Here is a 56710-nt window from a genome sequence, read left to right on the forward strand (position 1 = left end):
ATCGGCCCGAACCGGTTCGATCTGCTCTGTCACGCCCCGGTGCGCACGCAACCGCAGAAGTACGTGCTCACCGGCGGGGGCCACCCCGTCGATTCGCTCGGTCTCCGCCAGCAGGTTCTCCACCTCGGCGGTCTCGGCGTCGTCCAGTCCGTTTCGCCACGTCAGCTGCACCACACCGACCGAGATTACCCATACTCGACCGCTGTCGGCCGCTCGCGGCCCTCCGAGTGGCGAGTCTCGCCACCCCGCGCCGGCCCCCCACGCGGGATTTCCCCGAGCGTCCTCGAACACCGGTTTCCCGGGATCGCTCTCCCGGGGAAATCACTCGGCCGGGTCGTACTCGGCCCCGGCCCGCCACGCCGGGTCCCGCTCGGCGGAGTCCGCCTCGTCCACGGCCCCCTCGTTCATCCGGGAAGCGAGCTCGGCCTGCTCCGCGTCGTGCGCGGCCGAGTCGGCTCGGCGCGACCCACCGCTCTCCCTGCTCGTGCGGGACGGACGCACGAACTTGTACCCGACGCTGCGAACGGTGCCGATCATGGCCTCGTGCTCGGGGCCCAGCTTGGACCGCAGTCGACGGATGTGCACGTCGACCGTGCGCGTCCCCCCGAAGAAGTCGTACCCCCAGACCTCCTGGAGCAGCTGCACCCTGGTGAACACCCTGCCCGCGTGGGTGGCCAGGTGCTTGAGCAGCTCGAACTCCTTGTAAGTGAGCTCAAGGGCACGTCCCTTCAACCTGGCGGTGTAGGTTTCCTCCTCGATGACGAGGTCACCCACGGTGACCGGGCCGCCCGCCGTGGAGCTGCTGCCGCGCTGAGAGGTACGCAACCGGATCCGCGCGTCCACTTCCGCGGGGCCGGTGGTGGGCAGCAGCACGTCGTCCACGCCCCACTCGGCGTTGACCACGACGAGCCCGCCCTCGTTGACCACGGCCAGAACGGGAACGCCCTCCCCGCCGGAGGACAGCACTCGGCACAGGTTGCGCGCCCCGGCCAGATCGTCCCGCGCGTCGACCAGTACCAACTCGTAACCGGTCGTGGTCACCACGGACGAGGAGTTCGGCGGAACGACCCGGACCCGGTGGGGCAGCAACGACAGCGCAGGCAGCACGGACTCGCAGTCGGATTCGTTGCTCAGCAGCAGCAGCTCGGAGCTCATCTATGCCTCCGTAAACCGGATCTCACCGGCGTGGACGGTACGGCTGGGGAACCGCGGCGGACGGCGAGGCTCCGTTGCCTCCGATGACGGGGAGAATACACACGCCACCGCGGACGAGCACTGGTAACGCAGCGCACATCACACGAACGCGAGAGCGATGACGGCGAAGCTTTCGACGACGAACTCGCGAACGGAATTTTTCCGGCCACGAAGGCCTTCTCCCAGAATTCTCCCGTCGCCCTCGCCCCGGCCCTCCGCGAACGCACCGACTGGCGCCCCGGTACGAGACCCCACGTGTGCGATCCTGGCCGACGGAAGCGGTCCCTCGAGCACGGCTCGACCGGACAGGTCGTTCCCCTGCCCGCGAACGAGTCCGGCCCACCGGCTCCGCGATCCGACCCGGACGCGGGGCCCGGCCGGTAGACCCCACAGAGAAGGAAGCGCGCGGTGAAACGTGCCTTACCCGGAAAAAAGCTGGTCATAACACTGGTCGTGCTGATCGGCCTGCTGCTGGCCGCCGACTTCGGCACGGCGGCCGTGGCCGAGAACCAGGTTTCGAAGAAGATGGGCGACAAGCTCGGGCTCGCCCGCGACCCGGCGGTGCGGATCAACGGCTTTCCGTTCCTGACCCAGGCGATCCGCGGCGACTTCCGGGATGTGCGGCTGCGCGCCCCCGGAGTGGACATGGGCCCGGTCGAGGACGTGGACCTGCAGGCCGATCTGCACCACGCGCGGGTCTCCACTTTCGCGATGCTGAACGGCGACTCGAGCAGAATCGACGTCGACGAGGTGGTCGGCCGCCTCCGGCTCGACGACGCCTCGCTCGGAGGGGTTCTGCCCGTCGACGACCTGCGCATCGCTCCCGCCGGTGACTCCGCGGGGGGAACGGCGAACTCCTCGGACTCCTCCGGCCGCGCCTCCACGGGAGTCCGGCTGGAGGGCACCGTGGACATCGCGGGAAGCACCAACAAGGTCGCCGTCACCGGTCAGCTCGTGCTGAACGACGAGGGCGGCATCCGGATCGAGCCGCGCGAACTCGACCTGGACAACAGCCGGGTCGGCTCCGTGGACCTGGCGAGCCGTTTCGAGCAGGCGATACTGCGCCGGTTCACGACTACACTCGATCCGGGAATGCTGCCCTTCACCGTGCGACCGACGGCGCTCCACGTCGAGCCGGGCGCGCTCGTGCTCGAGGGAACCGCCCGGAACGTGACCGTCAACGGCGACGGAACCGTGAACTGATGTCGCCGGGCTGGTGGGCGCTGGCCGTCGCGGTGGCGGCGGCGCTCGCGCTCGGCGCGCTGCTGCGAACGCGGGAGGGCAGGATCACCAAGGGCAGGATCACCACCAGCGGCACCGGTCGCGGAGACGAGATTGGACGGGAGCGAACAGTGTTCGACCAGCTTCCCCCCGAGATAGCCGATGCGTTGCACGGCGCTCTCCGTGGTTCCGGGAAGGGTGAGAAGCCCGGGACCTCCTCGGAGGTTGCGGGCCCCGAAGGGGATGTGACCCTGCTGCAGCTGTCCACCGCGTTCTGCGCCCCCTGCAGGCACACTCGCGTCCTGCTCTCCACGCTGGCCGAGCGGACGGCGGGCCTGCGGCACGTCGAGTTCGACCTCACCCACCGCCCGGAGTGGTCGAAGCCGTTGCGGGTGCACACCACTCCGACCACGCTCGCGCTCGACCCGGCAGGACGCGAGCTCTTCCGGGTGTCCGGGGTTCCGCGGCGGGACGGACTGGACACCGCGCTGCGCCCCCACCTCGCCCGCTGACTGCAGGCAGAGCGGGGCGGGCCGTGCCCGTACCGGAACGACCCACTGCGGTGCCGCCGCCCCGGGAGCACCGCGGTGATCACCGAACGTGCTCGTCCGTACCGACGGATCCGTCCCACAGGGTGAACAATCTTTCCGACTGACGGTCGTGGCAGGTAATCTCCGGGGCGTGCACGTACTGCTGACCTCCAGGCGCGCGGTGGACCTGTGTCGCGTTGGGAGCAGCCTGTGTTGCAGGCGATGACCGGGCGGTAACGACACCGGACGCGAGCGGACCACACGTCCGCAGCCGGCGCGTTTCGCTGCCACGCCCGACGGACCCGACAGCACCGTCCACCGGCCAGGAGGTCCCATGCCCACCGATGCCCGTGTCGATCCACGCGGTGTTCGATTCACGGCATGGGTCACCAGCGGCGTTCTCGCCGTCGGGCTGGCGACGGGGAGCTGGCGCGTACTCGCGGCGCAGACAGCGTTGTTCGCGCTCTGCGCGTTCGTCGGACTGCGCACGAATCCCTGGGGTCACCTGTACCGGCGAACGCTTCGACCTCGCTTGCGCGAAGCCCCCGAGCCGGAGAACGAGGATCCCGAACCGGTCCGCTTCTCCCAGGGGATCGGGTTCGCCTTCGCTCTGCTGGCCACTGTGGGGTACGCGGCGGGGTGGACCTCTCTCGGCATCGTCGCGAACGCGCTGGCCCTGGTGGCCGCACTGCTCAACGCCGCCTTCGGCTACTGCCTCGGTTGCCGGCTGTACCCGGTGGTCAGGCGGCTGGTAACCGCCGGATCACCCACCGAGACCCACTGAGATTCCACTTCGCAGATACGAGCAAAAGGAGCCACTCCATGAGTCGTGAACAGGTCCTGGTCACAACCGACTGGGCCGAACAGAACCTGGACACCGACGGGGTCGTGTTCGCCGAGGTCGACGAGGACACCACGGCCTACGACAACGGACACATCAGGGGAGCCGTCAAACTCGACTGGCGCAACGAGCTGCAGGACCACGTCCGGCGCGATTTCGTCGGACGCGAGGACTTCGGCAAGCTGCTCTCCGCCAAGGGGATCTCGAACGACGACACCGTGGTCCTCTACGGCGGCAACAACAACTGGTTCGCCGCGTACGCCTACTGGTACTTCAAGCTGTACGGCCACAACGACGTCCGGCTGCTCGACGGCGGCCGCAAGAAGTGGGAGCTGGACGGCCGCGAGCTGACCAAGGACGTACCGGAGCGCCCGCGCACCAACTACGTCGCCGCCGACCCCGACAACTCCATCCGCGCGTTCCGCGACGAGGTCGTGGACGCGATCGGCAACCGCAACCTCGTCGACGTCCGTTCGCCCGACGAGTTCTCGGGCAAGCTGCTCGCCCCCGCGCACCTTCCGCAGGAGTCGGCCCAGCGCGGCGGGCACATCCCCTCCGCCATCAACGTCCCGTGGAGCCGCGCGGCCAACGAGGACGGCACCTTCAAGTCGGACGACGAGCTGCGCAAGGTCTACAACGAGGCAGGGCTGGACGAGTCCAGGAACACCATCGCCTACTGCCGGATCGGTGAGCGCTCCTCGCACACCTGGTTCGTGCTCCACGAGCTGCTCGGACACCAGGACGTGAAGAACTACGACGGATCGTGGACCGAGTACGGCTCGCTGGTGGGCGTGCCGATCGAGAACCCGAGCGAGCAGGAGGCGTGAGCGTGACCAGTGGATGCGGAGCACCGGACCAGTCCGGCGCCGTGAGCACGGACACCGGTGACCAGACAGTCCTCGCGGGCAAGGTCCGCTCGGCCGGGCAGCCGGTCGGCGGGGCCTTCGTCCGCTTGCTGAATCCCTCCGGCGACTTCACCGCCGAGGTCGTCACCTCCGACGAGGGGGACTTCCGGTTCTACGCCGCCGAGGGGACCTGGACCGTCCGGGCCCTGCACCGGGACGGCAGCGGCGAGTCCGCGGTCTCCCCCGAGGGGCCCGGTCTGCACCAAGTGGACATCTCGGTGGCTTGATCGGAGAGTTCGGCGGCTCGGTCTGCGTAGGTGGTCGCTCGTGTGGTGTGCTTCGGTACCGCCCGCGCCGAAGCTTCCGAGCTCAGGCAGCGAGCGAACGCACCCGCCGAAGCTCTGCCGACGTCTCGTCCCGCTCGGGCGTCCGAGCGGGACGAGTTGCTCCGCCCCCCCCGGGAACGTCAGCGGTCCTGGGCCCACCTGGAGCGCAGCAGGGCGAACGCCCGTTCGTCGCGGTCCTGCGCCGCGGGATCGGAATCGGTGCGGCAGCCGACCGTGGTGAAGTCGAGCACCTCCCAGCCGGTGCGTTCGAAAAGCCTGCGCAGCCCCGCTTCCGAGAAGATCCAGTAGTTCGTGGAGTCGTTGTTGGCCTCGGTCGGGTGCAGCAGATAGGCGACGGGCTGCTCGGCCAGCCGGGTCCCGTGGTCCGGGCTGAGTTGTGCTATCCGCGTGGACACGAAGCAGAGATCGCTGCGCCGGGCGAGCGTCTCCAGCACGTAGAACGGGTTCCTGAGGTGGTACAGCAGCCCGAGGAACAGCACGGCCCCGTAGTGCTCCGCGGGCAGCGCGAACTGGCTGTCCAGGTCCACATCGTGGATCTCCGCGGAGGAGCCGAGGTCCTCGGCCAGCAACCGCGCACCACGTAGCCGGTTGTAATTGGGAGCCGCCGTGTCCACCACGTCGATGTGGCAGCCCAGCTCCGATTCCAGGAAGAACCCCAGATCCCCGTCGGCCGCCCCGATGTCGGCGATCCGGCTTCCGGCCAGCCCTCCGAACACGTTCCTGTTCTCCCCGGAAAGCAGACCGTCCAGGTGCAGCACGTTGGCCAGCGTGTCGAAGGGGTACCAGTCGAAACCGGCGTCGATCTCCTGCTTGCGCGCGAGCAGCCATTCCCGGTAGGAAAGCGCCTTGTCGCGCAGCGTGGCGAACTCCATGTGAATCCTGTCTCTCCCGCGTGAGCACCGGTGCCGCTGAGCACCGAAACGCGATCCCCTGAGTCGTTGTCCGCCCAGATCATGCCTCAGGCCACACCCCACGACGCGCGGGTGGTGGTTATGCTTTCGGGCATGACCCTCATCGACTTCCTGCACTACGGTCTGGTCAGCCTGGTGGCAATCGCCGCCATCGCCACTGTGTGGTTCGCCTTCTACGTGGTGTATCGGCTGCACAGCGACTGACTCCCGTTCGAGGGACCCGGGGGTCAGGCTGCGACTTCCGCGAGGAGACGCGGTAGTCTCGGCAGCGATGTCTGCCACCCCCAACCAGCCGTCCGAACAGCCCGGTCCGTCCAACGGTCAGCCGCAGCCCGGCAGCGGCGACGAGGCGGTGCGCGCCCAGGCCGAGCGCGCCGAGAAGACCCGTGGGCGCAACATTCCCGAGTTCGACGATCTCCCCGGCGTCGGGGACACCGCGAACCTGCGCATGGGTCCCGACCTCGACGACGCCTGCCTCGGGCTGCTTCCGCTGATCGGTGTCTGGCGCGGTGAGGGCGAGGCGAACCACCCCTCGTTGGACGAGAAGTACCGCTTCCTCCAGCAGGTCACGTTCGCCCACGACGGCAGGCCCTTCCTCTACTACGAAAGCCGGGCTTGGAAGCTGGACGGCGAAGGCGGCAACGTCGTGGAGCCCGCCTTCCGCGAGCTCGGCTGGTGGCGGCCCCAGCCGGACGACAGCATCGAGCTGCTGATCGTGCACTCCTCCGGGATCGCGGAGATGTTCTTCGGCAAGCCCCGCAACCAGACCAGCTGGGAGCTCGCCACCGACGCGGTGCTGCGCACCCCGACGGCCGAGGACGTGACCGCGGCGAGCCGCCTGTACGGGGTCGTCGAGGGATCGCTGGCCTACGTCGAGGAGCGCGCCACCTCCGAGCACGAGCTCCAGCCCCGGCTGTCGGCCAAGCTGGAACGGGTAGTGGGCTGAGCCAACCGCTCAGTCGCTTCCTACCAGGAGCTTCCAGCGGTAGGGCTGTATCCGACGTGAGCGCTTCAGCCTGTGCAGGACGAGGAGATCCGGTGCGTGAGTCGGATGCGTCGCACGGCCGGGCCGCTCGCCGCGTAGGTGGCTACTCAAGAGCGGCCCAACACAGCAAGGCGCCGACTCACGTGACGGCTGAGCAACCACCCACGACAGCCGAGCCGCCGAACCCCTGTCAGTACTGGGATTCGTAGAGTTTGCTGATCCTGTCGTGCAGCTCGGGGTCCGCTTCGAGCGCCGCCCCGTCCACCGTGTGCACCTGGACGATCCTGCGGATGCTGGAGGCCAGCCACACCCCGTCGGCCCGGTGGAGCCGTTCGACGGAGACGGGCTCCACAGCGGTCCGCCACCCGGCCTCGGAAGCGGCTCCGAACAGGGCCCCCTGGGTGGTGCCGCGCAGGATCCCCGCGCTCGGGGGTGTCGTGACGAGGGTGTCGCCCTCGGCCAGCACCACGTTCGAGGTGGGGCCTTCCAGCACCGAGCCGTCGGTGGCCGTGAACACGACCTCGTCGGCCCCACGCCGTTCCGCTTCCCGCAGGGCGGCCATGTTCACCGCGTAGGACAGCGTCTTGGCCGAGAGGAGCAGCCAGGGCGCGCGTTCCATCATCCCCGGGTCGATTCCGCGTTCCAGCGTCACGACCGAGATCCCCTCGGCCCTCTTGCGCAGCAGTTCCGCGGAAAGCGACTGTCCGGAGGCGAAGGCCGTGGGGGTCCCGTCACCACCGTCGACCCCCCGGGTGCAGACCAGCTTCAGCGCCAGCTCGGACTCCGCGTCCCACGGCCACCGGTCCGTCACCGCACGCACGGCGCGCTCCCAGTCCGCGCGTTCCGGGAGCGTCATGTCCAGCAGCCGGGCGGAACGTTCGAGCCGGTCCAGATGGGCTTCCAGTTCCCGCGGACGACCGTCGACCACCAGGATCGTCTCGAAAACGCCGTCACCGCGCTGGACACCGAGATCGTCGGCCCGCAGCAGCGGGCTCTCCGGGTCGACGAGGCTGCCGTCGAGCAAAGCCAGAACACGCATAACAGCAGCCTAGTAGGAGTTCGTCGACCCGGCCGCCGTAGGTTCGCGGAGGGATCCCGTCCTCCGGGGTGAGCGGTGCCCTTGGGCCCGCGGCGGCGAGCCGCGCACGCCCGAACAGGTCGTACCGGTCAACGCGGTCGTACGATCGTGGAGAGCAGCACAGGGACACGACCACAACGGGAGCATGCCGTGACCGACCGGGGAGCTCGCACGGCTCGGGACGACGAGCTGGCCGCGAACGACACACCAGCCGACGGCGGCACCGGACACGACGGAGCGCTCGAGGGCGAACCGGCGCTCCGCAACACACTGCACCGGCGCGGTATGCGCATGACCCCCCAGCGGCAGCTGGTGCTCGACTCCGTGCGCGAACTGGAGCACGCCACCCCGGAGCAGGTGTGCAAGCACATCCAGCGGACGGCCCCCACGGTCAACATAACCACCGTCTACCGTGCGCTCGACCTGCTGGAGGAGCTCGGACTGGTCCGGCACACTCACCTGGGGCACGGTGCGCCCACCTACTCGGTCGAGGAGCACGAGCACGTGCACCTGGTCTGCCATCGTTGCGGTGACATCGACGAGGTGCCGTGCGAGCTGCTCGACGGCCTGGGCGAGTCGCTCGACCGGGAACGCGGATTCGCCCTGGACGCGACCCATCTCGCCCTGTCCGGCACCTGCGGCCGGTGCCGCACCGCCGGGGAGGAGGGCCGGGACTCCTCCGAGAGCCGGTCCTCCCGGGACACGTGAACCGTCGTCTGCGTCCCCGTTCGGTCCGGACGCCGAACGGAGCCTTCGCAACAACCGCCGAGGAGCGGAATTGAACTCACCTTTGCTCGAACTGCCGGGCGCGGTCCCCGCGCCGGACGACTCGCCGGACTCGGGAGTGCCGTGGCACTTCGGCGACCCGTTCGGCGAACAGCGCGCGGCCGTCCGCAACGCCGTCGTGGTGGACCGCTCGCACCGCCAGGTCATCGCCGTGCCCGGCGAGGAACGTCTGAGCTGGCTGCACCTGGTGCTCTCCCAGCACCTCACGGAGCTGGCCGAGGACCGGGGAACCGAGGCGCTCGTGCTGGACAACCAGGGCCGGGTGGACAGTCACATGCTGGTGGCGCACCACGACGAGGTCGTCTACCTGGACTGCGAGGCGGGATCCACCGCCACCAGCGCGCTGCCCAGCATGGGCACGGACGGCACGCAGTCGCTCGTGGAGTACCTGGAGGCGATGCGGTTCTGGTCCGCGGTCGAACCGCGCGACGCCACCGACGAGTTCGCCGTGTTCACGGTCATCGGCCCCGAGGCGACCGGCGTGCTCGAAGAGGCCGGGGTGACCGAACCGCCCACCGAGCCCTACGGGATCGCCGCGCTGCCCGGGGGCGGGCTGGTCCGGCAGGTCCCGTTCCGGCAGGTCTACACCGCCGATCTGCTGGTCCCCCGGGAGTCGATGGTCGACTGGTGGATGCGGCTGACCGGCGGCGGAGCCCGCAGGGCGGGAACCATGGCCTACGAGGCGCTGCGGGTCGAGGCCCTGCGCCCCCGGGTGGGGATGGACACCGACGAGCGGTCCATCCCGCACGAGCTGGGGTGGATCCACACTGCCGCCCACGTGGCCAAGGGGTGCTACCGCGGCCAGGAAACGGTGGCCAAGGTGCACAACGTGGGCAAGCCTCCGCGTCGGATGCTGCTGCTGCACCTCGACGGTTCGCTGGAGATACGCCCCGAAACGGGTGATCCGGTGCATCGCGGGGAGCGTTCCGTGGGCCGGGTGGGCAGTGTCGTGCTGCACCACGAACTCGGTCCGGTGGCCCTTGCGCTGTTGAAGCGTTCGGCCCCGGTCGACGAGCAGTTCACGGCCGGTGACGCCGAGCAGGAACGGGCCGTCGCCGCCACGGTCGATCCCGACTCGGTCCCCCCGGACACCGGGGAACCGCCGGGGCGGGTGGCCGTGCAGGGGCTGCGCGGGCAGTGAGCGCCAGGAAGTCCCGCTCCCGCGATCCCCGGCGGCCGGATGGGCTGCGGGGGATCGGCGGAGCCGCCCGCTGTGCCAAGATCGGAGTATGACAGCGTCGTCAGCCGAGACCGGCGGATCTCCGGCCCAAGCGGGAACGATCATCACGGTGGCCGTGACAGGGGCCCACGCGAAGGCCGACGTTCCCACCCTGCCGGTCGGCAGCGAGGAGGTGGCCGCCGCTGCCGCCGCCTGCGAGCGGGTGGGGACTTCGGTCGTGGACCTGGAGCCCCGGCACGACACCGCCGTTCCCGACGTGGTCAGCGCTGTCCGCAACCGGACCGACCTGCTGGTGCGGGTCGCGGCCTACGCGCGTTCGGAAACCCTGACCACCCTGCTGGGTTCGGGGGCCCAGGTGCTCACGTGTCCGGTGGACGCCCCGGCCGATTTCGTCTCCGACCTGCGTACCGGGGCGAGCGAGCGGGGGCTGGCCGTGCACTACGAGGTGCGGAAGCTGGACGACCTGCCGAAGCTGCGGCAGCTGTGCGCCGCGGACTCGCTGCCGGTCCACGTCGTTCTCGTCTTCGGCGCGGGGATGCCCGGCGACATCGGCACGCTGACCGCGGCCGTCGAGGGGGTCCCGGCGGGAGCGGACTTCACCGCGACGGGGCTGGGCGATGCCTCGTTGCCCGTGATGCTGGGGGCGCTGGCTGCCGGTGGGCACATACGCGTGGGGATGGCCGACACACTGGAGTACTCCAGCGGCGTTCCGGTACGGGACAACGCGCAGTTGGCCGCTCGGGCATCCGGTTTGGCGAAGATCGCACAGCGACTGCCGCTTTCGGTATCCCACGTTCGAGGGTTGTTCGGGCTGGCCGAGTGACTCGCTCGGCGGCACACCCTCGACTCCCCCCAGCACTCCACAACGCTGCCCTAGGATGTGGGAAGCAGCGCCGAAGTGCCGGCTCCGGCGAACTCAGCGCCAGGATGCAGAGGTTGTAGCCGTGATCGAAGTGCGCCCCGGAGGCCGCCGACGCATCGACCGGGTTCTTTCCCCGGACTACGTCGGCGATGTCGAACAACGCGGTCTGGACGAAGTGCGCGAACTGCGCGACGAAGCCGCGCAGGAGGAGACCGACCTGTCCTACCTGCGGAGAATGCTGCACGCGCGGATCGACATCGTCCGTGCCGAACAACGCAGACGCGACGAGAACGGCTCCGCGACCGTGGTCGAGGAGCTGGTCGGGATCCTCTCGGACAACGCCGTGGGGCCGGCTTCCGGCTCCGGGCGGTACCAGACGATGGAGCCCTCCAGGGCGGAGTCGCACCGCAGGCACGTGGAGGCGCTGGTCTCGGACGTGGATCTCTCCGATGTGATGTCGCTCTCGGGTGAGAAGCTGGACGCCACCCTGCGCGCCTTCGAGTCCGAGGAGGAGTCGGTCTCCGGCAGGCGCAAGCAGGTCCAGACCGTGGTGGACCGGCTGAACGAGGAGATCGCGCGCCGATACCGTGAGGGGGTCGCCTCGGTGGACGAATTACTGGCGGCGGAAAGGGACGGACAGTGAGTGAGCACGGTAGCCCGGTTCCGCTGGTTGAACTGGTTCGCGGGGACATCGGGGAAGGCCTGCACCACGGTTCGGTGGTCGTCCTCGCCCCGGATGGCCGGGTGAAGCACTCGCTCGGCGGGGCCGATCAGCCCATGTACCCCCGCTCGGCGAACAAACCGGCCCAGGCCGTCGGCATGATGCGTTCCGGGTTGGAGCTGAGCGAGGACGCCGACATCGCGCTGGCCGCCGCCTCGCACAGCGGCGAGCCGGAGCATCTGCTGCGTACGCGTGAGCTGCTCAACCGGCACGACCTGACCGAGGACGCCCTGCGGTGTCCGACGGACTGGCCCCTGCGGGAGGGCGAACGGGATCAGCGCGCCGCCGAGGGATTCGGCAAGCAGCGCATCACGATGAACTGCTCGGGCAAGCACGCCGCGATGCTCGCGACCTGCGTGCAGCGGGGCTGGGCGCTGGAGGACTACCTCGACACCAAGCACCCGCTGCAGGTGGATCTGCACGAGACCGTTTCCCGGCTGGCGGGCGAACCTGTCGCCGCCACCTCGGTGGACGGGTGCGGCGCTCCCCTGTTCGCCGTCTCGCTGACCGGTCTGGCACGCACGTTCCGGACGATGGTCACTTCGGAACGGGGAACTCCGCAGCGGAGGGTGGCCGACGCCATGCGCGCGCACCCCTGGCTGGTCGCGGGGACCGGGCGGGAGGACACGCTGCTCATGCGCGCGGTCGACGGTCTGCTCAGCAAATCGGGCGTCGAGGGAGTGCTGGCCCTGGCACTGCCGGACGGTCACGCGGTGGCGGTGAAGATCGCGGACGGTTCGGCGCGGGCGAGACTGCCCGTGGCGGTCGCCGCGCTGCGTTCGGCCGGAGTCGCCAACGAGGAGCTGGACGCGCTGGCCGAGGAGCCCGTGCTCGGTGGCGGGCGTCCCGTGGGCAAGGTTCGCCCAGTAGCCGACCTCTTCGACTAGTACCCCCGTAGCAGGACTTCGCGTAGCTGGTCGGTTAGCCGGCACGTGAGTCGGCGCCTTGCGGTGTTGGGCCGCTCTTGAGTAGCCACCTACGCGGCGAGCGGCCCGGCCTGGCAATGCATCCGACTCACGCACCGGATGTTCTCGTCCTGGTTAGGCTGAAGCACTCGCGTCGAACGGAACCTTCTACCGGGAGTGCGCAGAGTTCCCCTTCGGCGCCGCAGCGCCGAACCCCGGACAGGAACTCCCAACCGAGAGGCTCACGCCAACGCAAGCGCTTACGAGCCTGAGCAGTCGGCGCCGCCGGGGGTTCTCAGTCTCGGGTCTCGCGAGGACGGCCTCGACGTTGTGTAGGTGGCTACCCGATGTCGAGGATCCCGCAGCGAGACCCCGACTGAGGTTCCCCCACGGAACCACCCGAGCAAACCGAGCCGCGCACTCTCTTCAGTTGTAGCGCTCGTGCGCCGCCAGTTCCGCCCAGAACTCGCGCAGCGCCTCGTAGCGCTCCGCCACCTCGTTGGTGTGTCCGAGTTCCATGGCGTCCACGATCGCGTGCACGTCCTCGGCCGAGGTGTCGGCGCGCAGGTCCTCGTCGCGCATCATGCGCACCAGACCGCCGTAGTCGAGCTCGACCGCCGAGTGCGGGTGGAACCGCTCCAGCCAGCGACCGGTCTCCCGCAGGATCTTCGGAGGTCCCTCGTCGCCCAGCGTGTTCCTGGTGACGGTGTGCGCCCTCGAGACCCTGCGCCTGGCCTCCGCCATCGGCGTGCGCCAGTAGAGCCGTTCGATCCTGTCGTACGAGTCGTGGACGAGCACGCGCTGTTCCGGGTCGACCACGGCGAACCACGGCAGCGGGATCGTCCAGGTGGACGAGATCACGTGCACCGCGCTGTCGGACAGTTCGCTGACCACGGCCGATGCCTTCGACTTGGCGGTGTCCTCGGGCATCGTCAACGCCGCCGTGCGCAACGGCGGGTCGGCGGCACCGATGAAGCCGACCAGCGCGGCGGCGGCGCGCCCCCGGATGTCGAGCGGGCAGACCAGCGGTCCCGGGCCGACGGTCTCGGCGGACTCGGCGGGAACGTCCTCGGGATCGAGGGCCAGCACCTCCTCCCGCCCCTGCGGTGTTCCGTCGATCCCCTCACCGGGAAGAAGACGCGGTCGGATGGACAGTTGGCTACGCAGCCACCTGTTCTGCTCGCGAGCACCGACCCCGACCGGATCCACGGCACCCTGATCCAGCGCTTCGGCGAGTTGTTCCTGTCGGGGCGACTCGAACGATGACAGGGGCTCGTACACCCTCATGTAGGCGACGAACGGCTCCGGCACAGCGTGTATGTTGCCATGTCCGCGAGCCGCTTCCGGCGGCGGCCGTCCCACGCTCCGCACCGGTCGGTTCCACGCCCGTGTCCAGTGCGGTTCACATCACTGTGGCGGAGTCGGCTCGCTGGGCGTACCACGTCGCGGAGAACCGCATCGGCACGGTACGGTAGTTACAGGAAAAGGTTGTTGAGATTCATGCGGGGCCGCCGTTCCCCTGGCCGCCCCGCAAACCCTGCGCGAGGGGGTCGAGCCATGGGGCGCGGCCGTGCCAAGGCCAAGCAGACAAAAGTGGCCCGCGAGCTGAAGTACAACTCCCCCAGTGTTGACCTCGAGGCGTTGGAGCGTGAGCTTTCCTCTGACTACACCCCAGAGTGGTACGAAGAGGACGACTACTACTACGACGGGGAAGACGAACACCGCAGGTGAACGTTCGCCCCGCACGAGCCGCGGGAACCGCTCTTGCGGGTGATCGTACTGCCGAGGTCCGGTCAGCGGGCGAGTTGACGGCCGGCATCGCTGCCCGGCCGCTTCGACGCGCCGGGTGGACGACCGAATGTTCGGACACCACCACGGGTGGGTGGCGGCTCCTGCCGAGCGCACCCACCCGTCGGTCTCCGAGTCGTGCCCCCTCGGCAGTGCGCGAGCCGCGGATGAACCGCACGGAAGCGGGTCACGGGGCTCAGCGCCCGTTCCGGGGTGCGGCGAGGTGCCGGCCGACGTGTCGGCACCCGTCCGCCCACGCGCGGTTCCGCTCCGAGCGGTGCCTTCCCGCCGTGCTGTTCTCGGCGCTCCCGGCGCCGAGAAACCTCGGTATCAGAACCTCGGGTGGTTGCCGCGCAGCACCACCCGCTGCTCCCCCTCCAGGTCCGGGACGGCCGATTCCTTGGCCACCTCGCCCAGCACCCAGGCGGGCGAGTGCCGCGCGGTGAGCACGGCCAGCGCCCGGTCCACGTCCTCCGCGGCGACCACTGCGACCATGCCGACGCCCATGTTGAAGGTGCGTTCCATCTCGGCGGTGTCGATCCGCCCGCGCTGGGCGATCAGCCCGAAAACGGGGTCGGGGGTCCAGCTGCCCCTGTCGACCACCGCGCCGAGGCCCTGCGGCAGCACCCGCTCCAGGTTGGCCGCGAGCCCACCGCCGGTGACGTGCGCGAACGCGCGCACCTCGGCTTCGGCGGCCAGCGACAGGCACTCCTTCGCGTAAATGCGGGTCGGTTCGAGCAGTTCCTCGCCCAGGGTCCGCCCGAACTCCTCGACGTGCCCGGAGAGCGGCATCCTGGCCTGTTCGAGCAACACCCTCCGCGCCAGCGAGTAACCATTGGAGTGCAGCCCGGAGGAGCCCATTCCGATCAGCACGTCACCGGGACGCACCCGATCCGGCCCGAGCATGTCGTCGGCCTCGACGACGCCCACACCGGTGGCCGATATGTCGTACTCGCCCGGCGACATCATTCCCGGGTGCTCGGCCGTCTCCCCGCCGAGAAGCGCGCAGCCTGCCTGCACGCAGCCCTCGGAGACGCCTTTGACCAGGCTGCCGATCCGGTCCGGGTCCACCGCCCCCGTGGCTATGTAGTCCTGGAGGAACATCGGTTCCGCACCGCAGACCACGAGGTCGTCCACCACCATCGCGACCAGGTCGATGCCGACGGTGTCGTGGACGTCCATGGCCTGGGCCACGGCCAGCTTCGTCCCGACCCCGTCGGTGGACGAGGCGAGCACCGGCTCGTTCCACCGGTCCAGCTTGAGCTGGAACAGCCCCGCGAAACCACCGAGCGAACCGAGCACTTCCGGGCGCGTGGCGCGCTGTGCCCACGGGCGCATCCGGTCCACGGCCTCATCGCCCGCTTCGATGCTGACTCCGGCGTCGGCATAGGTGGCTGCGGGCCCGTCCGGATCGGCGGTACCGGAATTCGACCCTGTCAGCAGGTCTTCGGACACGTCTTGCTCCAGATCTGGTGCGCGATTTGACGATCGAGTGTGCGCGTACGTGCGGCTGGCCCCACGCTACGCGTGAACATGGACGACTCGGGTAACGAGCACGGCACCGCCGAGTTGCGGGCCGTTTCCCCGCGGAACACGGCAACGGGAGGGATCGTCCCGGCACGTGCCGGTCTCACGGCCGGCCCACCGCGTCCTCGGCCCCGTAACCACTGGGGAAAACGGGGTCGGCCGAGCCGGAGGAATCCTCGCCCCGCGCACCATCGGAGTCCTCCAACAGGTGCTTGCCGATCCGGTCCTCCTCCGGAATGGGGATCGGGTACTGCCCGTCGAAGCAGGCCGCGCACAACCGGTTGCGCGGTTGTTCGGAGGCCGCCACCAACCCGTCCAGGGAGATGTAGCCGAGCGAGTCGGAGCCGATGGAACGACGCACCCCGTCCAGGTCGAGCCCGTTCGCGACGAGCTCGGCGCGGGAGGCGAAGTCGATGCCGTAGTAGCAGGGCCAGCGCACCGGCGGCGAGGCGATCCGCACGTGCACTTCGAGAGCTCCGGCCTCACGCAGCATCCGGACCAGGGCGCGCTGGGTGTTGCCCCGCACGATGGAGTCGTCGACGACCACCAGCCGCTTGCCCCGGATCACCTCGCGCAGCGGGTTGAGCTTGAGCCGGATGCCGAGCTGGCGAATGGTCTGCGACGGTTCGATGAAGGTGCGGCCGACGTAGGCGTTCTTGACCAGACCGTTGCCGTACGGGATGCCGGACTCCTCGGCGTAGCCCACGGCAGCGGGGGTTCCGGATTCGGGGACCGGCATCACCAGGTCCGCGTCCACCGGGTTCTCCCGAGCCAGCTTGCGACCGATGTCCACCCTCGTGCTGTGCACCGAGCGTCCCGCGATCGTGGTGTCGGGGCGGGCCAGGTAGACGTACTCGAACACGCACCCCTTCGGCTCGGGAGCGGCGAAGCGCTGGGAACGCAGCCCCTCGGAGTCGATCGCGAGCAGTTCTCCCGGCTCGACCTCCCGCACGAAGGAAGCCCCGACGATGTCCAGGCCCGCCGTCTCGCTGGCCACCACCCAGCCGCGTTCCAGCCTGCCGAGCACCAGCGGTCGCACGCCGTGCCCGTCCCTGGCCGCGTAGAGCGTCGACTCGTCGGAGAAGACCATGCTGAACGCACCGCGCACGGTCGGCAGCAGTTCCATCGCCGCCTGCTCGACTCCCTTGTCGGCCGCGTTCGAGGCCAGCAACCCGCACACCAGGTCGGAGTCGGTCGTGGCCCGTTGACAGGCCGTGGCGGAAGAAGCGTTGGGAGTGGAGGCGTCGGCCCCCTCCGCCACCGCGCGCTCGAACAGCTCCGCGGTGTTCACGAGATTTCCGTTGTGCCCGAGCGCGAGCCCGCTGCCGGCCACGGTCGTCCGGAAACTCGGTTGCGCGTTCTCCCAGGTTCCGCCGCCCGTGGTGGAGTAGCGGGCGTGGCCGACGGCCACGTGTCCGCGCAGCGAGGCGAGCACCTGCTCGTCGAACACCTGGCTCACCAGGCCGAGATCCTTGTAGACCAGCATCTGGGAGCCGTCTCCGACGGAGATCCCCGCAGCTTCCTGACCTCGGTGCTGCAGCGCGAAAAGTCCGTAGAAGGCCAGTTTGGAGACTTCCTCGCCGGGGGCCCACACGCCGAAGACGCCACATTCCTCACGTGGGACGTCCTGCTCGGTCGACTCGGCTCTTCCCGGATATGGCAGGTCGGTGACCACCGAAAACTCCCTGCTGAACGGAGTCGGAGTTACACCTCAGTATAAACTGCGTGTCATCCTCCGGTGTTCACCTCCCGAGCGTGTGCCCGGTCACTTCTCGTCAAGCTCCGTCACCGGCGGAGTCGAAGCGCAGCAGCGGAAGCCAGTGCGACAGGTCGGCTCGGGCGCCCGAAGCGGAAACGAGCCCGTCGGCCACCGCGTCCTGCCAGGAAGACCTTCCCGTGACCAGCGACAACCACGTGTGCGGGTCGGTCTCGACGACGTTCGGAGGGGTTCCTCTGGTGTGCTTGGGCCCCGGCACGCACTGCACCGCACCGAACGGCGGCACCCGGACCTCGACGCTCCGCCCGGGAGCGGTTCCCTCGAGGGCGCGCAGAGTCAGCCGAACGGCCCCGGCCAACTCGTTCCGCTCCGGCCGGGCCGCGCGCCCGCTCAGCCAGCCCAGCGTTCCGGCCACCGACTCGCGGAGCTCCACCGGATCCACCGATTCTCGGGCAACCACACCCGAAGTCTAGTAGGGGTTCGGCGATTCGGTCCGCGCGGCGGTGCCGACCGCCCGGGTGGTGTGTTCCGGCGCCGGCGCGCTGCCGGTGCTCACAGCCAGCCGAGCTTCACCGCACGCACCCCGGCCTGGAAACGGGTCTGGACTCCCAGCCGCCAGATCAACTCGCGGACCCTGCGGTGCGCGGTTCGCGAGCTGAACCCCATGTGCCGCCCGATCGCCTCGTCGGTGGCCCCCGCCGCCAGCAGGGACAGAATCCAGCGTTCCTCCTCCGAGGGGACGTCCGTGGCGTCGTCCTCGCGATTCGCGCACAACGGCGCGGCCAGCCGCCAGAGATCATCGAAAACGCTGCTCATGGCGGAGAGCATGGTGGAACCGCGCAGCAGCACGGCGCTCTCGAGAGTCTGCGAGGTGCTCGTGAGCGGCAGCAGGCCGATCTCGTCGTCGACGAGCAGCAGCTTCACCGGGGCGAGGTGGACGACCCGGGCCTGCTCGCCCAGGTCCAGCATCCGCGAAGTCCTGTCCAGCTGTGAACGGTGGGACAGCGCGGAGCGGTCGTAGAGAACCTGGTAGTCGACGCCCTCGGAAAGCTTGTGGCACTCCAGCGCGTCCAGGGAGTCGGTCGCCACGTAAGGGGGTTTCACCACCCCACGCACGACACGCGTGGCGTCGCGCTGCAAGCGGTGGGCCACGCTTCCGATGCACTCGGCACCGTGAACGATCCGCAGCACGCCCTCCCGCGAGGTCTGTGCGCTTCGTGCGACGGAATCGACGGTGCGTCTCGCGTTCGTGTGGATCTCACGCTCGCTCGGGGACTGCTTCGCGGTTCTCGGCTGTGCGGGTCGCAGCATTTCGGCTTGAGTGCTCGGCACGACGGCCCCTCTCGGTGGATGCACGGCCCCGGTTTCGGGTTTCGGGTGGTCACCCGGCCCCGACCGGCAACTTATCCGAACCGGACACCTTCAGGAACCCACTTTCGGAGGAGGCGATCCAACCGTACGACTTAGGGATCCCCCGCCGAGCGATCCGCTCCGGCCCGCGCTCGGCCGACGCGGAAGTGGGTGCCCCCGGCGTGCGAAGTGCCGCCGGGGAGGCTCGGCCCGCCTCCACGGCGAGACCGGCCACACCGACGGCAGTGCCGAGGGCTCGGATGGTGTTCCGGCGCCGGCGGCACCGAAAAGACCCGGGCCGATCGACAACTCGACCGGAAAACATCAATCAGGGGGACACGACCAAGCGGCGCAACCGCGAGCGGACAGCTCGCACGTAGCTCACCACGGTCTCGGCGGAGCCCGCGGTGTCGCCGACCGCGGGTTCCGGAGCGCGCGGCCGCGCGCCGCGCTCCATGCCGTAGTGCAGGTAGAGCTCCCTCTCCTGCTCCGCTTCGAGATCACCCTCCGAAAGCGGGACGCACGGCGCGTTCCGCACGGACTCCCTGGCAACGGCGACGGTCAACGTGTCACCGTCGAACGCCGCCCCTTCCAGGGGGACGAGACTCTCGTTGGTGCCGAACAGACCCGTCTGCACCGTCGCCCACACGGGCTGTTCGGTGTCGGCGTCCACGAGGATCCGACCGATGACACCGAGCCGATGGCCTCTCGGGTCGAACGTGTCACACCCGGCCAGTCGCAACGCCTCCCGTTGTCCGATCATGAGCAACCACCTCCCACCCACCTGCTCGCCCCGACACGAGCATCGGTGGTTAAGTCTGCACGTCTGGGCCGTAGGAGGCATCCCACTCACCCACACGGCCTGTGTCCGTTGTCACATCGAGACCGAACGCGGTTCCCTCCGGCACGTCTGACACCGTCTACAAGGTCGACGCGGAGTCATCACTCCACGGCGTGAGACGCCGGGAGGGACCGCGCGGAGGCCCAGCACAGTATCCGAAAGGACCGTCACGAGATGACCGAAGAACCGGCGCACCCCTACGTTCCCCAGATCACCGACGAGATGCGGGAGCAGGCGAAGCAGACCCCGGACAGCTGGCTCTACATCGTCGACCCCTCCTACGAGGGCTCCGGGGAGGACGTCCCTCCCGAGGGAGTGGTCGGCGCCTTCCGAATCGATTCGGGCGGGGACATCGAGCAGGACTTCCACCCGAACGAGGAGTACGAGCCCAGGGTCGGGACGATCGAACCGGTCAACGAGCTCGAACGGGTTCTCGAACGAATCTCCACCGGGCAGGCCCCCGAATCCGAACTCCCCCCTGCCGTGCTGGCCGCCGACCTGGTGTTCTACGCCGAGGACTCCGAGGACGAGGCGCTCTACGAGGCGGAGCTGGACGACGGCAGCAGGCTCGTGCCCGCCTGCACCTCGGCGGAACGCGTGCCCGAGGACTGGCCGAGCCACCGGGTCGTCCCGGGCGAGCAGCTGCCCAAGCTGCTCGCCGGAATGGACCTGGGGCTCAATCTCGACGACCCGATACGTGCGGTGATCCCGTACGACATGTTGGTCGAGTCGTCCGCGGAACAGTGATCGGGAGTTTCGAACGGGCCTGTCGCGGTTAATCTTCACCGTGTGGCAGACGATCAACAGCGCACTGGTCCGAGCCTGATCGAGCACTACGCGCTGCTCTCCGACCTCCGCACGTCCGCGCTCGTCGGCAGGGACGGCTCCATCGACTGGCTGTGCCTTCCCCGATTCGACTCACCGTCCTGCTTCACGAGACTGCTCGGCGACGACCAGCACGGTCACTGGCGAATCGCGCCCACCTGCCCCGTACAGCGGGTGCAGCGGCGTTACAGGGACAACTCGCTGGTGCTGGAAACCGACTTCCACACCGATTACGGCACCGTGCGGTTGATCGACAGCATGCCCCCGCACGAGAAGAACCAGAACGACCAGCCGTGCGTCGTGCGGACGGTCGAGGGCATCACGGGCGAGGTCGAGATCCGGGTCCGGTGGGTGGTGCGTTTCGCCTACGGCCACTCGAAGCCCTGGGTGCGAACCATCCGCGAGCGGGAGCCGCTGCTGGACGAGTACCTGCTCGCGCTCGCGGGTCCGCACACCGTCGTGCTGCGCGGGGACAAGCTGCCGCGGCGCAAGGAGGACGAGCGGGCGCACGAGACCACGCTCACCGTGCGGGCCGGTGAACGGCACTCCTGGGTGATGCAGTGGTCGCAGGACCCGGATCGCCTCCCACCTCCCGTGGATCCGGTCCAACAAGTACGCGAGAACGAGGAGTTCTGGCGGGAGTGGTCCCAGCGGATCACCTACAACGGGCCGCACCAGGATGCCGTGCACCGTTCGCTGGTCACCCTCAAGGCGCTGACCTACGCACCGTCCGGCGGGATGGTGGCCGCCCCGACCACCTCGCTGCCGGAAGCCCTCGACGGCAACCGCAACTGGGACTACAGGTACTGCTGGCTGCGCGACGCCACCCTCGTGCTGCTGGCGCTGGACAACTACGGATGCTCCGCCGAGGCCGCCGCCTGGAGACGCTGGTTGCTGCGCAGCGTCGCGGGCGATCCGGCGGACGTGCAGGTCATGTACGGGGTCGGTGGGGAACGGCACCTGCTGGAGTGGCAGCCCGACTGGCTGCCCGGCTACGAGGGCAACGAACCGGTACGCATCGGCAACGCCGCGTACGGGCAGCTCCAGCTCGACGTGTTCGGCGAGGTCATGGACGCGCTGCACCTGGCGAGGGAGCGCGGGGTGACCGAGAACCCCGACTCCTGGGCGTTGCAGCGCGGGATGATCAAGCACCTGGAGACGATCTGGCAGCGGCCGGACAAGGGCCTCTGGGAGGTGCGCGGTCCGGACAGGTACTTCACGCACTCCCGCGTGATGATCTGGGTGGCGTTCGACCGGGCGGTCCGCGCCGTGGAGGAGGACGGGCTGCCCGGCCCGGTGGAGAGGTGGCGGGAGATACGCGACACCGTCCACGAGGAGGTGCTCGAGCACGGTTTCAACTCCGAGCTGGGGGCGTTCACCCAGTACTACGGCGGGACCACGCTGGACGCGGCGACCCTGCTGATCCCGGAGCTGGGGTTCCTGCCCGCCGACGACGAGCGAGTGCTCGGCACGCTCCGGGCGGTGGAGCGGCAGTTGCGGCACGGTGTGCTGGTGGACCGCTACAACACCCACGAGGGGACCAGCTCGGTGGACGCCCTCACCGGCAGGGAGGGGTCCTTCCTGGCCTGCTCGTTCTGGCTGGTCGACGCGCTGGCCATGTGCGGGAGGCGGGACGAGGCCGAGCGCGTCTTCGAGGAGCTGCTGGGCATGGCCAACGACGTGGGGCTGCTGTCCGAGGAGTACGACGTGCGCTCCGGCCGCTTCACCGGCAACTTCCCGCAGGCGTTCAGTCATCTGGCCCTGGTCAACTCGGCGGCCGTGCTCTACGGCGGGCACACTCGCAACGAGCCCAGTCGTCGCAACGGAAGGAGAGGGCGTTGAAGGCGGCGACCGTGATCCCGGGAAAACCGGATTCCTCGGCCGTCAACGAGCTGCCGGATCCGGAACCGGAACCGGGTGAGTTGCTGGTCGAGGGACTGTTGGCAGGGGTGTGCGGAACCGACGAGGACGTCGTCAGCTCCGTGCACGGCTCCGCGCCTCCCGGCAAGGACCGGCTGGTGCTCTTCCACGAGTCGCTCGGGCGGGTGCGCTACGCCCCCGCGATCAGCGGGTTCCGCGAGGGCGACCACCTTGTGGGGGTCGTCCGCAGACCGGACCCGCAGCCGTGCGCGGCCTGCGCGGCGGGCCAGTGGGACTTCTGCCGCAACAACGGCTACACCGAGTGCGGGATCAAGGAACTGGACGGTTTCGGTGCGCAGCTCTGGACTGTGGAGCCGAGGTTCGCCGTTCCCGTGGCGCACCGGCTCGGCGACCTGGGGGTGCTCACCGAACCTGCCTCCGTGGTGGCCAAGGCCTGGGAGCAGGCCGAGAAGATCGGGAAGCGGTCCTACTTCTCCCCGCGCCGGGTGCTGGTGACCGGAGCCGGGCCCGTCGGGTTGCTGGCCGCGCTGATGGGTGCGCAGCGCGAGCTGGAGGTCCACGTCCTGGACCGGGTGACCGAGGGGACCAAGCCGGATCTCGTCCGGGCGCTGGGCGCCAGTTACCACACCTCCCTGGACGAGCTCGGTTTCGAGCCGGAGATGGTGTTCGAGGCGACCGGTTCGGGCGAGGTGGTGTTCGACGTGCTGCGCCGCACCTCCCGCAACGCGATCACCGTGCTGCTCGGGATCTCGGGCAGCGACCGGACGGTCCGGGTTCCGACCGGCGCGGTCAACGACGAACTGGTGCTGGACAACGACGTGGTGCTCGGCAGCGTGAGCGCGAACCTGCGGCACTACCGCAGCGCGGTCCAGGCGCTGGACAACGCCGATCGCGAGTGGCTCGGCCGGTTGATCTCACGGCGGGTGCCGCTCGACCGCTGGCAGGAAGCGCTCAGCTCGGAGCAGGACGACGTGAAGGTGGTCGTGGACCTGCGGGACTGACCCGCGGAGCGGAAGGGAGTCTCCGGGGACCTCACGAGCGCGTTCGGCGGCCCCGGAGGCCGTTCGGTTCCCGCGGCGTTGGCTATAAAGTCACGGGATCATGACACGACGCTACTTACGTTCCGGCACCGCGCGAGCGGCCGTCGCTTCGCTGGCCGCGATCACCCTGCTGACGGCCGCGGGCTGCGGTGGTGGGTCCGAGGAGTCGGCGGGCCCGCCGCCGGAGAGCTCGTCCGCAGCGCCCGCGGCGACCTCCGAGCGGACTCCCGAGGTCACGAGTTCCACGACCGGGCCGTCCGATCCCTCCGAAACGGCTCCGCTGCCCTCCTGGGACATCAGCCGCACGAGTTCCGGCCCCGAATCGGTTACCGCGGTCGAGCCCCCGCCGCCGAAGGTCTCGCTCTCCGGGACGGACCCGTGCGCCCTGCTCACCGAGGCCCAGCGGGAGGAAGTCGGTCTCACCGGACCCACGAACCGCGAGCGGAGCGACGGTTCGCGCAGCTGCGAGTTCAGTCAGCCCGAGGACCGCGGCCCCGGAACCAGCGCCCAGCTCGAGATCCACGAGAACAGCGGGCTGGACGAGTTCACCGGCATCAACGGTGCTCCGGAGGACACCACCGTCGCCGAGCACCGCGCCAGGATCCAGTGCGAGTACGGAAACTGCCTGATCGGCATCGCCGTCGCGGACAGCTCCCGCGTGGACGTTCAAGCCACGGTGCTCGGGGACGACGCCGCCACGGAGGAGCTCGGCAGAAGGATCGCGGAAATGGTGATCGGGAACCTGTCGAACGTCTAGGCCGCCGTCCCGCGCGGGGCGGTCCGAAGCGGAGGACACCGCCGTGGCCGGAAGGGCCCCGGTCACGGCGCTCCCGCGCCCCCGCCGCGGGACACTTCCGCCGCGAACGCGGGGTGCGGCCGGTCCACCAGCACCGATTCACCGCCCTCCGAGGTACGGGCACGCACCACACGCGGCACTCCTCCCATGCTGAACGGGACGGCGGCCAGCAGCATCGCGGCGAACCCGCCCAACAAGGCCGCGCCGAACACCGCCGCCGTCTCCCCGGTGACGACCCTGGCCGCCACCGCGGCGAGCACGGCGAGCAGACCACCCCAGAACAGCACCTGCGCCGCACCGAACCACACCAGACGCCTCACCAGGCACTTCGGGCAGAGCGGCCATCCGCGCACCCTCGTGACGACCACCTTTCCGGCCCGCTCACCGAGCCTGCCGAACAGGCCGAGAACGTTTCCCCCACCGAGCACGCGGTTGCCGGACACCTCCACCCGCGACTGCAGCGCGAAGTCGATCCTGCGCGTGCACGGGGCACCGTGCCACGAACAAACCCCCGGCAGGCTCTCCGGAACGCACAGCTCGGCGGGAAACTCCAGCACTTTCTGCGCCGCCTCGGCCACGTCGTCCACCCCGTCTTCCGTCCGAACGACAACCAACCCGATCGTGTTGATTCCTGGAAACATTGTAATGTAAAGTCGCTCGAAAACCAAAATAACCCTACTGGAGCAAGAGTGTCTTTCAAGGCCGAGCCCGACAGCATAAAATCTTTCGGGGAAAGATTGAGCGAGCTGGCGAACGAGTCCAACAAAGCAGCCGCTTATGTCGAGGAATGGCTCAAAATAGACGGGGAAGACTCTCGGATGTACTTCACGGCCGCCTCAGCGGCGGAGAACGCCAGAAACACTTTGACGGACAACTACGACAAGCTGAAAAAGATACAGAACGAGGCGGCGACCGAGATCGACAAGGCGGCGAGCCTGTACCAGCGCCTCGACCAGGAAGAAGCCCGCAAGCTGGACCGAAGCTACGAATGAGACAGGACGAGGATGAGCAACTCACCGGCAGGCCAGCTCGTGGAGCCGACTTCGACGGACCCCATTCCCGACCTGGCCGAGAACGTGATCGGGGTTCCGCAGTACATCAGTTTGTCCTACTGGATCGGCTGGGCGGCCGAGCAGGTGTGCGGCACCAATCCCTGGCTGTGGATAGGCGAGCAGGTCGGCGGGGACTGGGAGAAGGTCCAGAGGGCCGGCGTCGCACTGGAGAACCTCAAAGAGTTCAACGGGGACTTCGCCAGTGAGCTGAAATCGGCTTTCGACGACGTTTCCCACGACTGGTCGGGAGTCGCGGCGGACAACGCCGAATCGTACTTCAGGAAGCTTTCGGAAACGATAAAACAGCAGCAGGACACCCTTGACGACCTGGCCACCCAGTTCAAGGACATGGCCATCGGCATGTACGAATCGGCCAACGCCATAAAGGGTTTCCTCGAAATGCTGCTCGACTACCTCATCGCCATAGGGCTGGAGGCGGCGGCCGCGGCGGCCAGCAGTTACACCGTGATCGGCCCGGTCCTTTCCGGCGCGGCCATGGTCGCCACCATCACCAAGGCGATAGGAGTCTGGGGACAGGCCCTCGACGCGCACACGGCCGCCTGGAACTCCGTGCAGGCCACGGTCGGCCTCGTGGCAGGTTACGCCTCGTCGCTGCAGGACATAGACCGACACAGCCTCCCCGAAGGCAACTACGACCACCCCGGAGTCTGATGTGGAAAACCCCGGCGAGGAAGAGCACACGCTGGATGTGGCGCACGGCGACAGAGCCGTCTCCGAACACTTGAAGAATTCGCTGCGGCTGCTGCGCGAGAAAACGGACGACAACGACTTCAAGGAGATGGTGGATGACATAGTGGCGGGAAGGTCCAGCCTGCGTGAGGCCGTTTCCTCACCGACTTTCGAGCAGGTGCTGAACCCGTTCGTCGAGCAGGCCGCCGAAAAGTTCGAGAACATGTCGGAAGAAGAATGGCGGCAGTTGGAGGAGACCGGGACGCAGCAGTTCGCGGAATTCCGTGAACAGCTCTCACGAAACGGCGGAGGAACACACCGCGACGACGCCGAGGACGAGGACGAGGAGGACTTCAGCCAACGAAGCTGGTTGGAGTGACCCGCCGGCCCCGGCCGTGCTCGTCTCCGCGACGCGCGCACGGCCGCGCCCCGCGCACGCCGAAGCGGACGGGGCGCGGCCGTAATCCGTGCGCCGAGGCAGCTCCGCTGGTCAGGCCCGCCCGGCGATGAACTCCTCGACCGCCTGGTAGGCCTCCGAGTCGGAGTACTGCTCCGGTGGCGACTTCATGAAGTAGGAGGCCGCCGACAGCACCGGCCCCCCGATCCCCCGGTCGGCGGCGATCTTCGCGGCGCGGATCGCGTCGATGATGATGCCGGCCGAGTTCGGCGAGTCCCACACCTCGAGCTTGTACTCCAGGTTGACCGGGGCGTCACCGAAGGCGCGGCCCTCCAGCCGGATGTAGGCCCACTTGCGGTCGTCCAGCCACGGCACGTAGTCCGAAGGGCCGATGTGCACGTTGCGGTCGCCCATGTCGCGCTGGACCTGCGAAGTCACCGAGTTGGTCTTCGAGGTCTTCTTGGACTCGAGCCTGCCGAGCTCCTTCATGTTCAGGAAGTCCATGTTGCCGCCGACGTTGAGCTGCATCGTGCGGTCCACGTGCACACCGCGCTCCTCGAACAGCTTGGTGAGCACGCGGTGCGTGATGGTCGCCCCCACCTGGGACTTGATGTCATCCCCGATGATCGGCACCCCCGCCTCGGTGAACTCCCGCGCCCACTCCGGGTCGGAGGCGATGAACACGGGCAGCGCGTTGACGAAGGCCACACCCGCGTCCAGGGCCGCGCGCGCGTAGAACTTGTCGGCGTCCTCGGAGCCGACCGGCAGGTAGGAAACCAGCACGTCGGCCCCGGAGGCGCGCAGCGCGCCGGCGACGTCGACCGGCTGCTCCTCGGACTCCGAGATGGTCTCCGCGTAGAACTGGCCGAGTCCGTCCAGGGTGTGACCGCGCTGGACCGGCACCCCGAGCGGTGGGACGTCGGCGATCTTCATCGTGTTGTTCTCGCTGGCCACGATCGCTTCGGACAGATCGCGGCCCACCTTCTTCGCGTCCACGTCGAACGCGGCGACGAATTCGAGATCACCGACGTGGTACCCGCCGAAGTCGACGTGCATCAGCCCGGGAACCCGCCCGGACGGATCCTTCTCCCCGTAGTAATGCACGCCCTGCACCAGCGACGCGGCGCAGTTGCCCGCACCAACGATCGCCACCCGGACCTTACTTCTCGTCGCCTCGTCGTGACGATCTCCGCCCATGGTCGCCGGCCTCCTTCTAGGTCATGTCCCGTTCGTCTACCTGTCCAAGTTCCGCCCGACTTACCGCGATCACGCCGGACCCGCATCCTGCTCGGCCCGTTCGTGCGCGATCAGTTCGTCGAGCCAGCGAACCTCGAGCTCGCTGTGGTCCAGCCCCAGGCGGTGCAGCTGCGCCGTGTACCGGTCGCACTGCTCGTCGGCTCTGGCCAGGATCGCGCGCTGGCCCTCCCGGCGTTGCTCCAGACGCCGGCGACGGCTCTCCAGAATCCGCATCCGGATCGACGCGGGGGTTCGCGCGAAGAACGCCAGCCGCACGTCGAACGTCTCGTCCTGACACGCTCCCGGCCCGCAGTCCTCGGCCAGCTCCACGAAGCGGTCCCGACCCGCCCCGGTGAGCCGATACACGCGTCGGGCACGCCGCGACCCCTGTTGTGCGCCCTGCTCGTCCGGATCCTCCTCGATCAGTCCGGCACGCAGCATCCGCCGCAGCGTCGGATAGACCGTCCCACAGGAGAACGCACGGATCTCCTGGAGCCGCTTGCGCAACTCGTAGCCGTGCATCGGTGTTTCGTGCAACAAACCGAGCACCGCGAACTCGAGCATCGGCACCCCTCCTGCGAGTGAAGCTCCGAACGAGCAACACTCCGATCGGATTATATCGCCTCGATATATCGCTTCGGAAACCAGACCGGGACGTGTGGCCCGCGCTACAGCCGACCGCGCGGAGGCCTGGAACGGCCCGTTCCCCCGGTTCCGAAGGCGGGATCCGGGTGTCACGCACCACTCCACCGGAGGGCGTGCCCTGAACGGCCCATGGAGATCGGGCACGCGACACGTACGCTGTGGGCGTGCGGACCCAACGGCAAGTGGTGGATTACGCGTTGCGGCGACGGTCGCTGCTCGCGCAGCTCCATGCTGGCCGCGTCGGGGTGGTCGAGGTCTGCGACGCCGGCCCGTACCTGCTACAGGCCGCCAAGTTCCATGGTGAGTCCAGTGACGTGGTCTGTCCGGTGTGCCGTAAGGAAAGACTGACCTACGTATCCTGGGTCTTCGGTGACCAGCTCAAGCACGCCGACAACTCGGCGCGGAGCAACGCCGAGCTGGCCCGGATGGCCACCATGTTCGAAGAGTTCAACGTGTTCGTCGTCGAGGTTTGTCGTACATGTAACTGGAACCACCTGGTGCAGTCGTACGTCCTTGGAACCGGGGGCCGGCACGGCCGCGGTGGAGGACGAAGAACTGCCGCCGAGTGAGCACGCAACCTCTCCGGCAGCACCCCGGCTGCCGGTCGACGTGAACGCACCGAACGGCGTCTGCCGACGCCTGTCCCGGAGGACGACTACTCGTGACTGACGAGCGTGACGACCGGTCCGACGGCCGCCACCCGAGGCGATCCGCCGCCGGAGACCGGGAGCCGGAACACGGGCAACACCCCGGACCGCCCCCGCAGGCGGGGCAGCGCAGCCAGGACGGCCGGAGCGAGGACCCCCAGCGCGATCCCCGCAACGATCCGCAGCGGCCGCCCGAGCAAGGTGGTCAGCCGCAGGGCCCACCGGGACACCCCCCGCAACCTCCGCGCGGACAGGCTCCGCAGCACCCCGCCCAACCGGCGCCGGGGCAGCAGGGACCTCCGCAGCGCCCCGGTCAGGAGCGTCCGGACGGGCGGCAGTTACCGCCGGAGCAGCAACACCCCCCTCAACCCCCGCAACCCCCGCAGGGGCCGCCGCGCGGCGCTCAACCGCCCAGTCCGCAGGCCCCTCCACCCCCTCCGGTGCCCGGGGGACCACCCGGTGCTCCCCCGGGACGCCCGCAGGCGCGCTCGGACGGGGAACCCGACTGGCCCGGGGAGGAAGCGGCACCGCAGTGGCCGGGCGAGCAGCCCCCTCGCGGGCAGGGCCCGCCCCGAGGAACTCCCCCCGGACAACCTCCCCGGGTCGAGGACCCGGACGCGACCGTCCGGCAACCGGCCGTGCCTTCCGGGCACGATCAGCACGGTCCCGCGAACTCCGCGGGCCCGCCCGCCGGGCACCCCGGCCACCCCGGGAACGAGGTGCCGGGCGCTCCCGCGCAGGGGCCGCCGCCGGACGAGGCGCCCACCAGGAAAACCCCGCCGGCGGGTCCCGGCTTCCCCGGTGAGCAGCCGCCGACCGGAAGAACCCCGCACACCGGACGCCCGAACGACCCGGGCGAACAACCGACCGAGCACATCTCGTCGGTGCCTCCTCCGGAGACGGAGCAGCAGGACAGGACACGTCGGCACCCCGGCGCACCCGCCGGCGCGGGGGGCGTCGCGGCGGCCCTGGGCGGAGCCGCCGGAGGAGCCGCGGGTGCGGCCGCAGGGGCGGCAGGAGCCGCCGGTTCCGGAGCCGCCGGGGCGGCGTCCGGAGCCGCGGGCGCTGCCGGGGCCGGGGGTTCCGGGGAGCGCGAGCCCGCCGAATCCACGTCCCTGCTCGGCAGTGCCGAAGGCGGGCAACCGGAGTCCGCGGCCGAGTCCACCCGGGTGAGCCCCGAGGAACCCGACAACGACCCCGGGTTGATCACCCACCGCGCGGCCCAGGGCGGGTACAACTACTACACGGACGACGATCCGTACGAGGACGACTTCGACAGCGGCTACCACCCGGCCCACGACGACTACGCCGACGATCGCGAGCACGACGAGGACTTCGACTTCGACGACGATCTCGACCCGCCCGAGGATCCGGATGACGACATGAACGCCGCCCGCAAGAAACACGGACGCAGAAAGCTCTGGCGCAGGCTCCGCCGCACCTGCTACGTGGCAGCGGCGCTGATGATCGTGACTCCGGCGGCGATATTCGTCTGGTGTTACTTCACCTTCGACGTCACCTCCCCCAAGGAGACCGCCGCGAACTACAACACCAGTCTGGTGGTCAACTACTCGGACGGGAGTCTGCTGAACAAGTTCTCGCCCGCCGAGGGGGAGAGCCGAGTGCTGATCGACAGCCTCGACGAGGTGTCCCCCGAGATGCGCCACGCCACCATGGCCGCCGAGGACGCGGACTTCTACAGCAACCCGGGTTTCTCGGTCAGCGGCATCGGCCGGGCCGTGTACAACCAGCTCTCCGGGGGCCAGGGCGGTGGGTCGACCATCACCCAGCAGTACGTCAAGCTCAGCACCGGCAAGGACGACCACTCGATGAAGCGCAAGTTCACCGAGATCGTCCGGGCCTTCAAGATGACCAACCAGTACGACAAGAACACGATCCTGAAGGCCTACCTCAACACCGCCTACTACGGCAGGGGCGCCTACGGGATCTCCAACGCGGCGGACGCCTACTTCGACAAGAAGCCCAGCGAGCTCAACGCCTCCGAGTCCGCCGTGCTCGCCGGGATGGTGCAGCTTCCGCGGGGCAACGACCCCAGGGTCGATCCGGAGCAGGCCAAGCAGCGCTGGGATTACGTCACCGGCCAGATGGCCGACAAGGGCTGGCTCGACTCCGCGAGCCCGCGGAGCATGAGCATGCCGAAGACCGAGCCGATGTACGCCTGGACCGGTTCCACCACGCCCGTCCAGCTGCATATCAAGCAGCGCATCGTCGACGAGCTGGAGGAGCACGGCTACACCCAGGGTGAGATGACCAGCCAGGGACTGCGCGTGGTGACCACTCTGGACAAGAGGGCCCAGCAGGCGGCGGAGAGCTCCGTCAAGCAGGTCATGCAGGACCAGCCGGACAGGCTGATCCCGGCCCTGTCGGCCACGGACCCCGAGACGGGGGCCGTGCGGGCCTACTACGGCGGAAGCTCGGTCGGCCGGGACTGGGCCGACTTCCCGCAACCGGCTGGTTCCTCGTTCAAGCCGTTCGTCACGGCGGCGGGCCTGAAGCAGGGCTACGGCATCGGCGAGGTCTACGACGGGTCCGACGACCAGACCATCTGGGAGACCGACTACGGGAACGCGGCCGGGGTGGAGTGCGATCACCCCAAGCACTGCGGGGTGCGCGAGGCCACCACGAAATCGGTGAACACGGCCTTCGTGAACATGGCAGCGAAGTTCGGGCCCGAGAAGGTCGCCGAGGCCGCGCACGAGGCGGGCATCCCGCGCGAGCGCACCGCGAACGGCGAGCAGAGCAAGACGCTGGTCGACCACAAGACCGGCCAGACGAACCTCGGAATCGCGCTCGGCGCCTACCCGGTGACCACGACCAACATGGCCAACGCCTACGGTGCCTTCGCCGACGGCGAGCGCGCCGAGCCCAACTTCGTCCAGAAGGTCGTCACCAGCGACGGCGAACTCGTCGAGGAGTTCGGCAACGACCAGGAGAACGCGTTCTCCGCGAGCTCGTCCGAGAGCCGCGACATCGCGGCCAACGTGACCGAGAGCATGCGCGACGTGGCAGAGCACTCCGGCCTGACCCTGGACGGTAGCCGCCCGGTGGCCTCCAAGAGCGGCACGCACCAGCTCAAGGGGACCCGCCACAACGAGCGGGCCTGGTACGTGGGCTACACCCCGCAGCTGTCCACGGCGGTGTCCATGAACGCCGAGACCAAGACCGAGCCCAAGGCGTTGCTGGACAAGACCGGGGACGACATCTACGGGGCCAATCTGCCCGGGGACATCTGGCAGAAGTTCATGAACGCCTACCACGAGGGCAAGCCGGTCGAGGAGCTTCCCGAGCCGAGCGAGCGGATCGGGCAGTACACCACCCCGCCGCTCTCGACGTCGGAGACCTCGGAGTCCGAGACCGAGAGCAGCGAGCCCCCCACCTCGAGCAGCGAACCGCCCACCTCGAGCAGCGAGCCGCCTCTCTCGAGCAGCGAGCTGCCGAGCTCCACGTCCGCCCCCACGGAGACCACCGACTGCAACCCGTACTGGGACTCCGACTGCGAGACTCAGGACGAGAATCCGGGCAACGGCAACACCCAGGACGAGGAAGTCCCGAACGCGCAGCGGGAACCCGAGGGAAACCGCGACCCCAGCTACGGCTAGCCCGGTCCGCTGAATCCACCGGAGCACGAAGCCTCGTGACTTCCGGAGTCCGCACAACCGAACAGAGCGTGTGACAGCGAGCGCGGCCGGTTCCGACCGGCCGCGCTCCTCGTGTCAGCACCACCCGGTGCGGTGTGGGCGGTCCCGTCCGGCGACACCGCAGCTACACGGCCGCACCGAATCCTCGGGAAACGAGGAGCAGGAGCGATTAGGGGTCCTCGTCTCCACTCTTCCGTTCCCCGCTGCTGTACACATTCCTGATCTGAGTGGCCGTCTGCGCGGTCGTGGCCGCGTATCTCTCCCCGAGAAACCGCCGAAAACCCCAGAAAAAGCACGACGCGCACCCATGACCGCCTACCCGAGGCGCAGCAGTCCCGGAGGGTCCACCGGCCGCGCTCACCCGTGCTCCGGCCGCTCCGTAACATGCGGACCGTGTCCGAGCCGGATCAACCCGAGCACCCCCCGAACGAGCGGCCCACGGCGGACTCCGGGAGCGAACGGCGAACCAGAGCGGAAACCGCCGAAACCCAGCGGCCCCGGGCGTCCGCCCCCGTGGACGGCGACTCGCTCGGCCCGGCCCAACGGGTAGCTCCCACCTGGACGGAGCCGCTCGCCGCCGGGCTCAGCAAACCGTTCGGCGGCCGGCTCGGCAGGCACGCCCAGATCGGCAGGCAGTGGTTCTGGACACCACTGCGGGTGATCCTGCTGCTCGCGGTGCTGCTGCTCGCGGCGGGCTGGCTGTTCAAGGCCCCCTGCACGCAGACCTACGAGACCGGGCAGGGCCAGTCGATCGACTGGCGTCAGCACCGCCAGTACACCGCGCTGTGCTACACCGACATCATCCCGCGCTACGGGTCCGGCGACCTCGCCTCCGACGGGGCCTTCCCCTACAAGACCTCCTGGGTGGAGAACCCGGGGACTTCGCAGGAGCAGGTCCGCTACATGGAGTACCCGGTGCTGACCGGGCTGTTCCAGTGGGTCAACGCCAAGATCACCGACGGTTGGACGACCCTGGCCGACCACGGCCTGCTGCCCACCTCGGTGTCCGGTGTGGTCTACTTCGACATCAGCGCGTTCTGGCTGTCCTGCGCCTGGCTGGTCACCGTGTGGGGGCTGACCCGGCTGTGCCGCTTCCGGATCTGGGACGCCGCGCTGGCGGCCACCTCACCGCTGGTCTTCGTGCACGCGTTCACCAACTTCGACACGCTGGCCACCGCGCTGGCCACCACGGGGCTGCTCGCCTGGTCGCGCAGACGCGTGGGCCTCGCCGGCGTGCTGCTCGGTCTCGGAGCGGCCACCAAACTCTACCCCCTGCTGCTGCTCGGCCCGCTGCTCGTGCTGTGCCTGCGCACGGGCAGGATCCGCGAAGGACTGCGCTGTCTGGTCACCGCGCTCGGCGCGTGGCTGGTCGTGAACCTTCCGATCATGGTGCTGTTCCCGCGGGGCTGGTGGGAGTTCTTCCGGCTCAACAGCACCCGCCCGGCCGACCCGGACTCGCTGTACAACGCGTTGATGTACTACACCGGCTGGGCCGGTTTCGACGGCCCGCTGTCCCACGGTGAAGTTCCCTCGGTGTTGAACGCGGTCAGCTTCGCACTGCTGCTGATCGGCTGCGCGCTGATCGCGTGGCTGGGGCTGTCCGCACCGGTGCGCCCCAGACTGGCCCAGCTGTGCTTCCTCGTGGTCGCGGTGTTCCTGCTGACCAACAAGGTGTGGAGTCCACAGTACTCGCTGTGGCTGGTCCCGCTGGCCGTGCTGGCGATACCGCGCTGGAGGCTGCTGGTCACCTGGATGCTCGTCGACGCGGCCGTCTGGGCTCCCCGGATGTACTACTTCCTGGGAACCTCGAACAAGGGGCTTCCCGAGGGCTGGTTCCTCGGAGCGGTCCTGGTGCGCGACGCGATGGTCGTGCTGATCTGCGCGCTCATCGTCAGCGAGATCCTGCGCCCGGGGAAGGACAAGGTGCGCCGGACGCTCACGGCCGACCCGCACGGCGGGTTCCTCGACGGCACGCGGGACCGGTTCGTGCTGCCCGTACCGTCCCTTCCGGAGCGGATCCGGCCCGGCCGCGCGAGTTCTCCCCTGCTGTCCCGTCCGCCGCGCACGAGTTGATCGACGCCGAACGGGCCCGTCCGGACGTCTTCCGGACGGGTCCGACGTCGTGCAGGTCGCTACCCGATGTCGGGGCACCCGCAGCCGGGCGCCGACTGAGGTTCCGTCAAGTGCCCCACCAGGCCACCGGCACCCCGGCCCTGGAGGTTCTTAGACCCAACGGCCCAACCAGGCCGCCAACCTCCGGGACGCGGGCGCTTCCGGGTCAACGGGCCGCACCGGTTCGAACGGTGCCGGGTTCCCCCGCCGCTCGGCCGGCATGATCTCCCTTGCCACCCCGAGGGTCGTCTCGGCCAGCCCCTCGTCCAACCGGTGGTCCTCGATCCCCAGCGCCCGCGCGAGATCCCAGGCGTGGGTCACGGTGTCCAGCAGGCACCCGAGAAGCGCCTCGCGTCCAGGCAGCTCGCCCCAGGGCAGGTACATCATCCTGTCGAGCGCGGCACCGTCCGCCCAGGCCTCGTTCAACCGCGCGGCCTCCGCGGCGTAGACCTCGGCCCACTCCTCGTCCCCCGCCTTGCATGGCGGCGGGGTCGCGGCCTCCGCGTCGGTCTCGCCCGCTCCGAGGTTCGCGTAGCACCCCGTCATCACGACCACGTGCTCCAGCAGTGCCCGGACGTCGAACTCCGTGCAGGGCGTCGGCGCGCCCAACAGCTCGGGCCGCACCTCCGCGACCAGTGTGGACAGCTGTTCCGCGGCGCCGCGCACCGACGGGCGCGGGTCTGACGTGTCGTTCATCCGCTCCTCCTTCCGCTGTGTCGCGGCCGAGTCTCGCGCGGAAACCGGACAGGAAGTGTCGTGTTTCGCGCGGCATTCTGGTGCGGACCGGACACGACGAGCGGAAGGTGAGTTGTGAAGTCCGACCGGCTGCTGGCGATCCTGCTGATCCTGCAGGTCGGGAGAAGAGTGCGCGCCGCCGAACTGGCCGAACGGCTCGAGGTGTCCCCGCGCACGATCCACCGCGACGTGGAGGCGCTGTCCGCGGCGGGCGTGCCGGTCTACACCGAACGCGGCAGGAACGGCGGGGTCCGCCTGCTGCCGGGTTTCCGGACCGACGTCAGCGGACTCACTCCCGACGAGGCACGCGCCCTCTTCGTGCCCGCGACCGGCGACGTCCACGGCGCCCTCGGGTTGAGCGGGGCGCTGGGTTCGGCGCTGCGCAAAGTGCTGAGCGCGCTCCCCGAGACCCACCGTCCCACAGCGGAGCGCACCAGCGGACGCGTCCTCGTCGATCCGGGTCGCTGGATGAGCGATCCGCGACCGCCCGCCGAACTCGAAACCCTGCACTCGGCCGTGCTCGACGACCGCGGAGTCCGCATCGACTACCGGCACAGCGGGGAGACCACCACCCGCGAGTACACCGTGGACCCGTACGGGCTGGTTTGCAAAGCGGGTGTCTGGTACCTGGTCGCCGACCACCGGCGGTCGCCGCGACTGTTCCGGGCCGACCGGATAGCGCGCACCGAACCCACCGGGCGGCCGGCACGCCACCGGGACGTGAAGCTGGCCGAGGTCTGGGAGAAACTGCGGCGTGACGTGCAGGAACGCCCCGAGCTGGTCCGGGTGCGGGCCCGGATGCGCACCCACCGGCTGGACATGGCCCGCAGGATCGTCGGCTCGCGCATGAGCGTGCGCCCCGGGGGCGAGCACAGCACCGGGGAGTGGACGGAGATCGAGCTGCACTGCCCGGCTCTCGGGGCGGTGCGCCAATTGCTCCAGTTCGGCGCCGACGTCGAAGTGCTCGAACCGCCCGAGGCCAGGGCCGAGACGGCGCGGGCCGTCCGGGAGCTCGCCGCGCTGTACGCGGAAGACTGACCCGGGAGTCGACTCCGGGTTCCGCCACGGAACCACCCACGACGGGGACGGAAAAGCTCTACGACGCGGTTCGCCGGTGCTCGGCAGTGGTCAGCACCTGATCCACGCCCTCGTCGTACTCGTGCACGAAGCCGTGCCGCTCGTAGAGCCTTCGCGCCGCGCTGCCACGGACCACGAGCAGCCGAAAAGGACGGTGGTCGCGGTCCAGCTCCAGAACACGGCTCAACACCCGGCTACCGAGTCCCCGGCCCCGCGCCCACGGGTACAGGTAGAAGTGCTCGACCCACTGCGCCTCCGGTTCGGGACGAACCGCGATCAGCCCGGCGGCGGAGCCGTCCAGCAGCACCACGCGGCTGTTGGCCGGGACGAACTCGTCGAAGAAGCGCTGCCGCACCCGCTCGCGGTCCCACACCCCCAGACGTTCCAGATCGGGCCGCATGGCCTGCTCCTTCAAATCGACCAGCCACCGGGCGTCCTCGGGAGTCGCCGGACGAAACGACCAGAAACCGCACATGACGCGAGTATCCATCGGCTCGCCGGGGGCACGTCGGAAGCCCCGACGCGCGAACGCCCAGCCGAGTTCCCCGTCCGGAACCGGCACACCACGGAGGGCGAAGTCCGGCTCACGCGTTCACGGCGGGGGCACCGGACGCTCCCACGGCGGCGGGTTCCCGCGGTGTCTCGGGAGCCCGCAGGAACGCTACGAAAAGCCCGACCAGCAACGCCGCCCGGCCCCACACACCGAGGACGACGGCCTGCGCGGCCAGCGACTGGTAGATGCTGTACGGCTCCTCGGCGTTGATCAGGTACATCCAGCGGAAGAAACCGATCCCCATGGCCGCGTCGGCCAGCAGGTAGGCCACCACCCAGCCCGCGGGCACGCGCAGCAGCACGAGGAACGGCAGCAGCCAGAGCACGAACTGCGGCGAGTGCACCTTGTGGAACAGCAGGAATCCGCACAGCATCGCCGCGGACACGGCGATCCACGGGAAAGTCCCCGTCGCCGCCCACCTGCGCGCACCGAACGAGCAGGCCAGCACGAAGGAGAGCAGGATCAGCGTCGGGGAGAGCACCCCGACCAGGGACTCGAACCCGTCCTCCTCCACCAGCGGGCGCAGCCCCCAGTACCAGACCGAGTTGGTGCTGACGTCCACCGAACGCTGCAGCTGGAAGCGGAACGAGGCCAGCCAGCCCTGGAATCCCGCCACGGCGAAGGGGAGGTTCACCAGCACGAAGGTCCCCGCGGCCACGGCGAGCACGCGCAGCGCGCCGCGCACGTCGAAGCGCCGCACCCGCGACGGCGGGAAGTTCCCCCGTGGGCCTCCGGTGAGCACGTACAGGGCCAGCGGCACCGCGAAGACACCCGGGTAGAACTTCACCGCCGCGCCGAGCCCCAGCAGGATCGCCGCGAACGTGGCGGCTCTTCGCGGGGCACCACTCCCCGCTCCGTGAACCACGTACACCGCCGCGACCGAGCACGCCACGGCGGCCAGGTCCCAGTTGTGGAAGGAGTACAGCACCAGCGGCGGCGCCAACGCCCAGATCAGGGCTCGCCACCTGCTCAGCCGACCGAGCCACCACGCGGTGAGCAGCCCGAACGGCGCGAGCAGCAGGGCCGAGGCGGCGAGGAAACCCGCGTCGGTGGAGACGAACAGCGAACCGAGCCAGATGAGCACGCCGATGAGCACCGGGTACTCGACCACGCCGCCGTACAGCTGCCCGCCCTCGGTGATCCCGCCGTTCACGTACGGCACGACCAGCTCGTCGAGGTCCCGCGAGCCCCACAGCTGCTGCAGGTCCGAGTAGCACGCCACCCCGTAGGAGCGTTTCCACAGCTCCGGTCCGGAGCTGCCCGACTCGTCGAAGGTGGGCCCCGTGCAGCGGGCCTTGTGCGCGTAGCCGAGCAGCATCGTCAGGCCGGTCAGCACGCACAGCGCCGTCAAGGCCAGCGCGGACAGCCCCCGGCGCGTGGACGTCACCGAGCCGTCCCGTGACGGCGTTCTCCTCGTGGTCTCGATACGGCGCTACCTTCGAACCCGGTCGTCGCTGCCCCCGAGAAGCGATCCCGGGGGCTTCTTCCCTGAGAATCCGTAACAGAGCTCTGCTCGCGCGGTCGGGCAGCCGGCCGTGAGTCGGCGCCTTGCATCGGAAGTGCGCAGAGTTCCCCTCCAGCGCGCCAACGCCCCGGAGAGGAACTCCCGACCAGAAGCCCCACACCAACGCAGGTGCTTACGAGCCTACGCAGCCGGCACCACCGCGGGTTCTCGGTCGAGTGCCCGGCGAGGACGGCCTCGACGTTGTGTAGGTGGCTACCCGATGTCGAGGATCCCGCAGCCGGGCGCCGACTGAGGTTCCGCCACGCAACCACCCAAGCAAAAAGACCCGCCGACCCTCCTACCCCCGAAGGAAGGCGATGTCGGCCGCCTGCCCCTCCGCGGGCGTCTCCACGACCACCGGCGCCCCGGCGCTGGAGCACACCTCGCGCAGCACCTCCGGATCTATGCTGCCGGAGCCGATGCTGGTGTGCCGGTCTCGCCAGGAGCCGAACTCGTCCCGCGAGTCGTTGAGGTGGACCAGGTCCAGCCGTCCGGTGATCGAACGCACCCGCTCCACGATGCCGACCAGGTCCTCACCCGCGGCGTGCGCGTGGCAGGTGTCCAGGCAGAAGCCCGCCCCGAACTCGCCGACCGCGTCCCAGAGCCTGGCCAGGTCGTCGAATCCGCGCGCCATGGCGTTGGCGCCCCCGGCGGTGTTCTCGATCAGCACCGGGACCTCGAAACCGCCCTCGGCCGCCTGGCGCTCGAACACCTTGCGCCAGTTCGCGACCCCCTCGGCCGGATCGTCGTTCTTGGTGACGTGTCCACCGTGGACCACCACTCCGGACGCGCCGATCTCGGCGGCGGCCCGCACCTGCTGGACCACCGCCTTGCGGGAGGGTATCCGCACGCGGTTGTTCAACGAGGCGACGTTGATGACGTACGGCGAGTGAACGAACACCCCCAGCTCGGACTCCCTCAGGCGTTCGGCCTGCGGATGTGGTTGCGGCGCCTTCCACCCCTGCGGGTCGGAAAGGAAGAACTGCACGACGTCGGCATCGCGTTCGGCCGCGGCCTCCAGCGGATCGTCGTCACGGACGTGGGCCCCGATCTGCATGGGCCCGAGTCTAGATTGCACCTCGGAATCCGCGTGCGCGGTCACCGGAGCGTCCCCCTGCGAGGCCGCCGGGGGCCGGGCGCGGTACCTCGCGGCGAAATCCGGTTACCAATCGGTATCGACATCGTTCCGCGGCGTCACCGCACGGCAACTCGCGCGTTGGGCCCGGTAACGGTTTCGCCAGGACTTCGTCTCGAATCGCGGGAGGTACCGCTCCGACGAACCCAGGACGACCGAACCGGAGAAGCTCTATAGGGGTGCGTGTATGAGCAGAGAACACGACCGCGAACGCGCGGGGGCCGACCGCTCCCGCGGACCGACCGGCGGATTCCTGCGCGGCGGACTACGCGGCGCCGCGGTCCCCGTGGTGAGCGCGGTGCTCGCCGCAGGCGGCCTCGCAGGTGCGGGAGTGGCCGACGCGTCGTCGAGCCCCGTCGTGATCGGCACCTGCACGGAGGACGTGAGCAGCGATTCCTTCGGGCAGCGGATCGTCGCCTCACCCACCGCGCTCGACGCGAAGGTGAAGCAGGCCGCGCTGCTCGTCTTCCCGCTCCAGTTCGAACGAGCCGACGAGATCAGGGAGCAGTTCCTCGAGTCGGCCCCGGTCGAGCTCGGCGCGGTCACCGAGCGGGACCAGGAGTTCTCCGGAGGAGACCTGGCCGAGGCGCTCGCTCCCAGCATCGCCGCGATCCCCTCGGTCGAGGACAAGGGCGAGGCCGTGAACTTCCACGTGGGCAACCTCGCCGCGATCGGCTGCCTCGGGGGAGTTTCCGTGCCGGGGCAGGAGGAGGCCGGCTCCTCGGAAACACCCACATCGCCGTCCGAACCTCCGCCGTCCTCCGCTCCGGATCCCACCGGAACGGGCGACTCCCCCGGTGGTGAACAGCCCGGGAACCAGCGGCCGAGCTCGCGAGCTCCGGAAACCGGCGACTCGGCACCGGGCGGCACCACTCCGAACCACCCCCCAGGGCCCGCCGCACGCGTGAACCCCTCGGACTACGCTTATGTTCCGGGGTCGTTACCGCCGTGGTCGGACACCCGGTTCGGAGAGGCCCCCGGTGGAAGAGCCGAGACCGGTGATCTGCGAAGCGACGAGAAGCACAACCAGCAGGACCGCGTGCGCGAGGCGGGCAGCGCCGAGGCACTGCCTTCCGACGCGGGCAGCAGGGTGGCCCTGCCGGTGTTGCTCGCCGCGATCTCGCTGGCCGGAGTGACCTCGGCGCTCATCAGGACGTGGGTGCTGCGCCGAACCTGACCGACCTGCCGCTCCGAGCGCGCGCCGCCCGGAGCGGCCGAAACAACACCCAGGTCACCGGAGTTTTCCACCGGGTTGCTAGACTGGTTCGGCTCGCCCGCGCGGCGACCCTCCTGCCACGGAGAGTCCGTGGCCGTGAGTCCACAGGAGGTGAGTGGTCTTCATGCGTCATTACGAGGTCATGATCATTCTTGACCCGAGTCTGGACGAGCGCAACGTGTCCTCGTCCCTGGAGAATTACCTCAAGGTCATCCGTAACGACGGTGGCAGCATCGAGAAGATCGATGTCTGGGGCCGTCGCAGGCTCGCCTACGAAATCAACAAGCGTGCCGAGGGCATCTACGTCCTGCTGGACCTGAACTGCGAGTCGTCCTCCGTCAACGAGCTCGACAGGCAGCTCAACATCAGCGAGAACGTGCTGCGCACGAAGATGCTGCGCAAGATCGTCCAGCCGCGCAAGGAAGCCCGTCTCGCCCGGGCCAGCGCCAAGGCGGCCAAGGCAGCCCAGCAGCAGGCCCAGAGCGCGGTCGGCACTTCCGCCTGATCCGCCCGGAAGGCGAACGGCAATGATGCCCGACCGCAGCACAGAGACGGAGTTTCCAGGCGATGGCCGGTGAGACGGTAACCACGGTGGTCGGCAACCTGACGGCCGACCCGGAACTGCGCTTCACGCCCTCCGGTGCGGCGGTGGCGAACTTCACCGTCGCCTCGACGCCGCGGTTCTACGACCGCCAGGCAGGCGAGTGGAAGGACGGCGAGGCGCTGTTCCTGCGCTGCAACATCTGGCGACAGGCCGCGGAGAACGTCGCCGAAACCCTCACCCGCGGGATGCGTGTGGTGGTGCAGGGGCGGCTGCGCCAGCGTTCCTTCGAGACGAAGGAGGGCGAGAAGCGCACCGTCGTCGAGATGGAGGTCGACGAGGTCGGCCCCTCGCTGCGCTACGCCACGGCCAAGGTCAACAAGATCAGTCGCGGCGGTGGTTCGGGAGGCGGCTCCGGCGGCTCCGGCGGAGACGACCCCTGGAGCTCCGCTCCACCGGCCGGTTCGGGTAGCGGTTTCAGCGACGAACCGCCCTTCTAGCCAGGGTGGAACACCACGGTCCGGCGGTTCGCCCGTCCGGAGTGTGGCCATACCGTTCCGCGAATGCCCGGCCGCGACCGGTGTACGGAGACGACTCCGGTCTCGCGGCCGAACGAAAGCCCTCTACGGAGTTCTCGCTCTCTTCAAAGGAGCAAGCACATGGCCAAGGCGCCCGTGCGCAAGCCGAAGAAGAAGGTCTGCGCCTTCTGCGACGACCAGAACGTCCTGAGCATCGACTACAAGGACACCACGCTGCTGCGTAAGTACATCTCCGACCGCGGGAAGATCCGCGCGCGTCGTGTGACGGGCAACTGCAGCCAGCACCAGCGGGATGTCGCCATCGCGGTCAAGAACGCCCGCGAGATGGCGCTGCTGCCGTACACCTCGACCGCCCGGTAAACCGAGACTTCCGGCCACGGCCCCGGGACTTCGCGTGCGGAACGCGCTCCGGTCTACTCCGGGTCGGTCGGGCGCGGGCTCGTTGCCCCGGTCCGGCGTTCGCGGAATCCGCACGACAACATCGACCGACTGCTCGGTGCATTCCCGCTTCGGTCGTTTACGGGGCCGGGGTTTGACCTCGGTTCGGCTTTGAAAGGAGACACGCCGTGAAGATCATCCTGACCTCGGACGTGAGCGGTCTCGGCGCCTCGGGCGACTCCGTCGAGGTACGTGACGGCTACGCCCGCAACTACCTGCTGCCGCAGGGCATGGCCATCGTGGCCACCAAGGGCGCGCAGAAGCAGGTCGAGTCGATTCGCCGCTCCCAGGAGAACCGCCGCGTTCGCGATCTGGAGCACGCCAGGGAGCTTCAGGAGCAGCTGCAGAACATGGGGATGGTGCAGCTGTCCAAGAAGGTATCCAAGAAGGGCAAGCTGTTCGGCTCGATCACCGAGTCCGATGTGACTTCCGCCGTCCGCCAGGCCGGTGGCCCCAGCCTGGACAAGCGTTCCATCGAGCTGAAGGGCAACGTGAAGTCGCTCGGCAAGATGGCCGTCGGTGTCCGGCTGCACCCGGACGTCTACGCCTCGATGTACGTCGAGGTCAATCCGGGCGGCTGACTTCGCCACGTGAGTTCCGCGCGGTGCGCGGTCGTTCGTTCACCGCGCGGAACCACTCGAGAATCCGCTTGCGCTCACAACGGTGTTCATCCTGCCGTAGCGGGGCGGTTCCACGACTCACGTCATTCGGACCGGCAGGTCCGGGGCACCGGCGGACGAACAGTTGTCCCCATGAGCTATCCACAAGCTATCCACAGGCTTTTACCTGGGATAGCTTCCTGTGAGGGTCGAGTTTTCCCCAACTTGTCCACAGCGTGCGTCTTCAGGTTGGCGTAGTTTCCACATGGGACAAAGCTTGTCCACAAGCTGTTCGTGGGGGCGGGCGTCCGCGCGCGCGGACCGTCCGAGCACACACGTGCGGCGGTTCCGCTCCCGGACGTCCACCGCGACACCACCGGAACCGGTGACGTCGTCACGACCACCCGCTCGAACGAGTCCGATGTCGGTCGTTGCCTCGACGGGCGCGGGTGGCGAGTATGGCCGGACTACAGCTCGCAGCTCTGCGTCCAGGAGGTGGCAGTAACCCGTGTCGTTGTCCGACGAACGCGGAGCGGATCCGTCCTCCAACGGCAAGGGCGGTTCCGGCCCGGACGGAAGCGTCGACCGCCAGCCACCGCAGGACGTCGCCGCCGAGCAGTCCGTGCTCGGCGGAATGATGCTGAGCAAGGACGCCATCGCCAACGTCATCGAGATGCTCCGCCCGCAGGACTTCTACCGTCCTGCCCACCACGCGATATACGACTGCGTCCTCGACCTGTACGGACGCGGCGAACCCGCCGACCCCATCACCGTCTCGGCGGAACTGGAACGACGCGGCGAACTGGGCAGAGTGGGCGGCGCACCGTACCTGCACACCCTGATCCAGACGGTGCCGACGGCGGCCAACGCCAACTACTACGCCGAGATCGTCTCCGAGAAGGCGATACTCCGCAGGCTCGTGGAAGCCGGAACCAGGGTCGTCCAGTACGGCTACAACGGCGCCGAGGGCGCCGCCATCGAGGAGGTCGTGGACCGGGCGCAGGCCGCCATCTACGACGTGACCGAGCGCCGCACCTCCGAGGACTACGCGGCGCTGGAAGACCTGCTGCAGCCCACGATGGACGAGATCGACGCCATCGCCTCGCGCGGCGGGGAGTCGCAGGGGCTGCCGACCGGCTTCGTCGACCTCGACGGCGTGACCAACGGACTGCACCCCGGGCAGATGGTGATCGTCGCGGCGAGGCCCGGCGTCGGCAAGGCGCTTGCTCTGGACACCCCACTGCCCACTCCGGACGGTTGGACCACCATGGGGACGGTCTCCGTCGGGGACGAACTGCTCGGCGCCAACGGAAACCCGGTGCGGGTCGTCAACGCGACCGAGGTCATGCACGGCCACACCTGCTACGAAATCGAGTTCTCGGACGGAACCGCCGTCGTGGCCGACGCCCAGCACCAGTGGACCCTGCGGGACGGCGGCGTGCGGACCACGGCGACGCTGCACGACGAGCAGAGCGGGGAACTGCCCGAGCACGCCGCTCTCGACCTGGAGCAGCGCGATCTCCCCGTTCCGCCCTACTCACTGGGCGTGTGGCTGGCCGCGGGCGATCCGGAGACCGGTGAACTCACCGGTGTCCCCGCCGAGGTCCTGGCCGATCTCGAACCGGAGGGGGTCGACAGCGCCGGTGACCGTCCCGTCGTCGACGAGGACACCGCCGCGAAGCTCTCCGAGCTGGGTGCCCGGCGTCAACCGGACGTTCCCGTCGAGTACCTCCGTGCCAGCCAACGACAGCGCCGCGACCTGCTGGCCGGGCTGGCCGACGCCGCAGGCGACGTGGCCGAGGACGGACGAGTGCGGCTGCGGGTGCGCGAGTCCCTCTCCGTGCGGGTGCGCGAGCTCGTGCTCACCCTGGGGAGTCCGTGCACGGCCACCGTGGACACTGCGGCCGCGGAGACGGCTCCGACCACCCTGCTCGTCTTCGACAGCGGACAGGACCAGGTGTTCCGGATCCCCGAGAAGGTCGAGCAGCACAAGCGACGCCGCGCCGAGGGGGCGGCGACCAGGCACGTCGTCGCCGTCCGCCCTACCCGCAGCGTCCCGGTGCGCTGCGTCGAGGTGGACTCCTCCGACCGGCTCTACCTGGCCAGCCGCTCGTTCCTGCCCACCCACAACTCGACCCTCGGGCTGGATTTCGCCCGCGCCGCCTCCATCAAGAGCGGCGCTGCCAGCGTCATCTTCTCGCTGGAGATGGGGCGCACCGAGATCGTGATGCGGATGCTCTCGGCGGAGGCCCGCATCCGGCTCGGCGACATGCGCGGGGGGCGGATGACCGACGAGGACTGGACGCGGCTGGCGCGTCGCATGAGCGAGATCAACGAGGCGCCGCTGTTCATCGACGACTCGCCGAACCTGACGATGATGGAGATCCGGGCCAAGGCCCGGCGGCTCAAGCAGCGCAACGACATCAGCCTGATCGTGGTCGACTACATGCAGCTGATGACCTCGGGCAAACGCGTCGAGTCCCGCCAGCAGGAGGTCTCCGAGTTCTCCAGGAACCTCAAGTTGCTGGCGAAGGAGCTCGAAGTGCCGGTGGTGGCGATCTCCCAGCTCAACCGTGGTCCCGAGCAGCGCAACGACCGGCGTCCCCAGCTCTCGGACCTGCGCGAGTCGGGCAGCCTGGAGCAGGACGCCGACGTGGTGATCCTGATCCACCGCCCGGACGCCTTCGAGCGCGACGACCCCCGCATGGGCGAGGCCGATCTGATCCTGGCCAAGCACCGTGCCGGTCCCACCGAGACGGTCACGGTCGCCCACCAGCTGCACTACAGCCGCTTCGTGGACATGGCCCAGGAGTAGCGCTCGGCGGTCCGTCCGCCGGGTGCTGCCGCACGGGACCGGACTCGCCGGAGTCCTGCTCAGAACCGCCCTGGTCAGAGCCTGCGGTGCATGATGTGCAGCCCGACGAGCCCCTTCTCCGGGTGCTCGAAGGCCTCGGGAACGGTGGTCAGTATCTCGAATCCCAGTGAGAGCCACAGCTCGACGGCACCGGTGTTCGTCTCCACCACCGCGTTGAACTGCATCGCACGGTAACCATCGGCGCGGGCCTGCTCCACCACGTGCTCGCCGAGCGCGCGCCCGACCCCCTTGCCGGAGTGGTCCGGGTCGACCATGAACCCGGCGTTGGCCACGTGCGCCCCCGGACCCGCGTGGTTCGGATGCGTCTCGGCCGTGCCCAGCACGGTTCCCCGCTCGTCGACGGCGACGAAGGTCCGCCCGGGGGACTGGCGCATCCAGGACGCGCGGGCGGCCGGTTCGGCGATGTCGCGCGGCCAGCAGAAGGTCTCCCCGGCCGAGACGATGTGACGCAGGAACTTCCAGATCGAGGGCCAGTCGTCGGCCACCGCTTCTCTGACACGCACGACACCAGGGTCCCGCACCCCTTCCGTCCCCCGAACAACGCCCGGCCGCTGCTCGGTCTCGGAGCCCCGAGGCCGGGCGCCGCCCGGGGTTCCGCCAAGGGCACCCACGCGAACCGAGCCGACGCTCCCTCAGTCGAGCAGTTCGGCGAGGGCGCGGGGGAGCTCCTCGATCCCTTCCAGCCTGGTCCGGGCGAGCCCCAGCGCGTCCTCGGCCGGCGGGAAGTGCGGGTTCGGGACGGCGACGACGGTGGCTCCGGAGGCCGCTGCGGCGCGCAGCCCGTTGCTCGAGTCCTCCACGGCCACGCACTCCTCCGCGGGCACCGCCAGTCCTTCGACCGCACGCAGGTACACATCGGGGGCGGGTTTCCCGGCTCGCGTCTCCTCGCTGGAAACGGTGTGCCGCACGACGTCGCCCAGGCCGGTCGCGTCCAGGAAGGCCCGGATTATGCGGGGCGGGGCGGAACTCGCGATCGCCGTCGGGAACCGACCGCCGAGCTCGCGGACCGTTTCCGCCGCTCCGGGAATCACCGGGGGGTCGGTCTCGTAGTGCTTGCCCATCCGGTCGATGACGGTCTCGGCGACCCGCTCCGGGGAGAGCCGCACTCCCAGCTCCGTGACCAGGTACTCGGACCATTCCGGGGTGCTCATCCCCATCATGGCCCCGGTTGCCCCCTCGGCCCATCTCCCACCGAACTCGTGGGTGACCTCGCGCCGGATCCGGTCCCAGAGGTGCTCGGAGTCGACGAGCACCCCGTCGAGATCGAAAAGGATCGCGCGCGGTTCTCCGCTGCTGACTGCCACGGGACGATGCTATTTCGCCCGCACCGCGGAGGCCACCGCCGCGGTTCCCCGGTGAGCTTGCTCAAACCGGCTGGCCTCGGAACGCGCAAAAAGTTAGCGTTGCAAACGAAATACTTTGTCTAATCGAGGAGCACGTCGCCGATGAGCGCGTCATCAGACGTCCGGTTGCTCGAAGTCTTCAAGGGACAGCCCAAAGCGGTCTGGATCACGGCCTTCGCCGCCGTGATCGCCTTCATGGGCATCGGCCTGGTCGACCCGATCCTGCGTTCCATCGCGGAAGCGCTCGACGCCGGGCCCGAACAGGTGACGCTGCTGTTCTCCTCCTACCTCGGCGTCCAGGTGATCGCCATGCTGATCACGGGGGCCTTCAGCGCCCGCTTCGGGGCGAAGCGGACCGTGGTCACGGGGTTGGCGCTGATCGTGCTCGCCACGCTGGCCTGCGCCCTGGCCGGTTCGGTCGTTCAGCTCGTGGCGCTGCGTGCGGTCTGGGGGCTCGGCAACGCCCTGTTCATCGCCACGGCCCTCTCGGTGATCGTCGGCGCGGCCAGCGGTGGCCAGCAGGCCGCGATCCTGCTCTACGAGGCGGCGCTGGGCATCGGACTGTCCACGGGACCGCTGCTCGGAGCGCTGCTCGGACACCTGTCCTGGCGCGGCCCCTTCGCCGGAACCGCGGTGCTGATGGCCGTCGCGCTCATCCTCTCCGTGGGCTTCCTGCCCTCCGACGGCGGAAAGAGCAGGGACCCGATCAAGCTGCTGGACCCGCTGCGCGCCCTGCGCCACGGAGCGCTGCTGCGCACCTCGATCGGCTCCGCGCTGTACACCGCCGCGTTCTTCACCGTGCTCGCCTGGTCCCCCTTCGTGCTCGAGTTCGGCGCCATAGCCGTCGGTCTGGTGTTCTTCGGCTGGGGAATCTGCGTGGCCGTCGCGGGCGTGACCCTGGCCCCGCGGCTGGCCAACCGGCTCGGCGAGCTCGGCGGAACGGTGCTGGCCGTGCTCATGTACGCCGCCCTGCTGGCGATCATGACCATCGACAACAAGACCGTGCTCATCGTGGCCATCGTGGTCAGCGGACTGGCCTCGGGACTGCTCAACACGCTGTTCACCGGGAGCGCCATGAGCGTGAGCAAGGCACCCCGCCCCGTGGCCAGCGCGGGGTACAACTTCTGCCGCTGGCTGGGTGGTGCGCTGGCCGCGACGCTCGTCAGCCACATCGCGACCTGGTTCGGCTCACCGCAGGCGCCGTTCGCCGTGGGTGCCGTCGCCTGCCTGATAGCCGCCGGACTGCTCGCCGTCGGCCTCCGCTCCGGCCGAACCGATCCGCACGAGGTCCCGCAGGAAGCCGCGGTCGTGGGCGAGGAGCTCTGAGGGGCGTACCGGACGGCCGCACCCGCGACACGCCCGGCATCGGAGCATCCCCCGAGCGGGCCCCGTCGAAGGGGGCGGAGCGAACGACCGCGCTTCGCCTCCTTCGAAGCGGCGCAGTGCCATCACTCACGGTGACCACATTCCGGTCATTCACCCACCCAAAGCAACAGATGTTCCCCGATACGAGTGAGTAATTGCCAACCACGGGTAACGAATTCGCTCGCAGTTCACCTCCGAGAAGTCGCGACATCGCCTGATCCGCATAGCCTCGGTGCGTTCCCGATCGATGCTGTGGAAAGGCAGGAGATGTCCACCAACCCAGCCGACCAGCGCGCGATCCCGTTGCCGCTGGCCCCCCACCACTCCGCCAGCCGATCGGCGGTCACCTGCGAATACCGCTGCGGCAACGCCTGCTCGCACGACGCACCGAACACCTCGGCCAACACGTACTTCGGCGACGTCGTCCGGCGCGCTCTCGACAGACGCGGTGTCCTGCGGGCGGGCGCGGTGCTGTCCTTCGCGGCGGGGCTGACGGCCGCCACCGGACTCCCGGCCGCGGCACGTGGGAAGAACCCCGGTTCCACCCCCGCGCCGGCGGGCATCGACTTCGATCCGGTCCCCCCGAACACTCAGGACCGGGTGGTCGTCCCGGAGGGCTACGAACAACAGGTCGTCATCCGGTGGGGCGACCCGGTGCTGCCCGGAGCCCCCGAATTCGACTTCGAGAACCAGAGCGAGACCGCCCAGCAGGGCCAGTTCGGCTACAACAACGACTTCGCGGGCCTGATCCCGCTGGACGGCGCGGGCGTCCACAGCCTGCTGGTGGTAAACCACGAGTACACCACCGAAACCCACATGTTCGGCGACTACGACCCGGAGAACCCGACCGAGGAGCAGGTCCGGATCGCCTGGGCCGCGCACGGGCAGTCGGTGCTGCTGGTCAAACGTGACCCCGCCCGCGGAGGCCTCACCCCGCTTCCCGGCCGGTACAGCAGGCGCATCACGCTGAACACCGAGTTCGCCGTCCGCGGACCCGCCGCCGGAAGCGAACTGCTGCGGACCTCCGCCGACCCGGAGGGATCCCGCGTTCGCGGCACGCTCAACAACTGCGCGGGCGGCGTCACCCCGTGGGGAACGATCCTCTCCGGCGAGGAGAACTTCCACCAGTACTTCGCCCACGCCGACCGGGTGGCGGACCCGGTCGCCAAGCAGCGGATGCGGCGCTACGGAGTCAACACCGGGGCCAGCACCCGCAAGTGGGAACGGTTCGACGAGCGCTGGGACGCGAGCACGGAGCCGAACGAGACGAACCGGTTCGGCTGGATCGTCGAGATCGACCCCAACGACCCGAACTCCACACCGGTCAAGCACACCGCGCTCGGACGCTTCAAGCACGAGGGGGCGACCGTCCGCATCGCCGAGGACGGCCGCGTGGTCGCCTACATGGGCGACGACGAGCGGTTCGAGTACATCTACAAGTTCGTCTCGAGCGGCAGGGTGAAGAAGGGCCGCAGCGCCCACGCCCGGCGGCACAACATGTCGCTGCTGGACGAGGGCACGCTCTACGTGGCCAGGTTCTCGGGCAACAGTCCCGCCGCCGAGATCGACGGCAGCGGCGAACTGCCCTCCGACGGCGAATTCGACGGCGCGGGCGAGTGGCTCCCGCTGGCCACGGGAACCACCTCGCACGTGCCGGGTTTCACGGCCGAGGAGGTCTACGTCTTCACCAGGCTCGCGGCCGACCGGGCCGAGGCCACGAAGATGGACCGGCCGGAGGACATCGAGCCCAACCCGGTCAACGGGCGGGTGTACTGCGCCCTTACCAACAACTCCAACCGGGGCGCACCGGAGCACGCTCCCGCCGACGAGCCCAACCCGCGCACGGGCAACAAGCACGGCCACGTGCTGGAGCTCGCCGAGAAGTCCGACGATCCCACCGCGACGAAGATGGAGTGGCGGTTGCTGCTGGTCTGCGGTGATCCGCAGCAGGGCGACACCTACTTCGGAGGGTTCGACAAGGACCAGGTCAGCCCCATCTCGTGTCCGGACAACGTGACCTTCGACCGGCACGGAAACCTGTGGATCGCCACCGACGGCAACGAGCTGGGCTCGCACGACGGCCTGTTCGCGGTGCCCGTGGGAGGTCCCTCCAGGGGGCACGTCAAGCAGTTCCTCACCGTTCCCAACGGAGCCGAGACGTGCGGACCGATCGTCACCGACGACCTCGTGACCGTCTGCGTCCAGCACCCCGGCGAGAACGGCCCCGGAGCGGAGAACCCCGGTTCGCACTGGCCGGACGGAGGCCGGACACAGCCCCGACCCTCGCTGGTGGCCGTCTGGCGCACCGACGGACACCACGTCGGGGAGATCGGCGAGCGCTGACGTCGGCACGACCGGCCGCGGGGCCGCGCACCCGGGCCTCGCGGCCGGTCCGGACACCGCCGGAACACCGCACGCCACTGCCGGGGGACGCGGCGGTGCCGTTGGGGAGAGCGCTACTGTATCGATGATGACTTCACGACCGACAGCACTGGTCACGGGCGCTTCACGCGGAGTCGGGGCGGCCGTGGCCCGCTCGTTGTCCGACACGCACGACGTACTGCTCGGCGGGCGGGACGAACAGGCGCTGCACAAGATGGCGCAGGACATCCCCGGATCCCAGCCGTGGCCGGCCGAACTCACCGACTACGACGGCATCGCCGAAGCGGCCGCGGGCATCGACCACCTCGACGTGCTGGTGCACAGCGCGGGGATGGTCGAGATCGGCTCCGTTTCCGAAACGGGTGTGGACTCGTGGCGGCGCACCTTCGAGCTGAACCTCTTCGCGGTCACCGAGTTGACCCGGACCCTGCTTCCCGCGCTGCGCGCCGCCTCCGGGCACGTCGTGCTGGTCAACTCGGGCGCGGGGCTGGCCGCGAAGCCGAACTGGGGCTCCTACGCGGCCAGCAAGTTCGCCCTGCGGGCCTACGCCGACGTGCTGCGCGGTGAGGAGTCCGCCAACGGACTCCGGGTCACCTCCGTCTTCCCCGGACGCGTGGCCACCGACATGCAGCGCGAGGTACGGGAGTCCGAGGGCGGCTCCTTCGAACCGGAGCGCTACCTGCGGCCGGAGTCGGTGGCCGACTCCGTCGTCTCCACGGTCCGTGCCGGTTCGGACGCCCACATGACGGAGATCGTGCTGCGTCCGAACGACTGATAACTCACAGCGGAACTCTGCTGAGCTGGCCGGGTAGCCGTCACGCGAGTCGGCGCCTCGCTGCGTTGCAGGGCATCCCGAGTAGCGGCCTACACCACGTGCCCTGCCGCCTCGCAACGCATCCGAACCACGCACCGGGGGCCGTGCTCGACGTGGGCCGAAGCACCCGCGCCGGACGAAGCCCTTCGCCGGAAGTTCCGCAGGCGGGCCCGCGGATCGGTTTGCTCGGCGGTGCCGGTTGATCGGGTGGTGACAAGCGGCTGCGTCGCTTGACCGACTACCGGCCCAACCGAGCGAGCGCTCGCCCGAATCCGTGCGGACACCGACGGAGAGCCCCTCGCGCGGAAACCTCCGTCAGCCTTCGATCCGTTTGGCGGCCGATCGCGCGGCCTCCTGCACCTCGGCCCGTTCGACGCCGGTGGGTTCCCCGTTCCGCAGCACCGACTCACCGGCCACCCACACGTCGCGGACGCACTCCGCGCCGGCCGCCCAGACGAGATTGGACAGAATCCGCTCGTCCGTGGTGTCCACACCGCACACGAAGGCCGGGTTGTCCGTGTCCACGTGCACCACATCGGCCCAGCGCCCGCTCTCCAGCGCGCCGATGTCGTCCCGGTGCAGAGCTCGGGCTCCACCGCGCGTCGCGGCCAGCAGTGCGGCAGCCGAACCGAGCGCGGTGGCGTCCCCCGTGCTCAGCCTGGCGAACATCCCCGCGAGCTGGATCTCCTCCCACAGGTCGAGGTCGTCGTTGCTGGACGGCCCGTCGGTACCGAGCCCCACCGGAACGCCCGCTTCGAGCAGTTCGGTGAGCCTCGCCGTCCCGGAGGCCAGCTTCGCGTTGGAACCGGGGCAGTGCGCCACTCCGGCACCGCTCTCGGCCAGGACGCGGATGTCCTCCTCGTCCAGGTGCACTCCGTGCGCGGCCAGCACCCTTCCGTCCAGCACCCCCAGTTCGGCCAGCAACTTCGGGACGGACCCGTAGGAGCGGCGTTGTTCGGTGTCCTCGTCGGCCGTCTCGGCGACGTGGGTGTGCACGAGAGCGCCGCGTTCACGAGCCTGCTCCCCGATGACGCGCAGGGCCTCCGGAGGAAGGGTGTAGGCGGAATGGGGGCCGTAGGCCAGTTCTATCCGCTCCCCCGGACCGAAGCGCAGTCCGTCCGTGTCGATCCAACGGCTGATGTCCTCGACCATTCGCCGCCAACCGCCGAGCTCGCCCAGGTCGGGCGTCGCGATCACCGCCGGAGCTATCACGGCGCGCGAACCGACTTCGAGCACCGCCTCGGCGACCGACTCGCCGGAGAAGTACATCTCGCTGCTCGTGGTGACCCCCGACCGCAACATCTCCAGACTCCCGAGCCTCATCCCGGCCCGAATGTCCTCCGGGCCGAGCTTCGACTCCGCGGGCCAAACCACTTCGCGGAGCCACCTGAGCAACGGCATGTCCCCGCCCATCCCCCGCAGCAGTGTCATGGGGCTGTGCGCGTGGGCGTTCACCAGACCGGGCAGCAACATGCCCGCGCAGTCCAGCACCGCTGTGCCCGGGTCGATTTCGGGGGCCTGTTCCCGCGGACCGCAGTGGGAGATCCTGCCCTGCTCGTCGATGTCCACGACGGCGTCTCGCAGCACCGAACACCGCGGATCGCAGGGAAGCACCAGAGGGGCACGCAGACGTCGAGCGATCGGCATATCCACATTCTCACCGATCAGGGCCCGATCGAGTTCACCACCTGGAACATAACCAACCCCGCGGTGATCATGCCGACGACGAGCAGCGCACAAACGACGTTGTCCCAGCCGAACCACGAATACGGACGCACACCACGCGAACCCCGGATCGGCACGGCCCCGGACCGCAAGAGCCGTTCCCGAACCACGGCGCTCGGCAGCGGCGAACCAATCGGCAGCTGTTGTGTCATGGGCCCAGCATGCGGCCGGTGGAGCTCCGCACACCTCGGCTCTTCGGCCGGGCGAACTCCTACTATCGGTCAGAACACGCGGCGGGGAACTCGGCTCATCGGCCGAGCCGTCACCCCCCGCCCGAACGCTCCCGGAACTCCCCGTGCCGCCCCCGCGCCGAACCGGCCCGGTCCGGCAACGGCCTCAATCGGCCATCAAACCGGTCCGCCACGCCCAGGCAGCGGTCTCGACGCGATTGCGCGCACCGATCTTTCCCTGCACCGCGGCCAAATGGGACTTCACCGTGGACAGCGACATGTACAACCGACCGCTCACCTCGGTGTTGGTCAGTCCGCTTGCGACTTCGCGAACCACGTCCCGTTCCCGCTCGGTGAGTTCGTCGCTCGGCCGGTCCGACTCGCGCGCTCCTCCGGAAGGGGCTCCTCCGTTGAAGTGCCTGAGCAACCGGACGGTGATCTGGGGCGAGACCATCGCGTCCCCGCGCTCCGCCGCGTGAACGGCCTCGACCAGCAGCGCGGGGCCCGCGTCCTTGAGCAGGAAACCACTGGCCCCGTTGGCGAGCGCGGTGGCGACGTACTCGTCGAGGTCGAAGGTCGTGACGACGACGACCCGCACCGGGTCGCTCACCCCGGACCCGGCCAACCGGCGGGTGGCCTCCAACCCGTCGGTCCCGGGCATCCGGATGTCCATCAGACAAACGTCCGGACGCAGCTCCCGCGCGAGCCGCAGGGCGTCGTCCCCGTTGCCGACGTCGCCGACGACCTCGATGTCCTCCTCGCCGTCCAGGATCATCCGGAAACCGGCGCGCACCATTTCCTGATCATCGGCTATCAGGACCCGGATCATGGCCGTCCTCTCCCCGCTTCCGACTCGGTCAGCGGCAGCCGGGCCTCGACCTGCCAACCGCTCCGCGGAGCGGGCCCCGCGGCCAACGTGCCGCCGAGCAGCTCGATTCGTTCCCGCATACCAACGAGACCGTATCCCCCGGAGCCTCCGGCCGGACTCCCACCACCGGGCGAACCGTCGTCCTCCACCCGGACAAGCAGCTCCCGGGCGACGGTGCGCACGGTGACGTCGACCACCGACACGTCGCGGCCGTGCTTCTCGGAGTTCGTGACGGCCTCCTGCACCAGCCGCAGAGCCGAGCGCGCCACTTCCTGCGGGACCTCGGTCGCCAGCTCCACCTCGAGTCGCGTCCCGACCCCCGTGCCGGCCGCGCCGTCGCGCTCGACCAGCTCGCGCAGGTCCGCTCGCAGGTCCGTGCTCGGGTGCCCGCCGATCCCCCCGGAAGCCGACGACTCGGCATCGCGCATGCTGCCCACCAACCGCCGCATCGCGGTGAGCGCCTCGGTACCGCTGGCCGAGATCCGTTCCAGCGACTCGCGCGCCGCCTGCGGGTTCCGCTCCGCGACCGTGAACCCGGCCTGGGCCTGCACCACGATTCCGGTGACGTGGTGCGCGACCACGTCGTGCAGTTCGCGGGCCAGCGCCATCCGTTCGGCGTGCTGCGCGTCGGCCACGGCAGCGCTCACGCCCCGGGACCGCTCCTCGTCGCGGGCGCGGAAGTACATCCCCGTGCTCACCGACAGCACCAGCAGCACACCCCCCATGAACAGCGGGTTGAGAATCGCCTGGGACGCGTTGCCGTACAGCTCCCGCGGCATGAGAACCACGCCCGCGACGGCCGCCGAAACCAGTGCCGCCGTGGCGACGGCCGCCTCCCGCGCCGGGCGGAGACGCACCGCGAAGGCGACCAGCAGCATCCCGGAGGCTATGACGGGCAGGGGAAGGGCACCGAGGAAGTAGGTGTTGCCCTCGATCCCGAAGAGCAGGGTCAACCCGACGGTGAGGAACAGGTTCACGGCGCCGAACAGGGCCGCCTGCAACGGTCGCATCGGGGCGAACACGGCCAGTACGGCCATGATCAGACTGCTCGTGAACAGGATCACCCTGCCGAGCGGCACCACGCCGAACTCGCTGGAGAACAGCTGGAAGAACAGCAGCACGGACAGCACGGCGATTATCGGCCAGTGCTTGCGCAGCAGAACCGCCGTCGGGTGCTGCGTGGCCGGTCGGTGCCGACCGCCGCGCAGGTAGAGGCCCGTTCCCACCGCGAGCACCAGCTGCAGGAACCCGACCTCGACCACGCGGACCAACGAGATGCCGGAGGGCTCTCCGGCGGGCGAACGCGCGAAAACGGCGAGCAGGCACGCTGCGACCAGGGACGCGGTCACCGGGACGGCCTTGACCCTGGACAGTTCCCGGAAGGAGTGGAGCACGAGCAACATCCCCGCGAAGTTCTCGGCGAACGAGACGTGTCGCAGCACGCCCGGCCCCGGTTCGACCCCCGCGAACCTGGTCAGCGCGGTGGCCAGCACCAGGAAGCTCGCACCGAGCAGTCCGCAGACCACGGGACGGCGGGGAGCGACCAGTGCGAGCAGCACCAGCACCGCGGAAACGACGAGCCCGGGCCAAGCCGCCCCGCCCCGCTCGACGACGAGCAGCACCTCCCCGCACCAGGTGATCGACAACAGCGCGGCGAAGATCCACTGGCTTCGGACGACGGCCGCGAAACGACGCGCGTGCTCCGGAAGGCGCTCCCGCCGAGCGCGCGGGCCCACGATGTCGAAATCCGTCTGGTAGCGCACTGCACGAACCCTAGACGAACCCCGGTGGCGCTCCGCCGGGCGCGTCCCCGCACCGCACGAACCCGATCACCCCGGGGCGACGGCGGCGGAACACCGCCCGAGCAGCCGGAACCGCCGCGGATTCACCCGCGCGGACCGCGCCGACGAACTCGGAAAAGCCACTGTTGTCCGATCGGTCACCAGTGACAACCACATGGCCGATGCAACACACGCCTCCGGAGAGCCAAGCTCTGTGTGGCAGCTCAGGAGAAACGACCGAGACTCCACGCGGAAAGCTCGTACAGCCCCCGACCCGCGCACCGTCCACGCACTCCGAAAGAAGGCCCCCGTGCTGACAACCGTACTGACCGTTCTGGGAACGGCCCTGGCTTTAACGGTACTGGTGCTGATGGCGCTCAGCTCAGTCCTGCCCGATCTCTGGGAGGGGTTCCAGAGCCGCTGAGCGCCCGCTCGGTTCGG

The 56710-nt window shown here is 69.3% G+C and carries 57 protein-coding genes (1 of these 57 cut by a window edge); 33 read left to right on the plus strand and 24 right to left on the minus strand.

Annotated features, from left to right (window positions below; translation table 11 throughout):
* Positions 1 to 174 carry the beginning of a mycothiol synthase gene (mshD, locus tag FHR84_RS10510; protein WP_179535268.1) on the minus strand. 795 nt of this gene lie to the left of the window's left edge, so only the first 174 of its 969 coding nucleotides appear in the window; the start codon lies at positions 172 to 174; its stop codon lies off the left edge, out of view.
* A 147-nt stretch (positions 175 to 321) separates the two neighbouring features.
* Entirely contained in the window at positions 322 to 1155 is an 834-nt protein-coding gene (locus tag FHR84_RS10515; RefSeq protein ID WP_179535269.1) for a winged helix-turn-helix transcriptional regulator, read from the minus strand.
* Positions 1156 to 1602: 447 nt separating this feature from the next.
* Here FHR84_RS10515 and FHR84_RS10520 point away from each other — a divergent pair, with 447 nt between their 5' ends.
* From FHR84_RS10520 to FHR84_RS10540, 6 genes are all read left to right on the plus strand, one after another.
* A complete protein-coding gene (locus tag FHR84_RS10520) occupies positions 1603 to 2397 on the plus strand; it encodes an LmeA family phospholipid-binding protein (RefSeq protein WP_179535270.1) in 795 nt (264 codons plus the stop codon).
* The gene (locus FHR84_RS10525; RefSeq protein ID WP_179535271.1) at positions 2397 to 2927 is read left to right on the plus strand and encodes a TlpA family protein disulfide reductase; all 531 of its coding nucleotides are present in this window, start codon (positions 2397 to 2399) and stop codon (positions 2925 to 2927) included. The genes FHR84_RS10520 and FHR84_RS10525 overlap by 1 nt, the downstream gene beginning before the upstream one ends.
* 169 nt (positions 2928 to 3096) lie before the next feature.
* Positions 3097 to 3171: a putative leader peptide gene (locus FHR84_RS23240; protein WP_343075234.1), complete on the plus strand. Its 75-nt coding sequence runs from the start codon at positions 3097 to 3099 to the stop codon at positions 3169 to 3171.
* Positions 3172 to 3279: 108 nt separating this feature from the next.
* Entirely contained in the window at positions 3280 to 3729 is a 450-nt protein-coding gene (locus FHR84_RS10530) for a DUF4395 domain-containing protein (protein WP_179535272.1), read from the plus strand.
* Between the two features lie 38 nt (positions 3730 to 3767).
* The gene (locus FHR84_RS10535; protein WP_179535273.1) at positions 3768 to 4613 is read left to right on the plus strand and encodes a sulfurtransferase; all 846 of its coding nucleotides are present in this window, start codon (positions 3768 to 3770) and stop codon (positions 4611 to 4613) included.
* The gene (locus tag FHR84_RS10540) at positions 4610 to 4918 is read left to right on the plus strand and encodes a DUF1416 domain-containing protein (RefSeq protein WP_179535274.1); all 309 of its coding nucleotides are present in this window, start codon (positions 4610 to 4612) and stop codon (positions 4916 to 4918) included. The genes FHR84_RS10535 and FHR84_RS10540 overlap by 4 nt, the downstream gene beginning before the upstream one ends.
* A 179-nt stretch (positions 4919 to 5097) precedes the next feature.
* Here the strand turns inward: FHR84_RS10540 and FHR84_RS10545 are convergent, their stop codons facing one another.
* The gene (locus tag FHR84_RS10545) at positions 5098 to 5850 is read right to left on the minus strand and encodes a methyltransferase domain-containing protein (RefSeq protein WP_179535275.1); all 753 of its coding nucleotides are present in this window, start codon (positions 5848 to 5850) and stop codon (positions 5098 to 5100) included.
* Positions 5851 to 6160: 310 nt separating this feature from the next.
* Here FHR84_RS10545 and FHR84_RS10550 point away from each other — a divergent pair, with 310 nt between their 5' ends.
* Positions 6161 to 6835, plus strand: a complete 675-nt coding sequence (locus FHR84_RS10550) for a heme-binding beta-barrel domain-containing protein (protein ID WP_179535276.1) — start codon at positions 6161 to 6163, stop codon at positions 6833 to 6835.
* Between the two features lie 229 nt (positions 6836 to 7064).
* Here FHR84_RS10550 and FHR84_RS10555 read toward each other — a convergent pair whose 3' ends face one another.
* Positions 7065 to 7913: an aminodeoxychorismate lyase gene (locus FHR84_RS10555; RefSeq protein WP_179535277.1), complete on the minus strand. Its 849-nt coding sequence runs from the start codon at positions 7911 to 7913 to the stop codon at positions 7065 to 7067.
* Between the two features lie 189 nt (positions 7914 to 8102).
* Here FHR84_RS10555 and FHR84_RS10560 point away from each other — a divergent pair, with 189 nt between their 5' ends.
* From FHR84_RS10560 to FHR84_RS10580, 5 genes are all read left to right on the plus strand, one after another.
* Positions 8103 to 8660: a Fur family transcriptional regulator gene (locus FHR84_RS10560; protein ID WP_425489885.1), complete on the plus strand. Its 558-nt coding sequence runs from the start codon at positions 8103 to 8105 to the stop codon at positions 8658 to 8660.
* 70 nt (positions 8661 to 8730) lie between these two features.
* Positions 8731 to 9879 carry a CAF17-like 4Fe-4S cluster assembly/insertion protein YgfZ gene (gene ygfZ / locus FHR84_RS10565; RefSeq protein ID WP_246300416.1) on the plus strand — a complete coding sequence of 383 codons (1149 nt, stop codon included), beginning with the start codon at positions 8731 to 8733 and terminating at the stop codon, positions 9877 to 9879.
* Between the two features lie 88 nt (positions 9880 to 9967).
* The gene (locus FHR84_RS10570) at positions 9968 to 10741 is read left to right on the plus strand and encodes a 3-keto-5-aminohexanoate cleavage protein (RefSeq protein WP_218862635.1); all 774 of its coding nucleotides are present in this window, start codon (positions 9968 to 9970) and stop codon (positions 10739 to 10741) included.
* A gap of 121 nt (positions 10742 to 10862) precedes the next feature.
* Positions 10863 to 11423 carry an RsiG family protein gene (locus FHR84_RS10575; RefSeq protein WP_179535278.1) on the plus strand — a complete coding sequence of 187 codons (561 nt, stop codon included), beginning with the start codon at positions 10863 to 10865 and terminating at the stop codon, positions 11421 to 11423.
* The gene (locus tag FHR84_RS10580; RefSeq protein ID WP_179535279.1) at positions 11420 to 12388 is read left to right on the plus strand and encodes an asparaginase; all 969 of its coding nucleotides are present in this window, start codon (positions 11420 to 11422) and stop codon (positions 12386 to 12388) included. The genes FHR84_RS10575 and FHR84_RS10580 overlap by 4 nt, the downstream gene beginning before the upstream one ends.
* Before the next feature lie 444 nt (positions 12389 to 12832).
* On the opposite strand, the gene FHR84_RS10585 is transcribed toward FHR84_RS10580, so the two are convergent.
* The gene (locus FHR84_RS10585) at positions 12833 to 13717 is read right to left on the minus strand and encodes a DUF8083 family protein (RefSeq protein ID WP_179535280.1); all 885 of its coding nucleotides are present in this window, start codon (positions 13715 to 13717) and stop codon (positions 12833 to 12835) included.
* Positions 13718 to 13963: 246 nt separating this feature from the next.
* Between FHR84_RS10585 and FHR84_RS10590 the strand changes: the two genes are divergently transcribed.
* Positions 13964 to 14137, plus strand: a complete 174-nt coding sequence (locus FHR84_RS10590; RefSeq protein ID WP_179535281.1) for a DUF3073 domain-containing protein — start codon at positions 13964 to 13966, stop codon at positions 14135 to 14137.
* Positions 14138 to 14524: 387 nt separating this feature from the next.
* Here FHR84_RS10590 and purM read toward each other — a convergent pair whose 3' ends face one another.
* The 5 genes from purM to FHR84_RS10615 form a co-directional block, all read right to left on the minus strand.
* A complete protein-coding gene (purM, locus tag FHR84_RS10595) occupies positions 14525 to 15649 on the minus strand; it encodes a phosphoribosylformylglycinamidine cyclo-ligase (protein ID WP_179535282.1) in 1125 nt (374 codons plus the stop codon).
* A gap of 175 nt (positions 15650 to 15824) precedes the next feature.
* Positions 15825 to 17396, minus strand: coding sequence for an amidophosphoribosyltransferase (gene purF, locus FHR84_RS10600; RefSeq protein ID WP_179535283.1), 1572 nt, complete (start codon positions 17394 to 17396; stop codon positions 15825 to 15827).
* 100 nt (positions 17397 to 17496) lie between these two features.
* Entirely contained in the window at positions 17497 to 17898 is a 402-nt protein-coding gene (locus FHR84_RS10605; protein WP_343075222.1) for a sterol carrier family protein, read from the minus strand.
* Between the two features lie 92 nt (positions 17899 to 17990).
* Complete coding sequence (locus FHR84_RS10610) at positions 17991 to 18629, minus strand: helix-turn-helix transcriptional regulator (protein WP_343075223.1); 639 nt, start codon at positions 18627 to 18629, stop codon at positions 17991 to 17993.
* Positions 18630 to 19116: 487 nt separating this feature from the next.
* Positions 19117 to 19551, minus strand: coding sequence for a PRC-barrel domain containing protein (locus FHR84_RS10615; protein WP_179535285.1), 435 nt, complete (start codon positions 19549 to 19551; stop codon positions 19117 to 19119).
* A gap of 252 nt (positions 19552 to 19803) precedes the next feature.
* Between FHR84_RS10615 and FHR84_RS10620 the strand changes: the two genes are divergently transcribed.
* The 4 genes from FHR84_RS10620 (at position 19804) to FHR84_RS10635 (ending at position 24132) form a co-directional block, all read left to right on the plus strand.
* Positions 19804 to 20376, plus strand: a complete 573-nt coding sequence (locus FHR84_RS10620; protein WP_179535286.1) for a type VII secretion system-associated protein — start codon at positions 19804 to 19806, stop codon at positions 20374 to 20376.
* 42 nt (positions 20377 to 20418) lie between these two features.
* Positions 20419 to 22296, plus strand: coding sequence for a glycoside hydrolase family 15 protein (locus FHR84_RS10625; protein ID WP_179535287.1), 1878 nt, complete (start codon positions 20419 to 20421; stop codon positions 22294 to 22296).
* Positions 22293 to 23336 (plus strand): glucose 1-dehydrogenase, encoded by a 1044-nt coding sequence (locus FHR84_RS10630; protein ID WP_179535288.1) that lies wholly within the window; start codon positions 22293 to 22295, stop codon positions 23334 to 23336. Before FHR84_RS10625 ends, FHR84_RS10630 begins: the two co-directional genes overlap by 4 nt.
* A gap of 100 nt (positions 23337 to 23436) precedes the next feature.
* Entirely contained in the window at positions 23437 to 24132 is a 696-nt protein-coding gene (locus FHR84_RS10635; RefSeq protein WP_179535289.1) for a DUF3558 family protein, read from the plus strand.
* 62 nt (positions 24133 to 24194) lie between these two features.
* Here FHR84_RS10635 and FHR84_RS10640 read toward each other — a convergent pair whose 3' ends face one another.
* A complete protein-coding gene (locus FHR84_RS10640) occupies positions 24195 to 24812 on the minus strand; it encodes a hypothetical protein (protein ID WP_246300417.1) in 618 nt (205 codons plus the stop codon).
* Positions 24813 to 24860: 48 nt separating this feature from the next.
* On the opposite strand from FHR84_RS10640, the gene FHR84_RS22875 reads away from it, so the two are divergent.
* Genes FHR84_RS22875 through FHR84_RS10655 form a run of 3 tightly spaced genes read left to right on the plus strand, consistent with a single transcriptional unit; the run spans position 24861 to position 26292 of the window.
* Complete coding sequence (locus FHR84_RS22875) at positions 24861 to 25163, plus strand: type VII secretion target (RefSeq protein ID WP_343075224.1); 303 nt, start codon at positions 24861 to 24863, stop codon at positions 25161 to 25163.
* A 12-nt stretch (positions 25164 to 25175) separates the two neighbouring features.
* Positions 25176 to 25895, plus strand: a complete 720-nt coding sequence (locus tag FHR84_RS10650) for a hypothetical protein (RefSeq protein ID WP_218862636.1) — start codon at positions 25176 to 25178, stop codon at positions 25893 to 25895.
* A gap of 1 nt (position 25896) precedes the next feature.
* A complete protein-coding gene (locus tag FHR84_RS10655; RefSeq protein ID WP_179535290.1) occupies positions 25897 to 26292 on the plus strand; it encodes a hypothetical protein in 396 nt (131 codons plus the stop codon).
* A 111-nt stretch (positions 26293 to 26403) separates the two neighbouring features.
* Here FHR84_RS10655 and FHR84_RS10660 read toward each other — a convergent pair whose 3' ends face one another.
* The gene (locus FHR84_RS10660; RefSeq protein WP_179535291.1) at positions 26404 to 27507 is read right to left on the minus strand and encodes an inositol-3-phosphate synthase; all 1104 of its coding nucleotides are present in this window, start codon (positions 27505 to 27507) and stop codon (positions 26404 to 26406) included.
* Positions 27508 to 27576: 69 nt separating this feature from the next.
* Entirely contained in the window at positions 27577 to 28110 is a 534-nt protein-coding gene (locus FHR84_RS10665; RefSeq protein WP_179535292.1) for a PadR family transcriptional regulator, read from the minus strand.
* 239 nt (positions 28111 to 28349) lie between these two features.
* Between FHR84_RS10665 and FHR84_RS10670 the strand changes: the two genes are divergently transcribed.
* A complete protein-coding gene (locus FHR84_RS10670; RefSeq protein WP_179535293.1) occupies positions 28350 to 28760 on the plus strand; it encodes a DUF5318 family protein in 411 nt (136 codons plus the stop codon).
* Positions 28761 to 28846: 86 nt separating this feature from the next.
* Here the strand turns inward: FHR84_RS10670 and FHR84_RS10675 are convergent, their stop codons facing one another.
* Positions 28847 to 29068 (minus strand): hypothetical protein, encoded by a 222-nt coding sequence (locus FHR84_RS10675; RefSeq protein WP_179535294.1) that lies wholly within the window; start codon positions 29066 to 29068, stop codon positions 28847 to 28849.
* A gap of 210 nt (positions 29069 to 29278) precedes the next feature.
* On the opposite strand from FHR84_RS10675, the gene FHR84_RS10680 reads away from it, so the two are divergent.
* Together FHR84_RS10680 and FHR84_RS10685 are read left to right on the plus strand one after the other, a co-directional pair.
* Positions 29279 to 32458, plus strand: coding sequence for a transglycosylase domain-containing protein (locus tag FHR84_RS10680; RefSeq protein WP_343075225.1), 3180 nt, complete (start codon positions 29279 to 29281; stop codon positions 32456 to 32458).
* Between the two features lie 423 nt (positions 32459 to 32881).
* Positions 32882 to 34570 (plus strand): glycosyltransferase family 87 protein, encoded by a 1689-nt coding sequence (locus FHR84_RS10685; protein WP_179535295.1) that lies wholly within the window; start codon positions 32882 to 32884, stop codon positions 34568 to 34570.
* Between the two features lie 150 nt (positions 34571 to 34720).
* Here the strand turns inward: FHR84_RS10685 and FHR84_RS10690 are convergent, their stop codons facing one another.
* Positions 34721 to 35305, minus strand: a complete 585-nt coding sequence (locus tag FHR84_RS10690) for a TIGR03086 family metal-binding protein (RefSeq protein WP_179535296.1) — start codon at positions 35303 to 35305, stop codon at positions 34721 to 34723.
* Between the two features lie 114 nt (positions 35306 to 35419).
* On the opposite strand from FHR84_RS10690, the gene FHR84_RS10695 reads away from it, so the two are divergent.
* A complete protein-coding gene (locus FHR84_RS10695; RefSeq protein WP_179535297.1) occupies positions 35420 to 36382 on the plus strand; it encodes a WYL domain-containing protein in 963 nt (320 codons plus the stop codon).
* A gap of 58 nt (positions 36383 to 36440) precedes the next feature.
* Here the strand turns inward: FHR84_RS10695 and FHR84_RS10700 are convergent, their stop codons facing one another.
* The 3 genes from FHR84_RS10700 to FHR84_RS10710 form a co-directional block, all read right to left on the minus strand.
* Positions 36441 to 36911: a GNAT family N-acetyltransferase gene (locus tag FHR84_RS10700; protein ID WP_246300418.1), complete on the minus strand. Its 471-nt coding sequence runs from the start codon at positions 36909 to 36911 to the stop codon at positions 36441 to 36443.
* Between the two features lie 94 nt (positions 36912 to 37005).
* The gene (locus tag FHR84_RS10705; RefSeq protein WP_218862743.1) at positions 37006 to 38292 is read right to left on the minus strand and encodes a hypothetical protein; all 1287 of its coding nucleotides are present in this window, start codon (positions 38290 to 38292) and stop codon (positions 37006 to 37008) included.
* 484 nt (positions 38293 to 38776) lie between these two features.
* Entirely contained in the window at positions 38777 to 39535 is a 759-nt protein-coding gene (locus tag FHR84_RS10710) for a deoxyribonuclease IV (RefSeq protein ID WP_179535299.1), read from the minus strand.
* 265 nt (positions 39536 to 39800) lie between these two features.
* On the opposite strand from FHR84_RS10710, the gene FHR84_RS10715 reads away from it, so the two are divergent.
* The 6 genes from FHR84_RS10715 (at position 39801) to dnaB (ending at position 45761) form a co-directional block, all read left to right on the plus strand.
* Positions 39801 to 40790 carry a hypothetical protein gene (locus FHR84_RS10715; protein ID WP_179535300.1) on the plus strand — a complete coding sequence of 330 codons (990 nt, stop codon included), beginning with the start codon at positions 39801 to 39803 and terminating at the stop codon, positions 40788 to 40790.
* 163 nt (positions 40791 to 40953) lie between these two features.
* Entirely contained in the window at positions 40954 to 41334 is a 381-nt protein-coding gene (gene rpsF, locus FHR84_RS10720; protein ID WP_179535301.1) for a 30S ribosomal protein S6, read from the plus strand.
* Positions 41335 to 41396: 62 nt separating this feature from the next.
* Positions 41397 to 41870, plus strand: a complete 474-nt coding sequence (locus FHR84_RS10725; protein WP_017977084.1) for a single-stranded DNA-binding protein — start codon at positions 41397 to 41399, stop codon at positions 41868 to 41870.
* Positions 41871 to 42029: 159 nt separating this feature from the next.
* Entirely contained in the window at positions 42030 to 42269 is a 240-nt protein-coding gene (gene rpsR, locus FHR84_RS10730) for a 30S ribosomal protein S18 (RefSeq protein ID WP_017977085.1), read from the plus strand.
* 206 nt (positions 42270 to 42475) lie between these two features.
* Positions 42476 to 42928, plus strand: a complete 453-nt coding sequence (gene rplI, locus FHR84_RS10735) for a 50S ribosomal protein L9 (protein ID WP_017977086.1) — start codon at positions 42476 to 42478, stop codon at positions 42926 to 42928.
* A 526-nt stretch (positions 42929 to 43454) separates the two neighbouring features.
* On the plus strand, positions 43455 to 45761 hold the full coding sequence (gene dnaB / locus FHR84_RS10740; RefSeq protein WP_179535302.1) for a replicative DNA helicase: 2307 nt from the start codon (positions 43455 to 43457) through the stop codon (positions 45759 to 45761).
* A gap of 74 nt (positions 45762 to 45835) precedes the next feature.
* Here dnaB and FHR84_RS10745 read toward each other — a convergent pair whose 3' ends face one another.
* Positions 45836 to 46324: a GNAT family N-acetyltransferase gene (locus FHR84_RS10745; protein WP_179535303.1), complete on the minus strand. Its 489-nt coding sequence runs from the start codon at positions 46322 to 46324 to the stop codon at positions 45836 to 45838.
* Between the two features lie 129 nt (positions 46325 to 46453).
* Positions 46454 to 47125, minus strand: a complete 672-nt coding sequence (locus tag FHR84_RS10750) for an HAD-IA family hydrolase (RefSeq protein WP_179535304.1) — start codon at positions 47123 to 47125, stop codon at positions 46454 to 46456.
* 141 nt (positions 47126 to 47266) lie between these two features.
* Here FHR84_RS10750 and FHR84_RS10755 point away from each other — a divergent pair, with 141 nt between their 5' ends.
* The 3 genes from FHR84_RS10755 (at position 47267) to FHR84_RS10765 (ending at position 51686) form a co-directional block, all read left to right on the plus strand.
* A complete protein-coding gene (locus FHR84_RS10755; RefSeq protein WP_179535305.1) occupies positions 47267 to 48490 on the plus strand; it encodes an MFS transporter in 1224 nt (407 codons plus the stop codon).
* A 306-nt stretch (positions 48491 to 48796) separates the two neighbouring features.
* Positions 48797 to 50872 carry a PhoX family protein gene (locus FHR84_RS10760; protein ID WP_179535306.1) on the plus strand — a complete coding sequence of 692 codons (2076 nt, stop codon included), beginning with the start codon at positions 48797 to 48799 and terminating at the stop codon, positions 50870 to 50872.
* A gap of 127 nt (positions 50873 to 50999) precedes the next feature.
* A complete protein-coding gene (locus FHR84_RS10765) occupies positions 51000 to 51686 on the plus strand; it encodes an SDR family oxidoreductase (RefSeq protein WP_179535307.1) in 687 nt (228 codons plus the stop codon).
* Between the two features lie 354 nt (positions 51687 to 52040).
* On the opposite strand, the gene FHR84_RS10770 is transcribed toward FHR84_RS10765, so the two are convergent.
* The 4 genes from FHR84_RS10770 to FHR84_RS23245 form a co-directional block, all read right to left on the minus strand.
* Complete coding sequence (locus tag FHR84_RS10770; protein ID WP_179535432.1) at positions 52041 to 53366, minus strand: amidohydrolase family protein; 1326 nt, start codon at positions 53364 to 53366, stop codon at positions 52041 to 52043.
* Between the two features lie 23 nt (positions 53367 to 53389).
* Positions 53390 to 53602, minus strand: coding sequence for a hypothetical protein (locus FHR84_RS10775; protein WP_179535308.1), 213 nt, complete (start codon positions 53600 to 53602; stop codon positions 53390 to 53392).
* Positions 53603 to 53786: 184 nt separating this feature from the next.
* Positions 53787 to 54449 carry a response regulator gene (locus FHR84_RS10780; RefSeq protein ID WP_179535309.1) on the minus strand — a complete coding sequence of 221 codons (663 nt, stop codon included), beginning with the start codon at positions 54447 to 54449 and terminating at the stop codon, positions 53787 to 53789.
* On the minus strand, positions 54446 to 56251 hold the full coding sequence (locus tag FHR84_RS23245) for a histidine kinase (RefSeq protein WP_179535310.1): 1806 nt from the start codon (positions 56249 to 56251) through the stop codon (positions 54446 to 54448). Before FHR84_RS23245 ends, FHR84_RS10780 begins: the two co-directional genes overlap by 4 nt.
* Between the last annotated feature and the right edge of the window lie 459 nt (positions 56252 to 56710).

Source organism: Actinopolyspora biskrensis (assembly GCF_013408175.1).
Lineage (GTDB): Bacteria > Actinomycetota > Actinomycetes > Mycobacteriales > Pseudonocardiaceae > Actinopolyspora > Actinopolyspora biskrensis.

Excerpts from the sequence above, each read along its gene's own strand:
- FHR84_RS10755 (WP_179535305.1), top strand. The coding sequence starts at position 47,267 with ATGAGCGCGTCATCAGACGTCCGGTTGCTCGAAGTCTTCAAGGGACAG.
- FHR84_RS10775 (WP_179535308.1), bottom strand. The coding sequence starts at position 53,602 with ATGACACAACAGCTGCCGATTGGTTCGCCGCTGCCGAGCGCCGTGGTT.
- FHR84_RS10700 (WP_246300418.1), bottom strand. The coding sequence starts at position 36,911 with ATGGATACTCGCGTCATGTGCGGTTTCTGGTCGTTTCGTCCGGCGACT.
- FHR84_RS10535 (WP_179535273.1), top strand. The coding sequence starts at position 3,768 with ATGAGTCGTGAACAGGTCCTGGTCACAACCGACTGGGCCGAACAGAAC.
- FHR84_RS10705 (WP_218862743.1), bottom strand. The coding sequence starts at position 38,292 with ATGCTGCTCGGCTACGCGCACAAGGCCCGCTGCACGGGGCCCACCTTC.
- FHR84_RS10685 (WP_179535295.1), top strand. The coding sequence starts at position 32,882 with ATGCGGACCGTGTCCGAGCCGGATCAACCCGAGCACCCCCCGAACGAG.
- FHR84_RS10550 (WP_179535276.1), top strand. The coding sequence starts at position 6,161 with ATGTCTGCCACCCCCAACCAGCCGTCCGAACAGCCCGGTCCGTCCAAC.
- FHR84_RS10650 (WP_218862636.1), top strand. The coding sequence starts at position 25,176 with ATGAGCAACTCACCGGCAGGCCAGCTCGTGGAGCCGACTTCGACGGAC.
- rpsR (WP_017977085.1), top strand. The coding sequence starts at position 42,030 with ATGGCCAAGGCGCCCGTGCGCAAGCCGAAGAAGAAGGTCTGCGCCTTC.
- FHR84_RS10640 (WP_246300417.1), bottom strand. The coding sequence starts at position 24,812 with ATGTTTCCAGGAATCAACACGATCGGGTTGGTTGTCGTTCGGACGGAA.
- FHR84_RS10635 (WP_179535289.1), top strand. The coding sequence starts at position 23,437 with ATGACACGACGCTACTTACGTTCCGGCACCGCGCGAGCGGCCGTCGCT.
- FHR84_RS10620 (WP_179535286.1), top strand. The coding sequence starts at position 19,804 with ATGACCGAAGAACCGGCGCACCCCTACGTTCCCCAGATCACCGACGAG.
- FHR84_RS10780 (WP_179535309.1), bottom strand. The coding sequence starts at position 54,449 with ATGATCCGGGTCCTGATAGCCGATGATCAGGAAATGGTGCGCGCCGGT.
- FHR84_RS10570 (WP_218862635.1), top strand. The coding sequence starts at position 9,968 with ATGACAGCGTCGTCAGCCGAGACCGGCGGATCTCCGGCCCAAGCGGGA.
- FHR84_RS10760 (WP_179535306.1), top strand. The coding sequence starts at position 48,797 with ATGTCCACCAACCCAGCCGACCAGCGCGCGATCCCGTTGCCGCTGGCC.
- FHR84_RS10710 (WP_179535299.1), bottom strand. The coding sequence starts at position 39,535 with ATGCAGATCGGGGCCCACGTCCGTGACGACGATCCGCTGGAGGCCGCG.
- FHR84_RS10665 (WP_179535292.1), bottom strand. The coding sequence starts at position 28,110 with ATGCTCGAGTTCGCGGTGCTCGGTTTGTTGCACGAAACACCGATGCAC.
- rpsF (WP_179535301.1), top strand. The coding sequence starts at position 40,954 with ATGCGTCATTACGAGGTCATGATCATTCTTGACCCGAGTCTGGACGAG.
- FHR84_RS10525 (WP_179535271.1), top strand. The coding sequence starts at position 2,397 with ATGTCGCCGGGCTGGTGGGCGCTGGCCGTCGCGGTGGCGGCGGCGCTC.
- FHR84_RS10545 (WP_179535275.1), bottom strand. The coding sequence starts at position 5,850 with ATGGAGTTCGCCACGCTGCGCGACAAGGCGCTTTCCTACCGGGAATGG.
- FHR84_RS10615 (WP_179535285.1), bottom strand. The coding sequence starts at position 19,551 with ATGATCGGACAACGGGAGGCGTTGCGACTGGCCGGGTGTGACACGTTC.
- FHR84_RS10690 (WP_179535296.1), bottom strand. The coding sequence starts at position 35,305 with ATGAACGACACGTCAGACCCGCGCCCGTCGGTGCGCGGCGCCGCGGAA.
- FHR84_RS10590 (WP_179535281.1), top strand. The coding sequence starts at position 13,964 with ATGGGGCGCGGCCGTGCCAAGGCCAAGCAGACAAAAGTGGCCCGCGAG.
- FHR84_RS10660 (WP_179535291.1), bottom strand. The coding sequence starts at position 27,507 with ATGGGCGGAGATCGTCACGACGAGGCGACGAGAAGTAAGGTCCGGGTG.
- FHR84_RS10725 (WP_017977084.1), top strand. The coding sequence starts at position 41,397 with ATGGCCGGTGAGACGGTAACCACGGTGGTCGGCAACCTGACGGCCGAC.
- FHR84_RS10530 (WP_179535272.1), top strand. The coding sequence starts at position 3,280 with ATGCCCACCGATGCCCGTGTCGATCCACGCGGTGTTCGATTCACGGCA.
- FHR84_RS10555 (WP_179535277.1), bottom strand. The coding sequence starts at position 7,913 with ATGCGTGTTCTGGCTTTGCTCGACGGCAGCCTCGTCGACCCGGAGAGC.
- FHR84_RS10715 (WP_179535300.1), top strand. The coding sequence starts at position 39,801 with ATGAGCAGAGAACACGACCGCGAACGCGCGGGGGCCGACCGCTCCCGC.
- FHR84_RS10765 (WP_179535307.1), top strand. The coding sequence starts at position 51,000 with ATGACTTCACGACCGACAGCACTGGTCACGGGCGCTTCACGCGGAGTC.
- FHR84_RS10515 (WP_179535269.1), bottom strand. The coding sequence starts at position 1,155 with ATGAGCTCCGAGCTGCTGCTGCTGAGCAACGAATCCGACTGCGAGTCC.